Below are 45,732 nucleotides of genomic sequence, written 5' to 3' on the forward strand. Positions count from 1 at the left end.
GTGAGCGTGGCGATGGCGGCAAAATTGACTGCCAAAGTTGTACAGCTTTATGGCGAACGGCTGGATGATTTTCCGGAGTATATCTGCTTCCCCACGCCTCAGCGGCTGGCAGCAGCCGACCCGCAGGCATTAAAAGCGTTAGGCATGCCGTTGAAACGGGCAGAGGCACTGATTCATCTGGCAAATGCGGCGCTGGAGGGCAGCTTACCAATGACAATTCCGGGCGATGTGGAGCAGGCGATGAAAACGCTGCAAACTTTTCCGGGTATCGGGCGCTGGACGGCGAATTATTTCGCTTTGCGTGGCTGGCAGGCGAAAGATGTTTTTCTGCCGGATGATTATCTGATTAAACAGCGATTTCCGGGGATGACACCGGCACAAATCCGCCGTTATGCCGAGCGCTGGAAGCCCTGGCGTTCTTATGCGCTGTTGCATATCTGGTATACGGAAGGCTGGCAACCAGACGGAACGGACGAATTGTAGGCCTGATACGTCGCATCAGGCAATGGGCAAACGCTCCCTCAGTTAATCGCGAAATAACTGCTATTCACCAGCAAATCCAGCGGTTGGGCATCGGCAATCACATCACCATAAATCAGATCGACGCCGATGCCAGAAAGCGTATCCATCACTAAGGGTAAAACGACTGGCCCGGCGATGGTTTTCATCCCGAGTCGCTGAGCGTGCCCCTGAATAATCGTAATCAGCATCTCATCCATCAAATTACCCTGCACGTTGGCGCATAACTCACCATCAAGTAGCAGGTAATCTGCCATATTCGCTTTCAGCGAGTTGAAGATTTGCAGATCGCGGCCCACCTGGCTGAGCACTATCCGACATCCCGCCAGCCGCAGTTTTTGCACGCTTACTGCGTGATCTAAAATCGCTTCAGCCGGAATAATCAGATGTAATAACCGTGGTGGTAGAGGGCTATTTTCCAGCTGCTCAAGCAGATCATTCACCAGCGTGGCGCTACTCAAACCGGCAACGGAAAGAGGGAGGGCGATGCTTATGCCTTTACTGGCAACCGCTTTTGCGGCCTGCTGGAAAAATTCGTGGAATACCCGTCGGTCAAGAGCATGGCTAAGTGCCGGATCGCTGAAGCTACGACGAAATTTTTGTTCATCAATAATCTCGCCTTCGCAACTCCAGAGCTTAAGTGAAATCAGCCACAAATTACGCGCTTCCGGGATCCGCGGCGAAGCGACACCGTGGGCGATCATCATCAACTGATTCTCTTTAATCATCCGCCACTGTTCATCAAGCGACATCGCCGCCCGTTCGCTATGTGCGGCAGCTTGCTGTGGTTCGTAAACCGTCACCCGGCCCCGTCCACCATTTTTGGAGGCATAACAGGCGATATCAGCCTGCGACATCACTTCTGCCGCCTGATGATTGTTGTCATCAATCAAGGTAATCCCGGCACTGGCACCTACCCGATGCACACGGCCTTCCCATATAAAGTGATAATCATTCACGGCACTGATAATGCGTGTAGCGATAAAACGCGCACTTTCGATATTACAGTCTGGCAACAGTAGACCAAATTCATCACCACCGAGTCGCGCCAGCACGTCGCTGGAGCGCAGCATACTCAGCATCAACGACGCCAGTTCGCGCAGTAAAGCGTCACCCGCCGCATGCCCGGCGCTGTCATTCACCGCTTTAAAGCGATCAAGATCGATAAACACCAGGGCATGTCGCTGATGTGTACTGTTTACCGTTTGCAGCAGGATACGCAGTTGTTTCTCAAAACTGGCGCGGTTGGCGAGATGCGTCAGTGCATCATGGGAGGCGCTGTAGCTCAGCTGGCGCAGCATTTTGCGTGATTCGGTAACGTCCTGAATCACCAGAACCGAACCAATATTGCTGCCGTCCAGAGTACTTAACGGCGTAATACTGTAATGCACGTCGTAACTGCCGCCGCTCCGACAGTGCAACACCACATCTTGTTCGATCGCGGAACGTGAGGTGTCGGCACTGTAAATGTTCTCCATTAATGGTCCGTTGTCGCCAAAAGTAATATGCAACACCGTCAGGAGCGGAACACCTAACGCTTCTTCCTGCGTCCAGCCGCTCATCTTCTCCGCCACTGGATTCATAAAGGTAATTTTCATCGCCATATCAATACAGACCACGGCTTCACCGATGGAATCAAGCGTAATGTGCAGGCGCTCTTTTTCCTGAAACAATGCCTCGTTAAGCTGTTTAACCTCGGTCATATCCATATTAATGCCGAGCAGGCGTTCGACTTCGCCTTCTTTATTCAGTACCCGGTTGGCGAGGGCGCGGATATGGCGAATACCGTCTTTTACGGTAATGCGAAATTCCAGCTTAAAGGGCGAGCGTGATTGCAACGAATCACGAATCACTTTTTCGGCATGCTGGCGATCTTCCGGCAGCACGCACTCGTACCACACCTGCCAGTTCGGTTTGATATGCGGAGGAATTTCATACAGCTCGAACATCCGCTTATCCCAGCTAAAAATATTCGGCTTCAGCTCCCACTCCCAGATGCCAATCCCGCCCGCTTCGTTAGCCAGCGTGATGCGCTCCATCAGTTGCTGATTCACCTGTTCGGTGCGTTTTAGCTCGTTAATGTCTTCAATCTGAGCGATAAAATAGAGCGGCGTGCCATCCGTGTGGCGCACCAGTGAGACGGCAAGCAACGCCCAGACAACATCGCCATTGCGGTTGTAGTAGCGTTTTTCCATTGAATAGGTGTTTATTTCACCGCTTATCAGCTTTTCAACCTGTTGGAGATCTTTATTGAGATCCTCCGGCCAGGTCAGTTGCTGAAAGGTGAGTCCGCGCAGCTCTTCCTGACTGTACCCGAGAAACTGGCAGAGCGCTTTGTTGGTTTGCAGCCATTGTCCCTCGGTGCCCACTAACGCCATACCGATAGCGGAATATTCCATGGCGTTCCGAAAACGGGTTTCGCTTTCGGAAATGTGTTTGCGTTCCGCACGAAAGGCATACATCACCATGGTCATGATGTTGGCGGGCAGCAGGATCAGCAAAAACGGTAGCCACGGCATATGGCTCATCAGGTATGTACGCGGCGTAGCAAGCAGGGAGGGATCCGCGGCCATCATCAGCGACACCATCATCACCGTGGTAAGGAAGATCAAAAAGGCTTCCATTCGTGGCAGGCGCACGGCGCTCCACATCAACAGCACAATAATGAAAGTAAAAGGCCACGGCAGATACAGCATCGAAAGCCAGCTTAACGTCAGTGTGATGGCTAACGTGAGCAGCGACTCAAAAAGCAACCGTGGGTTGCGATGGCGCAGCAGATAGTGTGGTTTAAATAACAATCCCAGCGGCACCAGTGCCAGAGCGCCGATGGATTCTGACAGTACCCATATCAAAAATGCCCTGAGAGGATCGTCTCCGGGCGTCAGCAGGACAACCAGACCCCCCCCCAACAGAGGCGGAACAATGGCGCTGCCGAGTGCCAGACGCAGCCAGTCAGCCAGATTTTGCAAGGGGTTATACCACGGCAGCAATTTACGTAGCAGCACTGCCCCGACCACGGCTTCAACCATATTGATGGTCGTCCAGGTCATGTTCAGCGAGCTGGTGGAAAAAAGCAGGATGGATGCGGCGATATTTCCCAGCGAACAGCTCAGCGCAATTCCCGGCCACATGCGCCCGGCATGGCGATAAAACGCCACCATCATGATGGACGTCGGGAACCACAGTGGGGCGAGTTGGGTGCCAAACTGCGAAAGCTCAAGCGAGAAAAGGGTAAAGATAAACGAGACTAAACCTAAACTGACCAGGTGAAGCAGCGGGTGGGGCAGGGCAATTAATACATGCTGTGATTGTTTGCTCATTACCGCTTTATCCGCAAGACCAGGTCGCCAGTATTCGTTTCTATGTTTATGCTAGTACAAAAGTTTTACATTTTATATGCGAATTGCTCATAAAGTGACGTAAAGGCGGATAATTTGCGCAACTGCGTATAACATTTTTTACCTTACATAAAACTGATCAACGTAATTTGCCACCGGGAATTCTTTGTCAACAATTAACTCTGAGCGCGCGGCAACGCTATTCGACTGGTATCAGACGGATGAAATCCCTATAATTGCCGCGTTTGGCGCTTCGTCGCCCCCTTCCTAACATCCAGGTTAATCAGGTCGCTAAATATATGACTGATCAGTCTCATCAGTGCGTCATTATCGGTATCGCTGGCGCATCGGCTTCCGGCAAGAGTCTTATTGCCAGTACCCTTTATCGTGAATTACGTGAGCAAGTCGGTGATGAACACATCGGCGTAATTCCCGAAGACTGCTATTACAAAGATCAAAGCCATCTGTCGATGGAAGAACGCGTTAAGACCAACTACGACCATCCCAGCGCGATGGATCACAGCCTGTTGCTTGAGCATTTACAAGCGTTGAAACGCGGCTCGGCAATTGACCTGCCGGTTTACAGCTATGTTGAACATACGCGTATGAAAGAAACGGTGACGGTTGAGCCGAAGAAGGTCATCATTCTCGAAGGCATTTTGTTGCTGACGGATGCGCGTTTGCGTGACGAACTTAACTTCTCCATTTTCGTTGATACCCCGCTGGATATCTGCCTGATGCGCCGCATCAAGCGTGACGTTAACGAGCGTGGGCGTTCAATGGATTCCGTGATGGCGCAATATCAAAAAACCGTGCGCCCGATGTTCCTGCAATTCATTGAGCCTTCTAAACAATATGCGGACATTATCGTGCCGCGCGGCGGGAAAAACCGCATCGCGATCGATATATTGAAAGCGAAAATAAGTCAGTTCTTTGAATAAGCTTGATAAATTGTGTACCGTTCAGTGATAACCTGGTATGCCCTTGACGTAATTGGCGTTAAGGGAGTGATGCGCGAAAGGAGAAAATGCCATGCGTCTGTGTGACCGAGATATTGAAGCCTGGCTTGATGAAGGCCGTTTGTCGATCAACCCACGTCCGCCAGTGGAGCGTATTAACGGCGCGACGGTGGATGTACGCCTGGGCAATAAATTTCGTACCTTCCGTGGTCACACGGCAGCGTTTATCGATCTGAGCGGTCCCAAAGATGAAGTGAGCGCCGCGCTTGACCGCGTGATGAGCGATGAGATCGTTCTCGACGAGGGCGAGGCGTTCTATCTTCACCCAGGAGAGCTGGCGCTGGCGGTGACGCTGGAGTCGGTGACGCTGCCAGCCGATCTGGTGGGCTGGCTGGACGGGCGTTCCTCTTTGGCGCGTCTGGGGCTGATGGTGCACGTCACCGCGCACCGTATCGATCCGGGCTGGTCTGGTTGCATTGTGCTGGAGTTCTACAACTCCGGTAAGCTGCCGCTGGCGCTGCGTCCGGGCATGTTAATTGGTGCGCTGAGCTTTGAGCCGCTTTCCGGCCCGGCGGCGCGACCTTACAACCGCCGTGAAGATGCGAAATATCGCAACCAGCAGGGCGCGGTAGCCAGCCGAATCGATAAAGACTAATTCAGGCCCATTGAGGATACCATGAGACGATTTCTGACGACGCTGATGATACTCCTGGTCGTGCTGGTGGCCGGGTTATCTGCGTTAGTGTTGCTGGTGAATCCGAATGATTTCCGCGACTATATGGTCAAGCAAGTTGCTGCACGTAGCGGTTATCAATTGCAGCTCGACGGGCCACTGCGTTGGCACGTCTGGCCGCAGCTTAGTATCCTCTCCGGGCGAATGTCTCTCACCGCCCAGGGCGCAAGCCAGCCACTGGTTCGCGCCGACAACATGCGTCTGGACGTGGCGCTTTTACCACTACTGAGTCATCAACTGAGCGTTAAGCAGGTGATGCTAAAAGGGGCAGTGATCCAACTGACGCCGCAGACGGAAGCGGTGCGCAGTGAAGACGCTCCGGTTGCACCGCGCGACAATACCTTGCCGGATCTGTCAGACGATCGCGGATGGTCGTTTGATATATCCAGTCTTAAGGTGGCGGACAGCGTGCTGGTGTTCCAGCATGAAGATGACGAGCAGGTGACAATCCGCAATATCCGCCTGCAAATGGAACAAGATCCCCAACATCGTGGCTCATTTGAGTTCTCCGGGCGGGTTAATCGCGATCAGCGCGATCTCACGATATCCCTTAACGGTACGGTAGATGCTTCTGATTATCCGCATGATTTAACGGCGGCTATTGAACAAATTAACTGGCAGTTGCAGGGTGCAGATTTACCAAAACAAGGTATTCAGGGGCAGGGGAGTTTCCAGGCCCAGTGGCAGGAGTCACATAAACGCCTTTCATTTAACCAAATCAGCTTGACCGCCAATAACAGCACGCTGAGCGGGCAAGCACAGGTCACGCTGACAGAGAAACCTGAATGGCAGCTGAGACTGCAATTCCCGCAACTGAATCTTGACAACCTCATCCCGCTTAATGAAACAGCGAATGGTGAAAACGGTGCCGCGCAGCAGGGGCAGAGCCAATCAACATTGCCGCGCCCGGTCATTTCTTCGCGTATTGATGAACCGGCATATCAGGGACTGCAAGGCTTTACGGCTGATATTTTGTTGCAGGCCAGTAACGTGCGCTGGCGCGGAATGAATTTTACAGATGTTGCCACGCAAATGACCAACAAGTCGGGTTTGCTGGAAATTACTCAACTGCAGGGCAAGCTTAACGGTGGACAGGTTTCACTGCCGGGCACGCTGGACGCGACATCAATAAATCCGCGGATAAACTTCCAGCCACGGCTGGAAAACGTTGAGATTGGTACCATTCTGAAGGCGTTTAACTATCCGATTTCGTTGACCGGAAAAATGTCACTGGCTGGTGATTTCTCCGGTGCTGACATAGATGCCGACGCATTCCGCCACAACTGGCAAGGACAGGCACATGTCGAAATGACCGACACGCGCATGGAAGGGATGAACTTCCAGCAGATGATTCAGCAAGCGGTAGAGCGTAATGGCGGTGATGTGAAGGCCGCTGAAAACTTTGATAACGTGACGCGGCTTGACCGCTTTACCACCGATTTGACGTTGAAGGATGGCGTCGTGACGTTAAACGACATGCAAGGTCAATCGCCTGTGCTGGCGCTGACAGGGGAAGGCATGTTGAATCTGGCAGATCAAACCTGCGACACCCAGTTTGATATTCGGGTCGTGGGTGGCTGGAACGGGGAAAGCAAACTGATTGATTTCCTCAAAGAAACGCCAGTACCGCTGCGGGTTTATGGCAACTGGCAGCAACTCAATTACAGTCTGCAAGTGGATCAGTTACTGCGCAAACATCTACAGGACGAAGCGAAACGTCGCCTGAATGACTGGGCCGAGCGGAATAAAGATTCCCGCAATGGCAAAGATGTGAAGAAGTTGCTGGAGAAGATGTAGGTTACCAGGTGACCTGTCCTGTAGGCCTGATAAGACGCGTAAAGCGTCGCATCAGGCGTTCGCGGCGGCACCATTATATTCTGAATATGTAAGATCGAAGGCTGTTCCGTTCACTTGATGTTCCTCACTACTATGGAACGCTCAAGCCGGTGAACGTGCCAGGGTGGCTCAATCGCCACCACCCTGGCAACCCGGGCTCCCGGCGGTAAATCGCCGCTGGCGCGGTTCCCTCATCTTATTCCTTTCGGCTATCGGGTAAAATGACCGATACCATCACACCTCGTACTCCAACTCGCCATCCTTATGCAGCGGAATAATCTGCACCTTCTGCACGCGATGGCTTTCCACCTGCAACGTTTTAAGCAAATAATCCCCCACCTGAACTTCTTCGCCAGGTTTTGGAATACGCTGTAAATATTCCATCAACAGCCCGGCAATGGTGTGATGTTCACGTTTTTCATCCAGCGGCAGCGGCACATATTGCACCAGATCTTCCAGCGGCATATGACCATTCGCCGTCCAGGAACCGTCCGCATTCTTCTGAATATCATGGCGGGCGTCGATCTCTTCCACTTCGTTCGGTAAGTTACCGGCAATGGTTTCAGTGACGTCACTTAATGTCACAATCCCTTCCACCGAGCCAAACTCATCCACCACAAAAGCAAAGTGCGTGCGGGCATTACGGAACTGCTCCAGGGCAGGTAACAACGGCAAGGTTTCCGGGAACACCAGCGGCTGGCGAATCAACACCCGCAGGTTGAGCGGTTCGCCACGCAGTGACTGTTGTAGCAGGTCGATAACGTGAACAACACCGAGCAAATCTTCTGCGTCATCACCGTCGGTAACCACCAGCCGCGTATGCTGATTTCGCTCCAGCAACTGGCGGATCTCGTCTTCCGGCGCGTTGAGATCGATATGCTCAATATCGTGGCGCGACGTCATAATGCTGCTGACAGTACGCTGGTTAAGATTAAGTACCCGCTCAATCATCCGCCGTTCCTGCGGATTAAAGATCTGCTGGTTACCATGATCCACCAGCATGGACGCGGTTTCGGCGTCCAGTTCCGCATCTTCTTTTTGCCCGCTAAGCAGGCGCATTACCGCTTCGGTAGTCCGCTGGCGTAGCGTCTGGTTAGCGGAAAGAAAACGTCGCCGGTTAAAGATAGCCAACTGATTGAGCGCCTCGATCATCACCGAGAAACCAATGGCAGCGTACAGGTAGCCTTTCGGAATGACGAAGCCGAAACCTTCTGCCACCAGGCTAAAGCCAATCATCAACAGGAAGCTTAAGCAGAGAATAACGATGGTCGGGTGACTGTTAACAAATTGCGTTAACGGCTTGCTGGCCATCAACATCAGGCTGATAGCGATAACCACGGCGGCCATCATGACCAGTAAATGGTCGACCATCCCGACGGCGGTAATCACTGAGTCGAGTGAGAAGATGGCGTCCAGTACCACAATTTGTGTCACCACCCCCCAGAACTTCGCACCTTTGCGTTGTGTGGGATTATTGCTGTCTTTCCCTTCCAGCCGTTCGTTCAGCTCCATCGTGGCTTTGAACAACAGGAAGAAACCACCAAACAGCATGATTAAGTCGCGGGCGCTAAAGGTAAACGAGCGGAAGCTGAACAGCGGTTGCGTCAGGGTGACCAGCCAGGAGATTGACGCCAGCAGTAACAGGCGCATTAACATCGCCAGCAGCAGCCCGGTAACCCGTGCGCGGTCGCGCTGCTTCGGCGGTAGTTTTTCGGCGAGGATGGCAATAAAGACCAGGTTATCAATGCCGAGGACCAGTTCGATCACAATCAGCGTGATTAACCCGGCCCAGATAGACGGATCGGCAATCCATTCCATAGTAAGTACAAAACCTATTCGTTGTATGACAAATGTCACAATTCGATCATGGATAAATCGGGGCAAAAATGCAATGTTGCAGCACTATTTATCTCATATTATTTGAGGGTAATAACCTCACATTATCCCTGAATTAAAAGTGGTAATAATAAAACATTATTTAAGAAATATCGCATGTGGAGGCGCAATATTAAATATTGTCAACCTAAAGAAACTCCTAAAAACCATATTGAATGACACTTAATATAATTCTTAAAAATAGCCAATTGCCGAATTGTTACCTTGCCTGCTATTCCGTTAGCTGTAACACTTCCTCCTGCATTATTGGAGAGCCAATATTCAATTACCATAATGTCACCTTATATTCGGAAGTTAATTTCCGCAATAACCCTTTCTCATCAACGATTGTATGCAGAGAGGGTTTGAAAAATTAAGCTAAATCAGTGTATTGGTAGCTAAAAAGCCAGGGGCGGTAGCGTGTCTGGATGCCTGAAAGACCAGTCTGAATTATTCTGTCAATAGCCTGCGGATGAAATCAATTTTTTTAGGACTGATGCCAGTTAAATTTGTATTCAATTAACTGCAAGGTAAATGTGCATGGCGACATTGCTATTAATAGTGCACGGGATAATTACTCTGCCAAAGTGATAAATAAACAATGATGAAATCCAAAATGAAATTGATGCCATTATTGGTGTCAGTAACCTTGATAAGCGGTTGCACAGTACTTCCGGGCAGCAATATGTCGACGATGGGCAAAGACGTCATCAAACAGCAGGACGCTGATTTCGATCTCGACAAAATGGTGAATGTTTATCCGCTGACCCCGCGCCTGATTGACCAATTACGCCCACGCCCGAATGTAGCGCGCCCCAATATGACGCTGGAAAGTGAGATCGCGAATTACCAGTATCGCGTCGGGCCGGGCGACGTTCTGAATGTCACCGTCTGGGATCACCCGGAACTCACCACGCCAGCCGGTCAGTACCGCAGCTCCAGCGACACCGGCAACTGGGTACAGCCTGACGGCACTATGTTTTACCCGTATATCGGCAAGGTCCACGTAGTCGGGAAAACGCTCGCTGAAATCCGCAGTGATATTACCGGGCGCTTAGCGACGTACATCGCTGACCCGCAGGTGGATGTTAATATCGCCGCCTTCCGCTCGCAAAAGGCCTATATCTCAGGTCAGGTGAATAAATCCGGTCAACAGGCGATCACCAACGTACCACTGACCATTCTCGACGCCATCAACGCCGCAGGTGGCCTGACCGACACCGCTGACTGGCGCAACGTGGTGCTAACACACAATGGTCGTGAAGAACGCATTTCTTTGCAGGCGCTGATGCAAAACGGCGACCTCAATCAGAACCGACTGCTTTACCCCGGCGATATTCTCTACGTGCCGCGTAATGATGATCTGAAAGTGTTTGTGATGGGTGAAGTGAAGAAACAGAGCACCCTGAAAATGGACTTTAGCGGCATGACCCTGACTGAAGCCCTGGGCAATGCCGAAGGTATCGACATGACCACCTCCAACGCCAGCGGCATCTTTGTCATTCGTCCGCTGAAAGGCGAGGGCGGGCGTAACGGCAAGATTGCCAATATCTACCAGCTGGATATGTCCGATGCGACGTCGCTGGTGATGGCGACAGAATTCCGCCTGCAACCTTATGACGTGGTGTATGTCACCACCGCCCCGGTTTCCCGCTGGAACCGTCTGATCAATCAGTTGCTGCCAACTATTAGCGGTGTCCGTTACATGACGGATACAGCCAGCGACATTCATAACTGGTAATCGTCATGTTTAACAACATCTTAGTTGTCTGTGTCGGCAATATTTGCCGTTCCCCGACGGCGGAACGCTTACTGCAACGTTATCACCCGGAGCTGAAAGTGGAGTCCGCTGGACTCGGCGCGCTGGTCGGTAAGGGCGCTGATCCTACCGCTATCAGCGTCGCCGCAGAACATCAACTGTCTCTGGAAGGTCACTGTGCACGGCAAATCAGCCGCCGCCTGTGTCGCAACTATGACCTGATTTTGACCATGGAAAAGCGCCATATCGAACGCTTATGCGAGATGGCACCTGAGATGCGCGGCAAAGTGATGCTGTTTGGTCACTGGGATAACGAATGTGAAATCCCCGATCCGTATCGCAAAAGCCGGGAAACGTTTGCAGCGGTGTACACATTACTTGAACGGTCTGCCCGCCAGTGGGCGCAGGCATTGAACGCAGAGCAGGTATAAGAATGACAGAAAAAGTAAAACAACATGCCGCTCCGGTAACGGGCAGTGATGAAATCGATATTGGTCGCCTGGTCGGCACCGTCATTGAAGCGCGCTGGTGGGTGATTGGCATCACCGCTGTATTTGCCCTCTGTGCTGTGGTTTACACTTTCTTCGCCACGCCGATTTATAGTGCCGACGCACTGGTACAAATCGAACAAAACAGCGGCAATTCGTTAGTGCAGGACATTGGCTCGGCATTAGCCAACAAACCGCCTGCATCGGACGCCGAGATCCAGTTGATTCGTTCGCGTCTGGTGCTTGGTAAAACGGTGGACGATCTAGACCTCGATATTGCGGTGAGCAAAAACACGTTCCCGATTTTCGGTGCGGGCTGGGAGCGTTTGATGGGACGTCAGAACGAGACGGTGAAAGTGACCACCTTTAACCGCCCGAAAGAGATGGCGGACCAGGTGTTTACGCTTAATGTGCTGGACAATAAAAACTACACCCTGAGCAGTGATGGCGGCTTTAGCGCCCGTGGGCAAGCGGGCCAGATGCTGAAAAAAGAAGGCGTCACGCTGATGGTTGAAGCCATTCACGCCCGCCCGGGCAGTGAGTTTACCGTCACCAAATACTCCACGTTGGGGATGATCAACCAACTGCAAAACAGCCTGACGGTAACGGAGAACGGCAAAGACGCAGGCGTACTGAGCCTGACTTATACCGGTGAAGATCGCGAACAGATCCGCGACATTCTTAACAGCATCGCCCGTAACTATCAGGAACAAAATATTGAGCGCAAATCGGCGGAAGCGTCGAAAAGCCTCGCTTTCCTCGCGCAACAGTTACCGGAAGTACGTAGCCGCCTCGATGTTGCCGAAAACAAACTGAATGCCTTCCGTCAGGATAAAGATTCTGTTGATCTGCCGCTTGAAGCGAAAGCGGTGCTCGATTCGATGGTGAACATCGACGCGCAGTTGAACGAACTGACCTTTAAAGAGGCGGAAATCTCCAAGCTGTACACCAAAGTTCACCCGGCGTACCGCACGCTGCTGGAGAAACGTCAGGCGCTGGAAGAAGAGAAAGCCAAACTTAACGGTCGCGTAACGGCGATGCCGAAAACCCAGCAGGAGATTGTGCGCCTGACCCGCGATGTCGAGTCTGGTCAGCAGGTCTATATGCAACTGCTGAATAAAGAGCAGGAGCTGAAAATCACCGAAGCCAGCACCGTCGGCGATGTGCGCATTGTTGACCCGGCAATCACCCAGCCTGGCGTGCTGAAACCGAAGAAAGGGCTGATTATCCTCGGCGCGATTATCCTTGGCCTGATGCTTTCTATCGTGGGTGTGCTGCTGCGCTCGTTGTTTAATCGCGGCATCGAAAGCCCGCAGGTGCTGGAAGAACACGGTATCAGCGTCTATGCCAGCATCCCGCTGTCGGAATGGCAGAAAGCGCGCGATAGCGTCAAAACCATCAAAGGGATTAAACGCTATAAACAGAGCCAGCTACTGGCGATGGGGAATCCAACCGATCTGGCGATTGAAGCCATCCGCAGTCTGCGTACCAGTTTGCACTTCGCGATGATGCAGGCACAGAACAATGTGTTGATGATGACCGGGGTTAGCCCGTCAATCGGTAAAACCTTTGTCTGCGCCAACCTGGCGGCGGTGATCAGCCAGACCAATAAACGGGTGTTGTTGATCGACTGCGATATGCGCAAAGGCTACACCCACGAGCTGCTGGGCACTAATAACGTTAATGGCCTGTCGGAAATTCTGATTGGTCAGGGCGATATTACTACCGCTGCTAAACCGACCTCTATTGCCAAATTTGACCTGATCCCGCGCGGTCAGGTGCCGCCAAATCCTTCTGAACTGTTGATGAGCGAACGCTTTGCCGAACTGGTGAACTGGGCGAGTAAAAACTATGACCTGGTGTTGATTGATACGCCGCCGATTCTGGCAGTGACCGATGCGGCAATTGTTGGTCGTCATGTCGGAACCACGTTAATGGTGGCGCGTTATGCGGTCAACACCTTGAAAGAAGTGGAAACCAGTCTGAGCCGCTTTGAGCAAAACGGTATTCCGGTGAAAGGGGTGATTCTGAACTCCATCTTCCGCCGCGCCAGCGCGTATCAGGATTATGGCTATTACGAATACGAATATAAGTCGGATGCGAAATAACGACATCCGCTGTCGGATGCGATGCTGACGCATCTTATCCGACCTACCTTCACGCCGCATCCGGCAAGCAAACCAGCTCCGTAGGCCGGATAAGGCGCTCACGCCGCATCCGGCAACAGAACCCGTAAACAAGCTTATAAACCGGCAGAACATCTCGACACTCCGGGAGAACAACCTATGAAAGATAATCCGCTGATCTCAATCTATATGCCAACCTGGAACCGCCAACAACTGGCGATTCGGGCGATAAAATCGGTCCTGCGCCAGGACTACAGCAACTGGGAGATGATCATCGTGGATGATTGCTCCACCTCCTGGGAACAACTGCAACAGTACGTCACCGCCCTCAACGATCCGCGTATTACCTACATTCACAACGATATTAACAGCGGGGCGTGCGCGGTACGTAACCAGGCGATTATGCTGGCGCAAGGGGAATACATCACCGGGATCGATGATGATGATGAATGGACACCCAACCGTCTGAGCGTCTTCCTCGCCCATAAACAGCAACTGGTCACTCACGCCTTTTTGTACGCTAACGACTACGTTTGCCAGGGCGAAGTCTATTCCCAACCAGCAAGTTTGCCGCTGTATCCCAAATCGCCGTATTCACGCCGCCTGTTCTATAAACGCAATATCATTGGCAATCAGGTCTTTACCTGGGCGTGGCGTTTCAAAGAGTGTTTGTTCGATACCGAACTGAAAGCGGCACAGGATTACGACATCTTCCTGCGGATGGTAGTGGAGTATGGCGAACCGTGGAAAGTGGAAGAGGCGACGCAGATCCTGCATATCAATCACGGTGAAATGCAGATCACCTCGTCACCGAAAAAATTCTCCGGGTACTTCCACTTTTACCGCAAGCACAAAGACAAATTCGACCGCGCCAGTAAAAAATATCAGCTGTTTACCCTCTACCAGATCCGCAATAAACGTATGACCTGGCGCACCTTGTTGACGCTGCTGTCGGTGCGTAACGGCAAACGTCTGGCTGATGGTATTCGGGGGCGCTAAAGATGCTGGAAGATCTGCGCGCCAACAGCTGGAGTTTACGCCCGTGCTGCATGGTACTTGCCTATCGCGTCGCTCATTTTTGTTCGGTGTGGCGCAAAAAGAACGTCCTCAACAATCTGTGGGCGGCCCCGCTGCTGGTGCTGTATCGCATTATCACCGAATGCTTTTTCGGTTATGAAATCCAGGCCGCCGCGACCATTGGCCGCCGCTTTACTATCCATCACGGTTACGCCGTAGTGATCAATAAAAACGTGGTGGCGGGGGATGATTTCACCATTCGCCACGGCGTCACTATCGGCAATCGTGGTGCCGATAACATGGCATGTCCACACATTGGCAACGGCGTCGAACTCGGTGCCAACGTCATTATTCTTGGTGATATCACGCTTGGTAACAACGTCACCGTGGGTGCGGGCAGCGTGGTGCTCGACTCTGTCCCGGACAACGCGCTGGTGGTGGGAGAAAAAGCGCGAGTGAAGGTAATTAAATGAATATTTTGCAATTTAATGTGCGACTGGCGGAAGGCGGGGCAGCAGGTGTGGCGTTAGATCTCCATCAGCGTGCGCTGCAACAGGGGCTGGCGTCACATTTTGTCTACGGTTACGGCAAAGGCGGCAAAGAGAGCGTCAGCCATCAAAACTATCCGCAGGTAATCAAACATACGCCGCGGATGACCGCGATGGCGAACATTGCACTGTTTCGTCTGTTTAATCGCGATCTGTTTGGCAATTTCAATGAGTTATATCGCACCATTACTCGCACACCGGGTCCGGTGGTCCTGCATTTTCATGTGCTGCACAGCTACTGGCTAAATCTTAAGAGCGTGGTGCGCTTTTGCGAAAAAGTGAAAAACCATAAACCGGACGTCACTGTGGTCTGGACGCTGCACGATCACTGGAGTGTAACCGGGCGCTGCGCCTTTACCGACGGTTGCGAAGGCTGGAAAACGGGTTGCCAGAAATGCCCGACCTTAAATAACTATCCGCCGGTGAAGATTGATCGCGCGCACCAGCTGGTGGCGGGCAAACGCCAGTTATTTCGTGAGATGCTGGCGCTGGGCTGTCAGTTTATTTCCCCCAGCCAGCATGTGGCTGATGCTTTCAATAGCCTGTACGGTCCAGGGCGTTGCCGGATTATCAATAATGGCATTGATATGGCAACCGAAGCGATTCTGGCGGATCTGCCTCCGGTGCGCGAAACCCAGGGCAAGCCGAAAATCGCGGTGGTGGCGCATGACCTGCGTTACGACGGCAAAACTAACCAGCAACTGGTGCGTGAGATGATGGCGCTGGGCGACAAAATCGAACTGCATACCTTTGGTAAGTTCTCGCCGTTCACCGCTGGCAACGTGGTTAATCACGGCTTTGAAACTGACAAGCGCAAGTTGATGAGCGCGCTCAATCAGATGGATGCGCTGGTGTTCAGTTCTCGTGTCGATAACTACCCGCTGATTTTGTGTGAGGCGCTATCGATTGGTGTGCCGGTGATCGCCACCCATAGCGATGCGGCGCGGGAAGTGCTGCAAAAATCCGGAGGTAAAACTGTCAGCGAAGAAGACGTGCTGCAACTGGTCCAGTTAAGCAAACCGGAAATCGCGCAGGCGATATTTGGTACCACGCTGGCTGAGTTCAGCCAACGCAGCCGCGCCGCCTACAGTGGACAACAGATGCTGGAGGAGTATGTCAACTTCTATCAGAATCTGTAGCTACCTGTTGCTGCCGCTGATTTATCTGCTGGTTAACGTCAAAATCGCCCAGCTTGGCGAAAGTTTCCCCATCACCATCGTCACTTTTTTACCTGTCTTGTTACTGCTGTTTTTAGAACGCATCAGCGTTAAAAAATTGATGATTGCCTTAGGGATTGGCGCGGGACTCACGGCGTTTAACTATCTGTTTGGTCAGTCGCTGGATGCCAGTAAATACGTCACTTCAACTATGCTGTTTGTCTATATTGTGATCATTATTGGCATGGTGTGGAGTATTCGTTTTAAAACAATTTCGCCACACAACCATCGCAAGATATTACGTTTCTTTTATCTGGTGGTCGGGCTGGTGGTGGCGCTGGCGGCGGTGGAGATGGCACAAATTATCCTCACCGGTGGCAGCAGTATTATGGAGTCGATTTCGAAATATCTGATTTACAGCAACAGCTATGTGCTGAATTTCATTAAATTCGGCGGCAAGCGCACGACAGCACTTTATTTCGAACCGGCATTTTTCGCTCTGGCATTAATCTCAATTTGGCTCAGCATCAAACAGTTTGGTATCAAAACGCCTAAAACAGATGCTATGATTCTCGCAGGGATAATATTATCCGGATCGTTTTCAGGGGTTATGACCTTTATCCTGTTTTATTTGCTGGAGTGGGCGTTTCAATATCTGAATAAAGAGGCGATTAAGAAAAAGTTACCGTTAGCATTGATTTCTCTGGCTGTATTCCTGGTTGGTGTGGTAATCGCGTTTCCTTATATTTCCACCCGTCTGGGCGATTTAGGTACGGAAGGATCGTCATCATATTATCGTATTGTCGGTCCGCTGGTGATGGTCGGTTATTCTTTGACCCATATTGACGGTGTAGTCAGATTTGGCTCACTTTATGAATATGTCGCATCATTCGGAATATTTAACGGTGCGGATGTCGGAAAAACCATAGACAATGGTTTGTATCTGCTGATTATTTATTTTTCCTGGTTCGCGGTGTTTTTATCGCTGTGGTACATGGGGAAAGTGATAAAAATGATGATCAACGCTTTTGGTGATAACCGCAATTTTCGCGTGCAATTATATCTTTTTACTCCGGTATCGCTGTTTTTTACCGGTTCGATATTTAGCCCGGAATATGCATTTTTAATCGTCTGTCCGTTTATTTTGCGAAAAGCGTTAAATATTACGAGGTAAGAATAAGAACATGTTGCTTAGCATAATCACTGTCGCGTTTCGTAACCTCGAAGGGATAGTCAAAACACATGCCTCGCTGGCGCATCTGGCGCAGGCGGAAGATATCAGCTTCGAATGGATTGTTGTCGATGGCGGTTCCAATGACGGCACCCGTGAGTATCTGGAAAATCTCAATGGTATCTATAACCTACGCTTTGTCAGCGAGCCAGATAACGGTATCTACGACGCCATGAACAAAGGCATTACGATGGCACAAGGCAAGTTCGCGTTGTTTCTCAATTCGGGCGATATTTTTCATCAGGATGCCGCAAATTTTGTCCGTAAGTTAAAAATGCAAAAAGATAACATGATGATCACCGGCGATGCGCTGCTGGATTTTGGCGACGGGCATAAAATTAAACGTAGCGCCAAACCGGGCTGGTATATTTATCACAGCCTGCCCGCCAGTCATCAGGCGATATTTTTCCCTGTATCCGGCTTGAAAAAATGGCGTTATGACCTGGAATATAAAGTTTCTTCCGACTACGCGCTGGCAGCCAAAATGTATAAAGCCGGTTATGCATTTAAAAAACTCAATGGCCTGGTGTCTGAATTTTCCATGGGTGGGGTATCTACCACCAATAATATGGAATTGTGTGCTGACGCGAAAAAAGTCCAACGACAAATATTACATGTACCTGGCTTTTGGGCTGAATTATCCTGGCATTTACGCCAACGTACTACCTCAAAGACGAAAGCCTTATATAACAAAGTCTGAATATAAGGAGAACCAATGCAAGATTTAAGCGGTTTCTCGGTGCCGAAAGGGTTCCGGGGCGGCAACGCTATTAAAGTGCAATTATGGTGGGCAGTACAGGCAACAATATTTGCCTGGTCGCCACAAGTATTGTATCGCTGGCGGGCATTTTTATTACGTTTATTCGGCGCAAAAATAGGAAAAAACGTAGTTATTCGTCCGTCAGTAAAAATTACCTATCCGTGGAAATTAACCTTAGGTGATTACGCGTGGGTCGGCGATGACGTCAATTTATATACCCTCGGTGAAATAACCATTGGCGCACATTCGGTGATATCGCAAAAAAGTTATTTATGCACCGGTAGCCACGACCATGCAAGTCAACATTTCACCATTAATGCTACGCCTATTGTGATTGGCGAGAAATGCTGGCTGGCAACCGATGTTTTTGTTGCCCCTGGCGTCACGATTGGCGACGGCACCGTCGTGGGTGCACGAAGCAGTGTTTTTAAAACGCTTCCGGCAAATGTGGTTTGCCGGGGGAATCCCGCAGTGGTGATACGCGAACGCGTTGAAACTGAATAAATTCAAAAAATACAGAGGAATAAGACATGTCAAAAGTCGCTCTCATCACCGGTGTAACCGGACAAGACGGTTCTTACCTGGCAGAGTTTCTGCTGGAAAAAGGTTACGAGGTGCATGGTATTAAGCGTCGTGCATCGTCATTCAACACCGAGCGCGTGGATCACATTTATCAGGATCCGCACACCTGCAACCCGAAATTCCATCTGCATTATGGCGACCTGAGTGATACCTCCAACCTGACACGCATTTTGCGTGAAGTGCAGCCGGATGAAGTTTACAACCTGGGCGCAATGAGCCACGTTGCGGTTTCTTTTGAGTCACCGGAATATACCGCAGACGTCGATGCGATGGGTACGCTGCGCCTGCTCGAGGCGATCCGCTTCCTCGGTCTGGAAAAGAAAACCCGTTTCTATCAGGCTTCCACCTCTGAACTGTATGGTCTGGTGCAGGAAATTCCGCAGAAAGAAACCACGCCGTTCTACCCACGCTCTCCGTATGCTGTCGCCAAACTGTACGCCTACTGGATCACCGTTAACTACCGCGAATCCTACGGCATGTACGCCTGTAACGGTATTCTCTTCAACCATGAATCCCCGCGCCGCGGCGAAACCTTCGTTACCCGCAAAATCACCCGCGCAATCGCCAATATCGCCCAGGGGCTGGAGTCGTGCCTGTACCTCGGCAATATGGATTCCCTGCGTGACTGGGGCCACGCCAAAGACTACGTAAAAATGCAGTGGATGATGCTGCAACAGGAACAGCCGGAAGATTTCGTTATCGCGACCGGCGTTCAGTACTCCGTGCGTCAGTTCGTGGAAATGGCAGCGGCACAGCTGGGCATCAAACTGCGCTTTGAAGGCACGGGTGTTGAAGAGAAGGGCATTGTGGTTTCCGTCACCGGGCATGACGCGCCGGGCGTTAAACCGGGTGATGTGATTATCGCCGTTGATCCGCGTTACTTCCGTCCGGCTGAAGTTGAAACGCTGCTCGGCGACCCGACCAAAGCGCACGAAAAACTGGGCTGGAAACCGGAAATCACCCTCAGAGAGATGGTGTCTGAAATGGTGGCTAATGACCTCGATGCGGCGAAAAAACACTCTCTGCTGAAATCTCACGGCTACGACGTGGCGATCGCGCTGGAGTCATAAGCATGAGTAAACAACGCATTTTTATCGCTGGCCATCGTGGGATGGTCGGTTCTGCCATCAGGCGGCAGCTCGAACAGCGCGGTGATGTGGAACTGGTATTACGCACCCGCGACGAGCTGAACCTGCTGGACAGCCGCGCGGTGCATGATTTCTTTGCCAGCGAACGCATTGACCAGGTCTATCTGGCGGCGGCGAAAGTGGGCGGCATTGTTGCCAACAACACCTATCCGGCGGATTTCATCTACCAGAACATGATGATTGAGAGCAACATCATTCACGCCGCGCATCAGAACGACGTGAACAAACTGCTGTTTCTTGGATCGTCCTGTATCTACCCGAAACTGGCAAAACAGCCGATGGCAGAAAGCGAGTTATTGCAGGGCACGCTGGAGCCGACCAACGAGCCTTACGCCATTGCCAAAATCGCCGGGATCAAACTGTGCGAATCATACAACCGCCAGTACGGACGCGATTACCGCTCAGTCATGCCGACCAACCTGTATGGCCCGCATGACAACTTCCACCCGAGTAATTCGCATGTGATCCCTGCATTGCTGCGTCGCTTCCACGAGGCGACGGCACAGAATGCACCGGACGTGGTGGTATGGGGCAGCGGTACACCGATGCGTGAATTCCTGCACGTCGATGATATGGCGGCGGCGAGCATTCATGTCATGGAGCTGGCGCACGAAGTCTGGCTGGAGAACACCCAGCCGATGCTGTCGCACATTAACGTCGGCACGGGCGTTGACTGCACTATCCGCGAGCTGGCGCAAACCATCGCCAAAGTGGTGGGTTACAAAGGTCGGGTGGTTTTTGATGCCAGCAAACCGGATGGTACGCCGCGCAAACTGCTTGATGTGACGCGCCTGCATCAGCTTGGCTGGTATCACGAAATCTCACTGGAAGCGGGGCTTGCCAGCACTTACCAGTGGTTCCTTGAGAATCAAGACCGCTTTCGGGGGTAATGATGTTTTTACGTCAGGAAGACTTTGCCACGGTAGTGCGCTCCACCCCGCTTGTCTCTCTCGACTTTATTGTCGAGAACAGTCGCGGCGAGTTTCTGCTTGGCAAAAGAACCAACCGCCCGGCGCAGGGTTACTGGTTTGTGCCGGGAGGGCGCGTGCAGAAAGACGAAACGCTGGAAGCCGCATTTGAGCGGCTGACGATGGCGGAACTGGGGCTGCGTCTGCCGATAACAGCAGGCCAGTTTTACGGTGTCTGGCAGCACTTTTATGACGATAACTTCTCCGGCACGGATTTCACCACTCACTATGTGGTGCTCGGTTTTCGCTTCAGAGTAGCGGAAGAAGAACTGTTACTGCCGGATGAGCAGCATGACGATTACCGCTGGCTGACGCCGGACGCACTGCTCGCCAGTGACAATGTTCACGCTAACAGCCGCGCCTATTTTCTCGCTGAGAAGCGTGCCGGAGTACCCGGATTATGAAAATACTGGTCTACGGCATTAACTACTCGCCGGAGTTAACCGGCATCGGCAAATACACCGGAGAAATGGTGGAATGGCTGGCGGCGCAAGGTCATGAGGTGCGGGTTATTACCGCACCGCCTTACTACCCGCAGTGGCAGGTGGGCGAGAACTATTCCGCCTGGCGCTACAAACGAGAAGAGGGGGCCGCCACGGTGTGGCGCTGCCCGCTGTACGTGCCAAAACAGCCGAGCACCCTGAAACGCCTGTTGCATCTCGGCAGTTTTGCCGTCAGCAGTTTTTTCCCGTTGATGGCGCAACGTCGCTGGAAGCCGGTTCGCATTATCGGCGTGGTGCCAACGCTGTTTTGCACGCCGGGAATGCGCCTGCTGGCGAAACTCTCTGGTGCGCGTACCGTGCTGCATATTCAGGATTACGAAGTGGACGCCATGCTGGGGCTGGGCCTTGCCGGAAAAGGCAAAGGCGGCAAAGTGGCACAGCTGGCAACGGCGTTCGAACGTAGCGGACTGCATAACGTCGATAACGTCTCCACGATTTCGCGTTCGATGATGAATAAAGCCATCGAAAAAGGCGTGGCGGCGGAAAACGTCATCTTCTTCCCCAACTGGTCGGAAATCGCCCGTTTTCAGCATGTTGCAGACACCGATGTTGATGCCCTTCGTAACCAGCTTGGCCTGCCGGATAACAAAAAAATCATTCTTTACTCCGGCAATATTGGTGAAAAGCAGGGGCTGGAAAACGTTATTGAAGCTGCCGATCGTCTGCGCGATGAACCGCTGATTTTTGCCATTGTCGGGCAGGGCGGCGGCAAAGCGCGGCTGGAAAAAATGGCGCAGCAGCGTGGACTGCGCAACATGCAATTTTTCCCGCTGCAATCGTATGACGCTTTACCCGCACTGCTGAAGATGGGCGATTGCCATCTGGTGGTGCAAAAACGCGGCGCGGCAGATGCCGTATTGCCGTCGAAACTGACCAATATTCTGGCGGTAGGCGGTAACGCGGTGATTACCGCAGAAGCCCACACAGAACTGGGACAGCTTTGCGAAACCTTTCCGGGCATTGCGGTTTGCGTGGAACCGGAATCGGTCGAGGCGCTGGTGGCGGGGATCCGTCAGGCGCTCCTGCTGCCCAAACACAACACGGTGGCACGTGAATATGCCGAACGCACACTCGATAAAGAGAACGTGTTACGTCAATTTATAAATGATATTCGGGGATAATTATGGCGCAGTCGAAACTCTATCCAGTTGTGATGGCAGGTGGCTCCGGTAGCCGCTTATGGCCGCTTTCCCGCGTACTTTACCCCAAGCAGTTTTTATGCCTGAAAGGCGATCTCACCATGCTGCAAACCACCATCTGCCGCCTGAACGGCGTGGAGTGCGAAAGCCCGGTGGTGATTTGCAATGAGCAGCACCGCTTTATTGTCGCGGAACAGCTGCGTCAACTGAACAAACTCACCGAGAACATTATTCTCGAACCGGCAGGGCGTAACACTGCACCTGCCATTGCACTGGCGGCGCTGGCGGCAAAACGTCATAGCCCGGAGAGCGACCCGTTAATGCTGGTGCTGGCGGCGGATCATGTGATTGCCGATGAAGACGCGTTCCGTGCCGCCGTGCGTAATGCCATGCCGTATGCCGAAGCGGGCAAGCTGGTGACCTTCGGCATTGTGCCGGATCTACCTGAAACCGGATATGGCTATATTCGTCGCGGTGAAGTGTCGGCGGGTGAGCAGGATACGGTGGCCTTTGAAGTGGCGCAGTTTGTCGAAAAACCGAATCTGGAAACCGCCCAGGCCTATGTGGCAAGCGGCGAATATTACTGGAACAGCGGCATGTTCCTGTTCCGCGCCGGACGCTATCTCGAAGAACTGAAAAAATATCGCCCGGATATTCTCGACGCCTGTGAACAAGCGATGAGCGCCGTCGATCCGGATCTCGATTTTATTCGCGTGGATGAAGAAGCGTTTCTGGCCTGCCCGGAAGAGTCGGTGGATTACGCGGTCATGGAACGTACGGCAGATGCCGTTGTGGTGCCGATGGATGCGGGCTGGAGCGATGTCGGTTCCTGGTCTTCATTATGGGAGATCAGCGCCCACACCGCCGAGGGCAACGTTTGCCACGGTGATGTGATTAATCACAAAACTGAAAACAGCTATGTGTACGCCGAATCTGGCCTGGTCACCACCGTCGGGGTGAAAGATCTGGTAGTGGTGCAGACCAAAGATGCGGTGCTGATTGCCGACCGTAACGCGGTGCAGGATGTGAAAAAAGTGGTCGAGCAGATCAAAGCCGATGGTCGCCATGAGCATCGGGTGCATCGCGAAGTGTATCGTCCGTGGGGCAAATATGACTCTATCGACGCGGGCGACCGCTACCAGGTGAAACGCATCACCGTGAAACCGGGCGAGGGCTTGTCGGTACAGATGCACCATCACCGCGCGGAACACTGGGTAGTGGTCGCGGGAACGGCAAAAGTCACCATTGATGGTGATATCAAACTGCTTGGTGAAAACGAGTCCATTTATATTCCGCTGGGGGCGACGCACTGCCTGGAAAACCCGGGGAAAATTCCGCTCGATTTAATTGAAGTGCGCTCCGGCTCTTATCTCGAAGAGGATGATGTGGTGCGCTTCGCGGATCGCTACGGACGGGTGTAAACGTCGCATCAGGAGCTGTTTGTCGGATGCGGCGTGAACGCCTTATCCAACCTACGGTTCGGGTTTGTAGTCCTGATAAGACGCGGCAGCGTCGCATCAGGCAATGAATGCGAAACCGAGATGTAAATAACGACAAAAACAAAATTGGCCGTTTCGGTCAGGGCCAACTATTGCCTGAAAAAGGGTAACGACATGAAAAAATTAACCTGCTTTAAAGCCTATGATATTCGCGGGAAATTAGGCGAAGAACTGAATGAAGATATCGCCTGGCGCATTGGTCGCGCCTATGGCGAATTTCTCAAACCGAAAACCATTGTGTTAGGCGGTGATGTCCGTCTCACCAGCGAAACCTTAAAACTGGCGCTGGCAAAAGGTTTACAGGATGCGGGCGTTGACGTGCTGGATATTGGTATGTCCGGCACCGAAGAGATCTATTTCGCCACGTTCCATCTCGGCGTGGATGGCGGCATTGAAGTTACCGCCAGCCATAATCCGATGGATTATAACGGCATGAAGCTGGTTCGCGAGGGGGCTCGCCCGATCAGCGGAGATACCGGACTGCGCGACGTCCAGCGTCTGGCTGAAGCCAACGACTTTCCTCCCGTCGATGAAACCAAACGCGGTCGCTATCAGCAAATCAACCTGCGTGACGCTTACGTTGATCACCTGTTCGGTTATATCAATGTCAAAAACCTCACGCCGCTCAAGCTGGTGATTAACTCCGGGAATGGCGCAGCGGGTCCGGTGGTGGACGCCATTGAAGCCCGCTTTAAAGCCCTTGGCGCACCCGTGGAATTAATCAAAGTGCACAACACGCCGAACGGCAATTTCCCCAACGGTATTCCTAACCCGCTACTGCCGGAATGCCGCGACGACACCCGCAATGCGGTCATCAAACACGGCGCGGATATGGGCATTGCCTTTGATGGCGATTTTGACCGCTGCTTCCTGTTTGACGAAAAAGGGCAGTTTATCGAAGGCTACTACATTGTCGGCCTGCTGGCAGAAGCGTTCCTCGAAAAAAATCCCGGCGCGAAGATCATCCACGATCCACGTCTCTCCTGGAATACCGTTGATGTGGTGACTGCCGCTGGCGGCACGCCGGTGATGTCGAAAACCGGACACGCCTTTATTAAAGAACGTATGCGCAAGGAAGACGCCATCTACGGTGGCGAAATGAGCGCCCACCATTACTTCCGTGATTTCGCTTACTGCGACAGCGGCATGATCCCGTGGCTGCTGGTCGCCGAACTGGTGTGCCTGAAAGATAAAACGCTGGGCGAACTGGTACGCGACCGGATGGCGGCGTTTCCGGCAAGCGGTGAGATCAACAGCAAACTGGCGCAACCCGTTGAGGCGATTAACCGCGTGGAACAGCATTTTAGCCGTGAGGCGCTGGCGGTGGATCGCACCGATGGCATCAGCATGACCTTTGCCGACTGGCGCTTTAACCTGCGCACCTCCAATACCGAACCGGTGGTGCGCCTGAATGTGGAATCGCGCGGTGATGTGCCGCTGATGGAAGCGCGAACGCGAACTCTGCTGACGTTGCTGAACGAGTAATGTCATTACTTTCCCCCTCACCCTGACGCTCTACTGCCTGCGGAGAGAAGTGAGCACGGAACTTTCTTCTCCCCCTCGCCCCTTTGGGGAGAGGGCCGGGGTGAGGGGCGAGGCGACAATAGAACAGGAACAACGATGACAAATCTAAAAAAGCGCGAGCGAGCGAAAACCAATGCATCGTTAATCTCTATGGTGCAACGCTTTTCAGATATCACCATCATGTTTGCCGGACTATGGCTGGTTTGCGAAGTCAGCGGACTGTCATTCCTCTACATGCACCTGTTGGTGGCGCTGATTACGCTGGTGGTGTTCCAGATGCTGGGCGGCATCACCGATTTTTATCGCTCATGGCGCGGTGTTCGGGCAGCGACAGAATTTGCCCTGTTGCTACAAAACTGGACCTTAAGCGTGATTTTCAGCGCCGGACTGGTGGCGTTCAACAATGATTTCGACACGCAACTGAAAATCTGGCTGGCGTGGTATGGGCTGACCAGTATCGGACTGGTGGTTTGCCGTTCATGTATTCGTATTGGGGCGGGCTGGCTGCGTAATCATGGCTATAACAAGCGCATGGTCGCCGTAGCGGGGGATTTAGCCGCCGGACAAATGCTGATGGAGAGCTTCCGTAATCAGCCGTGGTTAGGGTTTGAAGTGGTGGGGGTTTACCACGACCCGAAACCGGGCGGCGTTTCTAACGACTGGGCGGGCAATCTTCAACAGCTGGTCGAGGACGCGAAAGCGGGCAAGATTCATAACGTCTATATCGCGATGCAAATGTGCGACGGCGCGCGAGTGAAAAAACTGGTCCATCAATTGGCGGACACCACCTGTTCGGTGTTGCTGATCCCCGATGTCTTTACCTTCAACATTCTCCATTCACGTCTTGAAGAGATGAACGGCGTTCCGGTGGTGCCGCTTTACGACACGCCGCTTTCCGGGGTTAACCGCCTGCTCAAACGTGCGGAAGACATTGTGCTGGCGACGCTTATTCTGCTGCTGATCTCCCCGGTGCTGTGCTGTATTGCGCTGGCGGTGAAACTCAGTTCACCAGGGCCGGTTATTTTCCGCCAGACTCGCTATGGCATGGATGGCAAACCGATCAAAGTGTGGAAGTTCCGTTCGATGAAAGTGATGGAGAACGACAAAGTGGTGACTCAGGCGACGCAGAACGATCCGCGCGTCACCAAAGTGGGGAACTTTCTGCGCCGCACCTCGCTGGATGAACTGCCGCAGTTTATCAATGTGCTGACCGGGGGGATGTCGATTGTGGGGCCACGTCCGCACGCAGTAGCGCATAACGAACAGTATCGCCAGCTCATTGAAGGCTACATGCTGCGCCATAAAGTGAAACCGGGCATTACTGGCTGGGCGCAGATTAACGGCTGGCGCGGCGAAACCGACACGCTGGAGAAAATGGAAAAACGCGTCGAGTTCGACCTTGAGTACATCCGCGAATGGAGCGTCTGGTTCGATATCAAAATCGTTTTCCTGACGGTGTTCAAAGGTTTCGTTAACAAAGCGGCATATTGATATGAGCTTACGTGAAAAAACCATCAGCGGCGCGAAGTGGTCGGCGATTGCCACGGTGATCATCATCGGCCTCGGGCTGGTGCAGATGACCGTGCTGGCGCGGATTATCGACAACCACCAGTTCGGCCTGCTGACTGTGTCGCTGGTGATTATCGCGCTGGCAGATACGCTTTCTGACTTTGGTATCGCTAACTCGATTATTCAGCGAAAAGAAATCAGTCACCTTGAACTCACCACGTTGTACTGGCTGAACGTCGGGCTGGGGATCGTGGTGTGCGTGGCGGTGTTTTTGTTGAGTGATCTCATCGGCGACGTGCTGAATAACCCGGACCTGGCACCGTTGATTAAAACATTGTCGCTGGCGTTTGTGGTGATCCCCCACGGGCAACAGTTCCGCGCGTTGATGCAGAAGGAGCTGGAGTTCAACAAAATCGGCATGATCGAAACCAGCGCGGTACTGGCGGGCTTCACTTTTACGGTGGTTAGCGCCCATTTCTGGCCGCTGGCGATGACCGCGATCCTCGGTTATCTGGTCAATAGTGCGGTAAGAACGCTGCTGTTTGGCTACTTTGGTCGCAAAATTTATCGCCCCGGTCTGCATTTCTCGCTGGCGTCGGTGGCACCGAACTTACGCTTTGGTGCCTGGCTGACGGCGGACAGCATCATCAACTATCTCAATACCAACCTTTCAACGCTGGTGCTGGCGCGTATTCTCGGCGCGGGCGTGGCAGGGGGATACAACCTGGCGTACAACGTGGCCGTTGTGCCACCGATGAAGTTGAACCCAATCATCACCCGCGTGTTGTTTCCGGCATTCGCCAAAATTCAGGACGATACCGAAAAGCTGCGCGTTAACTTCTACAAGCTGCTGTCGGTAGTGGGGATTATCAACTTTCCGGCGCTGCTGGGGCTGATGGTGGTGTCGAATAACTTTGTACCGCTGGTCTTTGGTGAGAAGTGGAACAGCATTATTCCGGTGCTGCAATTGCTGTGTGTGGTGGGTCTGCTGCGTTCCGTAGGTAACCCGATTGGTTCGCTGCTGATGGCGAAAGCGCGGGTCGATATCAGCTTTAAATTCAACGTATTCAAAACCTTTCTGTTTATTCCGGCGATTGTTATTGGTGGGCAGATGGCGGGCGCAATTGGCGTCACGCTCGGCTTCCTGTTGGTACAGATTATCAACACCATTCTGAGTTACTTCGTGATGATTAAACCGGTTCTTGGTTCCAGTTATCGCCAGTACATCCTGAGTTTGTGGCTGCCGTTTTATCTCTCGTTGCCGACGCTGGTGGTCAGTTATGCGCTGGGCATTGTGCTGAAAGGGCAACTGGCGCTGGGGATGCTGCTGGCGGTGCAAATAGCCGCGGGCGTGCTGGCGTTTGTGGTGATGATTGTGCTGTCGCGCCATCCGCTGGTGGTGGAAGTGAAGCGTCAGTTTTGTCGCAGCGAAAAAATGAAAATGCTTTTACGGGCGGGGTGAGTTGCTGTTTTCGGTTCCGACAACGGTTGCCGGATGCGGCGTAAAACGCCTTATCCATCCTACGGTTCCGTGCTCGGGACCTGTAGGCCTGATAAGACGCGTCAGCGTCGCATCAGGCACTGAATGCCGGATGCGGCGTGAACGCCTTATCCGGCCTACGGTTCTGTGCTCGGGTCTTGTAGGCCTGATAAGACGCGTCAGCGTCGCATCAGGCAAAAAGCGGCAACGAACAAAACAAACACAGCCCACCTGGCATCAAATTTATGAGGAAAAAATGAAATTACTTATTCTGGGCAACCACACTTGCGGCAATCGTGGCGACAGCGCCATCCTGCGCGGCTTACTTGATGCCATCAACATCCTCAATCCACACGCCGAAGTGGACGTGATGAGCCGCTATCCGGTCAGTTCTTCCTGGCTGCTCAACCGCCCGGTAATGGGCGATCCGCTGTTCCTGCAAATGAAACAACACAACAGCGCGGCGGGCGTTGTCGGGCGCGTTAAAAAAGTCCTCCGTCGCCGCTACCAGCATCAGGTATTGCTCTCACGCGTCACCGACACTGGCAAGCTGCGTAATATCGCCATCGCCCAGGGATTCACCGACTTCGTGCGCCTGCTGTCAGATTACGACGCCATTATTCAGGTCGGCGGATCGTTTTTTGTCGATCTCTACGGCGTGCCGCAGTTTGAACATGCACTTTGCACGTTTATGGCGAAAAAGCCGCTGTTTATGATTGGTCACAGCGTCGGTCCCTTCCAGGATGAGCAATTTAACCAACTGGCGAACTACGTTTTTGGTCACTGCGACGCGCTGATCCTGCGCGAATCGGTCAGCCTTGATCTGATGAAACGCAGCAATATCACTACCGCAAAAGTGGAACATGGCGTCGATACCGCGTGGCTGGTCGATCACCACACAGAAGAATTCACCGCCAGCTATGCCGTTCAACATTGGCTGGACGTTGCCGCACAACAGAAAACGGTGGCAATTACCCTGCGCGAACTGGCACCGTTCGACAAACGTCTCGGCACCACTCAACAAGCGTATGAAAAAGCCTTTGCCGGGGTGGTCAATCGCATTCTCGACGAAGGCTATCAGGTTATTGCGCTCTCCACCTGTACGGGCATCGACAGCTATAATAAAGACGACCGCATGGTGGCGCTCAATCTTCGCCAGCACATCAGCGATCCTGCCCGTTACCACGTGGTGATGGATGAACTCAACGATCTGGAAATGGGCAAAATTCTCGGAGCCTGTCAACTCACCGTCGGTACGCGTCTGCACTCAGCCATTATCTCGATGAATTTCTCCACTCCGGCAATTGCCATCAACTACGAACATAAATCCGCCGGGATTATGCAGCAGCTGGGGCTGCCAGAGATGGCGATCGATATCCGTCATTTATTAGATGGCAGCCTGCAAGCGATGGTTGCGGATACCTTAGGCCAGCTTCCGGCGCTGAACGCACGACTTAGCGAAGCCGTCAGTCGCGAACGTCAGACGGGAATGCAGATGGTGCAATCTGTGCTTGAGCGCATCGGGGAGGTGAAATGAAGGTCGGTTTCTTCTTATTGAAATTTCCGCTGTCGTCAGAAACCTTCGTTCTTAACCAAATCACTGCGTTTATTGATATGGGCTTTGAAGTGGAGATTGTCGCGTTGCAAAAAGGCGATACAGAGAACACCCACGCGGCTTGGACGAAATACAACCTTGCTGCCAGAACCCGCTGGTTACAGGACGAACCTACGGGCAAAGTGGCGAAACTGCGCCACCGCGCCAGCCAGACCTTACGCGGCATTCATCGTAAAAATACCTGGCAGGCGCTCAACCTCAAACGCTATGGTGCCGAGTCGCGGAACCTGATTTTGTCTGCTATTTGCGGCCAGGTCGCAACCCCGTTTCATGCCGATGTGTTCATCGCTCATTTTGGACCTGCGGGGGTAACCGCAGCAAAACTACGGGAACTGGGTGTCATTCGCGGCAAAATTGCCACCATTTTCCACGGCATTGATATCTCCAGTTGGGAAGTGCTCAACCGCTACACCCCCGAATATCAACAACTGTTTCGCCGTGGCGACCTGATGCTACCGATAAGCGATCTGTGGGCCGGAAGGCTGCAAAAAATGGGCTGCCCGAGGGAAAAAATCGCCGTATCGCGTATGGGTGTGGACATGACGCGCTTTAGCCCGCGTCCGGTGAAAGCGCCTGCAACGCCGCTGGAAATCATTTCCGTCGCACGCTTAACCGAGAAAAAAGGCCTGCATGTGGCGATCGAAGCCTGCCGTCAGTTGAAAGAGCAGGGTGTGGCATTTCGCTATCGCATCCTCGGCATTGGCCCGTGGGAACGACGCTTGCGCACGCTCATCGAACAATATCAACTGGAAGATGTGGTGGAGATGCCGGGCTTTAAACCGAGCCATGAAGTGAAGGCGATGCTCGACGACGCGGATGTCTTCCTCCTGCCATCGGTAACGGGCGCGGACGGTGATATGGAAGGTATTCCGGTGGCGCTGATGGAAGCGATGGCGGTCGGCATTCCGGTGGTTTCTACTCTGCATAGCGGAATACCAGAGCTGGTCGAGGCCGATAAATCCGGCTGGCTGGTGCCTGAGAACGATGCTCGCGCACTGGCGCAACGACTGGCGGCGTTTAGCCAACTGGACACTGACGAACTGGCTCCGGTTATCAAACGTGCTCGCGAAAAAGTCGAACACGATTTTAACCAGCAGGTGATCAATCGAGAACTCGCCAGCTTGCTGCAAGCTTTATAGAGGAGAACGCATGCCATTTAAAACACTCTCCCGACGCACCTTCCTGACGGCAAGCTCGGCGCTTGCCTTCCTCCATACCCCTTTCGCTCGCGCACTTCCCGCCCGACAAAGCGTTAACATTAACGACTACAACCCACACGACTGGATCGCCTCATTTAAACAAGCCTTCAGCGAAGGGCGAACGGTCGTCGTGCCTGCCGGATTGGTTTGTGACAATATCAACACCGGCATCTTCATTCCTCCCGGCAAAACGTTACACATCCTTGGAAGCCTGCGCGGCAATGGCAGAGGGCGATTTGTCTTACAGGACGGCAGCCAGGTGACAGGGGAGGAGGGCGGCAGTATGCATAACATCACCCTGGATGTGCGTGGCTCTGACTGCACCATCAAAGGGCTGACGATGAGCGGCTTTGGTCCGGTAACGCAGATTTATATCGGCGGCAAAAACAAACGAGTAATGCGTAACCTCTCCATCGATAACCTGACCGTTAGCCACGCTAATTACGCCATCTTACGCCAGGGATTTCATAACCAGATTATCGGTGCCAACATCACCAACTGTAAATTTAGTGATTTACAGGGCGACGCCATTGAATGGAACGTGGCGATTAACGACCGTGATATTTTGATATCTGACCATGTCATCGAGCGCATCAACTGTACCAACGGCAAAATCAACTGGGGTATCGGCATAGGCCTTGCGGGAAGTACCTACGATAATAACTACCCGGAAGACCAGGCAGTGAAAAACTTTGTCGTGGCGAATATCACGGGATCGGATTGTCGGCAGTTGATCCATGTTGAAAATGGTAAACATTTTGTTATTCGTAATATCAAAGCCCGCAATATCACGCCGGATTTCAGTAAGAAAGCGGGCATTGATAACGCCACGGTCGCTATTTACGGTTGTGACAATTTCGTGATTGATAATATTGAAATGATTAATAGCGCCGGGATGTTAATCGGGTATGGAGTAATTACAGGCAAATATCTCTCGATACCGCAAAATTTCCGAGTGAATAATATTCAACTGGATAATACCCACCTTGCTTACAAATTGCGCGGTATCCAAATCTCTGCCGGGAATGCCGTCTCCTTTGTGGCACTGACTAACATTGAGGTGAAGCGTGCGTCGCTGGAGTTACACAACAAACCGCAACATCTTTTTATGCGTAATATCAAAGTGATGCAGGAATCCTCTGTTGGACCCGCATTGAGCATGAACTTCGACATGCGCAAAGACGTACGAGGTGTCTTTATGGCGAAAAAAGAAACACTGCTGTCACTTGCAAATGTTCATGCGGTGAATGAGAAAGGACAAAGCTCCGTCGATATCGACAGGGTTAATCACCATATTGTTAATGTGGAAAAGATTAACTTTAGATTGCCGGAACGGAGGGAGTAGATTTGCGACCATTCCTGGAAAAATGGAGCCATACTTAGGAACAATGCTACTGCAATCCACAACGAAGCGGCGTAACATCACAAGTAATTCAGTAATCAATTCAGGGTAATTGATGCTGGCGAAAAAAATCGAACAAGCTATAATTCAGCAACCATTTTACAGGTGGATGAAATAATGACGAATTTAAAAGCAGTTATTCCTGTAGCGGGTCTTGGGATGCATATGTTGCCTGCCACTAAGGCGATTCCCAAAGAGATGCTACCGATCGTAGACAAGCCAATGATTCAGTACATCGTTGACGAGATTGTGGCTGCAGGGATCAAAGAAATCCTCCTGGTAACTCACGCTTCCAAGAACGCGGTCGAAAACCACTTCGACACCTCTTATGAATTAGAATCTCTCCTTGAGCAGCGCGTGAAGCGTCAACTGCTGGCGGAAGTACAGTCCATTTGCCCGCCGGGCGTGACTATTATGAACGTGCGTCAGGGCGAACCTTTAGGTTTGGGCCACTCCATTTTATGTGCACGACCTGCCATTGGTGACAACCCATTTGTCGTGGTGCTGCCAGACGTTGTGATCGACGACGCCAGCGCCGACCCGCTGCGCTACAACCTTGCTGCCATGATTGCACGCTTCAACGAAACGGGCCGCAGCCAGGTGCTGGCAAAACGTATGCCGGGCGATCTCTCTGAATACTCTGTCATCCAGACCAAAGAACCGCTGGATCGCGAAGGTAAAGTCAGCCGCATTGTTGAATTTATCGAAAAACCGGATCAGCCACAAACGCTGGACTCAGACATCATGGCCGTTGGTCGCTATGTACTTTCTGCCGATATTTGGCCGGAACTGGAACGCACGCAGCCTGGTGCATGGGGACGTATTCAGCTGACTGATGCCATCGCTGAACTGGCGAAAAAACAGTCCGTTGATGCCATGCTGATGACAGGTGACAGCTACGACTGCGGTAAAAAAATGGGGTATATGCAGGCATTTGTGAAGTATGGACTACGCAACCTGAAAGAAGGGGCGAAGTTCCGTAAAGGGATTGAGAAGCTGTTAAGCGAATAATGAAAATCTAACCGAATGTAACGGTTGATAAGAAAATTGTAACGGCAGTGAAGATTCGTGGCGAAAGTAATTGTTGCGAATATTCCTGCCGTTGTTTTATATAAACAATCAGAATAACAACGAGTTAGCAATAGGATTTTAGTCAAAGTTTTCCAGGATTTTCCTTGTTTCCAGAGCGGATTGGTAAGACAATTAGCGTTTGAATTTTTCGGGTTTAGCGCGAGTGGGTAACGCTCGTCACATCGTAGACATGCATGCAGTACTCTGGTAGCTGTAAAGCCAGGGGCGGTAGCGTGCATAATTGAAATGTACATCAAATTTTATGGTTTTTCTCTAATGGAAAATATAACCATTTACGATTATGTGATTGTAAATAACGGTCTATTTAATAAAGATGCTGTAATCGTTTTTTTTATAATATTTTATTTGTTTGGTTGTCTTATTAATATTGTATCCAATTATGTTAGCTGTATTTATGTTCTATTGGTACTAATACCATTATCACTATTATTCGCATTAAATGGACCTGATAAAGCATCGTATTTGTCTTTATATAATGCAATAGATACAGTGAGCGATGTTTTTAAATATTACAATACAATAGATTCTCCATTATACTATATAACAATGGTCTTATTTAAAAATATAGGGCTTACATTTTACAGTTTTATGGTAGTGCAAAATTTAATTATATCATTTTCATTATCATATCTAATTTATAAATATAAATGGGGGTATCACATAGCAATGTGGCTATATTTTACCCATCTACTCGTACCATTTTCGGTTCGTGGACATTTGGTCATAATTACCATTTTATTTGCAAATAGAAGTGTGGTATCTAAAATTATAAGTTCGTTAGGATTAGTGGCGATTCATCCACTAATATCTGCATTACCAATCACTTATCAATTGCGTGGCTTGATAAGAGGTAAACGTAGTATTCTAATAATCGTGCTAACGATATGTGCGCTAGTATTTTCATCATCCTATTTGATTAGCAAGTATACTAGTTATGCTATAAACGGTGATGAGTATGTTAAAAACGCGGGGTTATCACTAATATATATAGTTGATGCAATAGAGTTATTGCTATTTTGGTCAATAATTAGACCAATAGCTTTAATCGATAAGTTATTTTTACTTTTCCCGGTCGTATTAAGTTTTGGTACAATAATAATCCCAATGCTTGGTCGATTTTCATATGCATGTGATTTGGTGTATATTTTAATTTTAATTAATAACGCAAATAGGCTAAAAAATAAAAAGACACTTTTTATGTGTTTATCACTTATTGCATTAATCCGATTTGTTAAAAATTATTATTCAATTGAGTATTTTATATTATGATGCTTTTTTTTAAAAACCCCAAAAATAAAAAATCAACTGGTATTCTATATCTCCAGACGTTATTACATGAAAGGTTATCAAATGTAAGAGTGATAACATCAACGATAATGATTATTAAACGTTATTTCAATATAATGAAATCTACAGAGGTAGCAATTTTTCTTCCCTTTACTTTCTCTTGCATATTTGCAAAAAAAAATGATTTGGTAATAATGCCTGATGACTCAATTCGATCAATAACCAGCGTTTCAAAAGTGAGGTATGAAAATAAAAAAATTTTAAAATGGCTATTTCAGAATATCAGGTTAATTATAACTAAGAATATAATATCTTTAAAAAAAGACGTGGTCTATTTAACCGTCTCTAAAGACGATCAGTGGTCATTGCAATCAAAATTCCCAAAGCATAAAATTGTCTATATTCCTCATCCTATACAATCTGCAAGTAATAAAGAAGATGTGTTGGATAGATGCGAAAATATAAGTACTATATGTTTTATGAATTTACAGGAACATTATTCTGTTAATCCAAGTACTTTTATTCGGCCTAAAACAAAAGTTAATCTGAATGATTTGCATAATAAAGTTAATATTATTTTTCATGGTTCTTATTCTCAAGCTTGGTACGGGAAGTATATGTATTATTATGGGAAAGCAAATTGCAAAGCAGTAAGGTATGTCGAGGATTTCGAACAGTTCTATAATAATATAGATCTAATCATCTTGCCATTAGCAGCTGGCGCGGGAATTAAGAATATCGTTTTAAATTCAGTATACAGGAATAAACTTATTTTAGGTACCGAAGAGGCATTTTCAGGAATACCTAAGGAATTTACAAGAAAATTAATTATTGATTCGAATGATGACATCTTAACAAAAATTAACTCAGAAGTAGAGTGTTTAGCTATTAAGGAAAGTTGTAATATTTTACGTGACTATCTAGTCGTTGAACACACAGAAAAAGCTTTTATGGATACAATTTTTAAAAACATAATTTAAAGAGCAAATATGTCTATTATAAGATTACAAGGCGGACTTGGAAATCAACTTTTTCAGTTCTCATTTGGATATGCGCTTTCCAAAATTAATGGGACACCATTGTATTTTGATATAAGTCATTATGCTGAAAATGATGATCATGGTGGTTACAGGCTAAACAATCTCCAAATTCCAGAGGAATATTTACAGTATTACACACCAAAAATTAATAATATTTATAAATTATTGGTTCGTGGGTCAAGATTATATCCTGACATCTTTCTTTTTTTAGGTTTTTGCAATGAATTTCATGCCTATGGTTATGATTTTGAATATATAGCGCAAAAATGGAAATCCAAAAAATATATAGGGTATTGGCAATCTGAACACTTTTTCCATAAACATATATTAGATCTAAAAGAATTTTTTATTCCAAAGAATGTGTCTGAACAAGCAAATTTACTTGCAGCGAAAATTCTTGAATCTCAATCATCACTTTCTATTCATATAAGAAGAGGAGATTATATAAAAAACAAAACAGCTACTTTAACTCATGGCGTTTGTTCGTTAGAGTATTACAAAAAAGCTTTAAATAAAATACGCGATTTGGCAATGATACGTGACGTATTTATTTTCAGTGATGATATTTTTTGGTGTAAAGAAAATATCGAAACATTACTCAGTAAAAAATATAATATATATTATTCAGAAGATTTATCACAAGAAGAAGATTTATGGTTAATGAGCTTAGCTAACCATCATATTATAGCGAATAGTAGTTTTAGTTGGTGGGGGGCTTATTTAGGTTCATCAGCGTCACAGATTGTTATTTATCCTACTCCTTGGTACGATATAACTCCAAAAAATACTTATATCCCCATAGTCAATCACTGGATAAACGTGGATAAACATAGCTCGTGTTAGGGATAGATTATAAAGGAGTTTGTAGTGGAGAGACCATATTTTTCGTTTTTATTATGCGTTAACAAAGATGAAGGTTTTCTCAATGATGCTCTTGAGAGTATTATAAACCAAGACTATTCTTATGAATATGAAATTATTGTTATTGCAAATAATTGTGATGATAATCTATGGGCATATTTGAACTCCGTTGAGAGTGACAAATTGAAAATACATCGTACCAATATTGGGCAGTTAGCTTTTAATTTAAACTATGGAGCAAATATTGCTAGAGGGGAGTATATTGTTAGGATGGATGCCGATGATGTATCCACCCCGAATCGATTAAAGATTCTTGAGGCGGCTATTCAAGAAAATAACTATCCAGATGTAATAGGAACTTCAGTTTATTTTATAAGTGAGACAGGTAGAATCATAAAGAAATATGTTCCTCCTTTAGGAGAGGTAAAAAGTGCTCTCATTAAAAATCCATTCGTTCACCCAACTGTGGCCATCAAAAAAGTGTCATTATTTAAAATTGGGGGCTATCTTGGTGGATTTCAGTCAGAAGATAATGATTTATGGATTCGGATGCTTAGAGCGCATGAATTTAAGTTAGTAAATATTGATTCTGTAACATTATTTTATAGAATAAACGATCATCAAACTCGTGGTCGAGTTCTACCATATGCAGAAGTTGCGTCTTATGCGTTGAGAGAGTTTCTTTTAAAAAAGAGAATAAAATATTTTGCGGCGCTACTTATCAATATTGGAAAGGCGCTTATACTTCCAAAAAGATAAGGTATGAAACTTATGAAAATAATGCATACGGTATTAAATACATTTACTGCAAAGAAGTTTGTTGAGCCGCTTTTAGATAATGTTAATGAGCAACACAATAAAGAAAAAATAATTCATAAAATTTTGATTGATCCTGTTAATGGTGATGAGCGTTTTTTAAAAGAACTTCATGTACAATATGAAATAAAAAAATTTGATATAGATTATTTATTTATCAAACATATAATTGAGCTTTATTTCTATTTTAGAAAAGAAAGACCAGATATAGTTATAGCCCATATGTCAAGAGGGGCTATTCTACCGTTAATTTCTGCTTTTATAGCCCGAGTACCCAAACGTATATATTTTAATCATGGGGTGCCATATATTGGTTATAAGAACCTTCCTAGGATGTGTTTTAAATTACTTGAAAAGCTAAATTGTTTTTTTTCTAACCAAGTATTAACTGTTTCTCAAGGTATGATTGAGCCTTTAACCGCTATAACTAAAAAGCCAGTATCAATACTTGGGCCTGGCTCTGCTTGTGGTATTGACCACAATGAGTTTCAAAGAAAGTCAAAATATGATATAGAAAATATAAAACAGCAATACGCTGCATCAGATACTTTCATCTTTACCTTCGTAGGAAGGCCGGTTGCACGAAAAGGGTTTGATATAACGCTGAAAGCGTTTACTAAGGCATTTAGTGGTGCAGATAATGTAATTCTTTTATTAGCAGGGGCAACTTCGGAAGATATTTTTCGCGTATTAGGAAGTAAACCTAATAATATCAAACCATTAGGTTTTATAATGGATTTAGATAACGTATATTTAGCTACAGATGTAGTTGTCGTACCAAGTGAGCATGAGGGTTTTTGCTACGCACTTTTAGAAGGAGCTGCAAGAGAGTGCGCTCTCATTTGTAGCGATATCCCTGGGCCTGACGCAATTGTTATTAATAAAAGAAATGGGATTTTAATAACCCCTAAAAATATTGATAGCCTTATGGTTAGTATGTCTGAATTATTTAATGATAGAGAAATGACAAAAAAATATGGAGAACAAGCATATATGATAGCTTCCGAATTTGAACGAAAAAAAATCATGTTATATTATAGTTACTACATAAGAAGTTTATTTATTGAACAAAGGTGATTTTTAAATGTAATTATCCGTATACAACTAATACTGATATAATTTTTTGTTTAATCTCATTAGCAGGTATTTTATGAAAAAGAAAGCTCTGATTACTGGAATTACTGGACAAGATGGTTCTTATCTGGCCGAATTTTTATTAGATAAAGGTTATGAAGTTCATGGCATAAAAAGAAGAGCCTCTCTTTTTAACACTAATAGAATTGATCATATTTATCAGGATCTACATCATGAGAAACAAAGTTTTTTTCTTCATTACGGTGATCTTACCGATTCGTTGAATATAGTTAGATTGGTACAAGAAATACAACCTGATGAAATTTATAACTTAGGGGCACAATCGCACGTAGCAGTATCATTTGAATCACCAGAATATACAGCCGATGTTGACGCAATTGGTACGTTACGATTGTTAGAAGCTATTCGTATATGTGGGCTTGAGAAAAAAACTCGTTTTTATCAAGCCTCTACCTCGGAATTATATGGGTTAGTGCAAGAAATACCTCAAAAGGAGACTACACCATTTTATCCAAGGTCACCTTATGCAGTAGCTAAGATGTATGCATATTGGATTACAGTCAATTATAGAGAATCTTATGGGATATATGCTTGTAATGGAATTTTATTTAATCATGAATCACCTCGCCGTGGTGAAACATTTGTAACAAGAAAAATCACCCGAGCATTAGCAAATATTGCGTACGGATTAGAGCCATGTTTGTATTTAGGCAATATGGATGCTTTGCGCGATTGGGGGCATGCAAAAGATTATGTAAGAATGCAATGGTTAATGTTACAACAAGAAACACCTGATGATTTCGTAATAGCTACGGGCAAGCAGATCTCTGTAAGAGAGTTTGTGAGAATGGCTGCTGCTAATTTAGGTATTGAGCTTGAATTTATTGGTTGTGGTTTGAAAGAAGTAGGAGTTGTGAAAGCAATTCATGGAAATGAAGCTCCTTCGGTTAAAATTGGCGATGTTATTGTTCAAGTGGATCCTCGTTATTTTCGACCTGCCGAAGTTGAAACTTTGCTCGGTTATCCTGAAAAAGCCAAAATAAAACTAGGGTGGGAACCTGAAATAACGATCGAAGAAATGTGTAAGGAAATGATAAGAAATGATCTTAACATAGCAAAGCAACATTCTCTGTTAAAGTTAAATGGGTATGATGTGTCCTTGTCAGTGGAGAAATAATGAAATGAAAATGAAAAAAATATATATTGCAGGGCATAGAGGGATGGTTGGTTCTGCAATCAAACGTCAGTTAATGATGAATAGTTCTGTTGAGTTAATTTTTCGTAGTAGTCACGAACTTGACTTGATGAACCAAGATGCTGTCCAAAATTTTTTTAATACAGAAAGGATCGATGAAGTCTATTTAGCAGCTGCTAAAGTTGGTGGGATATATGCGAATAATAAATATCCAGCTGACTTTATATATAATAATATACTCATACAAGCCAATGTAATCAATTCAGCTCATAGAGCTGGGGTTCAAAAATTATTATTTTTAGGCTCATCATGTATCTATCCTAAATTTGCAGAACAACCTATAAAAGAAGAATCCCTACTTTGTGGTTCATTAGAACCTACAAATGAACCTTATGCGATTGCGAAAATAACAGGGATTAAGTTGTGTGAGTCTTATAATAGACAATATGGTCGTGATTATAGGAGCGTTATGCCTACAAATCTTTATGGGCCTAATGACAATTTTCATCATGAAAATTCACATGTATTACCTGCCTTAATACGGCGTTTCCACGAAGCAAAGATTAATAATCTTCCAGAGGTCAGTGTTTGGGGTTCTGGCAATGCGTTACGAGAATTTCTTCATGTAGATGATATGGCAGCTGCATCCATATATATAATGAATTTACCTAATGAACGTTATAAAGAATATACTAAACCAGAGTGCTCACACATAAATGTTGGTTCTGGTAAAGATTATTCAATTCGGCAATTGGCAGAAATGGTTGCGGAAATTACTAATTATAAAGGAAATATTTACTTTGATAGTACTAAACCTGATGGAACACCTCGTAAATTAATGAGCAATGAACGATTGAGTAAACTAGGCTGGTCACCCAAAATCGAGTTATATGATGGAGTAAAAAATACTTACCAGTGGTTTTTGAATAATATAGAAAATATAAGAAAATAAAAACCTTACATAAAAAATTATGGGTAGGTCCTCCTGGAAGAAATATTTTATAAATGACATTTATATTTGTACAGAGGTTATAGTAGATGCTTTTTCCGATAATTATGGCTGGTGGCACCGGTAGTCGACTTTGGCCACTGTCTCGAGAGTCTTTTCCAAAGCAATATCTAAAACTTTATGGTGACATGACAATGTTACAATCTACAATTGCGAGATTAAATACATTAGATTGTTCGACCCCATTAGTCATTTGTAATGAAGAGCATAGATTCATCGTTGCGGAACAGTTAAAGAAAATTAATAAATTAGATAAGAATATTCTGCTTGAACCACAAGGTAAAAATACGGCCCCAGCAATAACCTTGTGTGCGTTTGCTGCTTTAAAATATGCAAAAAATGATGAGGATCCATTACTACTTGTATTGGCTGCTGATCATGTAATAGGAAACATATCTTCTTTTACTAAGTCAGTTAAAAGTGCATTACCGCATGCTCATGCTGGCAAGCTTGTAACATTTGGTATAATACCTACAACACCTGAAACTGGTTATGGATATATTCACCGAGGAGAAAAATTTAATGATGCGTACAAAGTTTCATCTTTTACAGAAAAGCCTGATATTTATCGTGCGCAAGAATTTTTAAAAACAGGTGAATATTATTGGAACAGTGGTATGTTCCTATTTAGCGCTAAACGACTGCTTGCAGAGATGGAAAAGTATCGCCCAGATATTTTTTCTGCATGTGAACAAGCTTTTTTATCGCCATCTAATGATCTAGATTTTATTCGTGTGGATCGTGATAAGTTTTCGTTATGTCCTAGTGAGTCAATTGACTATGCTGTGATGGAGAATACGGATGATGCCATCGTTGTACCTATGGATGCAGAATGGTCTGATGTTGGTTCGTGGTCTTCATTATGGGATATTTCAGATAAGGATGTAAATGGGAATGCTGTTAGTGGTGATTTGATTAGTTTTAACTCTTATAATAACTTTATTAAAGCTGAAGATAAACTAGTTGCTTTGGTTGGCGTTAATGATTTAGTCTTGGTGCATACGGATGATGCTATATTAGTGTCAAGCAAATATGAAGTGCAAAATGTAAAAAAAATAGTTGAAGTCCTTAACCAAAACGGCAGAGATGAGTCAAAAAAACATAAAGAAGTATATCGGCCTTGGGGTGAATATCATTATATTACGGAGGCAGAGAAATACAACGTTAGACGCGTACTAATTAATCCAGGTCAAAAAATCTCAACGCAAACACACAACCATAGATCAGAGCACTGGGTTATAGTTTCAGGAATAGCAAAAATTACAATTAATAACGATATAAATATAATTAAAGAAAATGAATCTATTTATATACCTCCCGGTACTATGCATACCATAGAAAACTCAGAAATGTTTCCATTAGAAATAATTGAAATTCAAACCGGTCAATTATTAACTGAAGATGACGTTATTCGTCCTTAAACTTTAATGTAAAAGAGAAATGAATATTTGTAATTATAAGTAGTTATTAAGCTAATTTTAATGAGGTTTTATGAGCAAGAAATTTAATACTTTATCTATCATCAGGAATAGTGGCGTTGCCTTTGGTACCAGTGGTGCTCGAGGCCTCGTTACAGAATTCACCCCCGAAGTATGCGGAGCTTTTTCTCATGCTTTTATTAACGTAATGAAGCAAAAGTACAAGTTTCATGGAGTCGCATTAGCAATTGATAATCGCCCTAGTAGTTACTCTATAGCTCAAGCATGTGCATCTGTGATTGCGCAATACGGCTTAAAGGTAAATTATTACGGTGTTATCCCAACACCGGCATTAGCTTATAAGGCACTGGAGGATAAAATACCGTGTATAATGGTAACGGGTAGTCACATACCACATGATCGTAATGGATTAAAGTTTTATAGCCCAATTGGCGAGATCACTAAGGAAGATGAAATTCGCATTAAAGATGTTTCTATAGATTTTACATTGGACTCATCCATACCAAATTTATATCCGTGTCCTGACGCAGCTAGTTGTTATTTTAAAAGATACATTGACTTTTTTCCTGAAGGAATTTTAAAAGGTAAAAGAGTTGGCTTTTACGAGCATTCAAGTGCTGGGCGTGACTTATACATTCCTATTTTTGAAAAGTTAGGAGCAGAGATAGTTCCCATCGGTAGAAGTGATAAATTTATCCCAATAGATACAGAAGCTGTTGGTCATGATCTTGTTATTCAGGCAAAAAAATGGGCGTTAGAATATAAATTAGATGCTATTTTTAGTACTGATGGCGATGGCGATCGCCCAATGTTAAGTGATGAGAATGGAAAATGGTTGCGAGGAGATATACTTGGACTGTTATGTGCTGAAACATTGAATATAAAATCTATTGCGATTCCAATTAGTTGTAACTCCTTAATAATGCAACGTAATTGTTTTGAAGAAGTTGTTTTAACAAAAATTGGTTCGCCTTACGTATTAGATGCTTTTTCTTCTTTAAAAGATAAATATCATAATTATGCAGGTTTTGAGGCTAATGGTGGTTTTATATTAGGTTCGGATATAACAGTTGATAATAGAAAGATCAAAGCCTTACCTACACGAGATGCATTACTCCCTATATTAGTTTTACTTTCTGCAAATAAAAAAATTTCAAGCATGGTACATAGCTTACCAAGTAGATTTACTTATTCTGACCGAATTGCTAATTTTCTTCCAGAAAAAAGAGATAGGTTATTTACAATATGTAAAAATAATCCACATACAATAGTTGATCTTTTGGGAGAGAATGAGGCGGGCATTGAAGTTAAAGATATAAATAATTTAGACGGTTATAGATTTACACTAAATAATAATGTCATCATTCATCTAAGATCTTCCGGAAATGCTCCAGAGTTGAGATGTTATTGTGAGGCTGACAGTGAGTTTTGTGCTCAAAAATATGTGGAGAGAATTTTAAGTTCGGTTGCTTGCCTTATAAAAATAAATTAATATTTTAAGGTTGTTTAGTTTTTAGTGCAGTTTCACCTTTTCATGACTGCACTATCATTTTATATCAAAACTTAACAAGCTAGACAGCAAGGTTGACGAGGCAATGCAGAATAATAAACGCGTTGTATTTATGAATGTGTCTCTAAATATAATGCAGCAACTGATTAATACGGTATATACCTTTATCATCCCCCCATTAATTATTATAAATTATGGTTCGGATATAAATGGTTTGATTTCTTCTGTTAAACAATGCCTTGTATATTTAGCTCTCGTAGAGGCTGGTGTTGGAGGGGCAGCTATTGTAGCACTATTCAAACCATTGTCAGAAGGGGATCGTGTGCTACAAAGTCAGATCATATCGGAGGCTAAATATTTTTACTCAAAAATTGGTGTTGTATTTATTATTTTACTTTTATTATTTTCAATAATATACGCACAAATAATTTCTGACCAAATTAACATCAATCTAGCAATTAGTCTTTTTGTTATTATGGGGCTAATAAATGCGGTGGATTTTTTATTAATATCAAAGTATCAGGTTTTTCTTACTGCTGATAATAAATTATATGTAACTTCGGCTACAAAAATATTAACAATCATATTAGATATGGGGTGTGCTTATATTCTGATAACTGAAGGTATTAATATTATTTTGGTGCAAATTTGCTCCGTGTTTATCTATATGATTAGATATGTTATTTATTATTTTTATTTTCTGAAAAAATACAGTTATATATCATTTGATCTAAAAAATAAAACTGCATTGCTTCATCAGAAATCAGCAGTTTTAATTCATCAGATATCAGGAGCATTAGTTTTCAATAGCCCAATGATATTGATTACTATTTTTCTTAACCTAAAGGCAGTAAGTATATATTCTATTTATATGCTTATATTTATGGCCATTAAGGTTTTTTTATCGACCATTACCAATGGTATGCAATCCGTATTCGGCCGTATGATTGTTAATGAAAACTTTAATGCTGTAAGAGAATATTTTTCAAAGTTTGAAATTTTATATTTTTCATGTTTGGGATGGTTCTATTCATGTGCTTTGATTTTATCGTATGATTTTATATATTTATATACTTTAAAATTTAACGATCCTGATTATGTTCAAACTATATTGATTTATCTTTTTGTTATTATAGGTATAGCTGATAACATTCGCGTCCCAGGAATGACATTAATAGCGGCTAAAGGTCACTATGAACAAACAAAATACAGATCTATTATTGAGGCTTTATTAAATATCGTTTTTTCAATAGTTTTTATTAAAATATATGGACTTCCTGGTGTATTGCTAGGTTCCATTATCTCTTATTCATACAGGACAATAGATATTATTTATTATAGTAGCAATAAAATTTTAAAACAATCGATAATATTTAAAATGATTATGTTATTTTTTTTGGTTTTTTTCATTTTGGGTAATTATTTTGTCGTTGAAAGTTTGAAAATGCCATTTTTTATAAATGATTTTTTTAAA

At 47.1% G+C, this 45,732-nt stretch carries 38 protein-coding genes (1 of these 38 cut by a window edge); 35 read left to right on the forward strand and 3 right to left on the reverse strand.

The annotated features are described in order from the left end of the window. Window positions 1-483: the 3' portion of a DNA-3-methyladenine glycosylase 2 gene (gene alkA / locus BEB54_RS01955; protein ID WP_000288410.1), read on the forward strand. 375 nt of this gene lie to the left of the window's left edge; 483 of the gene's 858 nt are visible here — the last part of the coding sequence; the start codon falls outside the window, past its left edge; its stop codon occupies window positions 481-483. A gap of 38 nt (window positions 484-521) precedes the next feature. Here alkA and BEB54_RS01960 read toward each other — a convergent pair whose 3' ends face one another. Beyond that, window positions 522-3,839 carry a diguanylate cyclase gene (locus BEB54_RS01960; protein ID WP_000043794.1) on the reverse strand — a complete coding sequence of 1,106 codons (3,318 nt, stop codon included), beginning with the start codon at window positions 3,837-3,839 and terminating at the stop codon, window positions 522-524. Window positions 3,840-4,156: 317 nt separating this feature from the next. Between BEB54_RS01960 and udk the strand changes: the two genes are divergently transcribed. From udk to asmA, 3 genes are all read left to right on the forward strand, one after another. Continuing rightward, window positions 4,157-4,798, forward strand: coding sequence for a uridine kinase (udk, locus tag BEB54_RS01965; protein ID WP_001295424.1), 642 nt, complete (start codon window positions 4,157-4,159; stop codon window positions 4,796-4,798). Between the two features lie 91 nt (window positions 4,799-4,889). Then, on the forward strand, window positions 4,890-5,471 hold the full coding sequence (gene dcd / locus BEB54_RS01970; RefSeq protein WP_001234767.1) for a dCTP deaminase: 582 nt from the start codon (window positions 4,890-4,892) through the stop codon (window positions 5,469-5,471). A 21-nt stretch (window positions 5,472-5,492) separates the two neighbouring features. Further along, window positions 5,493-7,346, forward strand: a complete 1,854-nt coding sequence (asmA, locus tag BEB54_RS01975) for an outer membrane assembly protein AsmA (RefSeq protein ID WP_001252344.1) — start codon at window positions 5,493-5,495, stop codon at window positions 7,344-7,346. 273 nt (window positions 7,347-7,619) lie between these two features. Here the strand turns inward: asmA and BEB54_RS01980 are convergent, their stop codons facing one another. Together BEB54_RS01980 and BEB54_RS28970 are read right to left on the reverse strand one after the other, a co-directional pair. Continuing rightward, on the reverse strand, window positions 7,620-9,203 hold the full coding sequence (locus BEB54_RS01980; RefSeq protein ID WP_105282118.1) for a TerC family protein: 1,584 nt from the start codon (window positions 9,201-9,203) through the stop codon (window positions 7,620-7,622). A 200-nt stretch (window positions 9,204-9,403) separates the two neighbouring features. Next, window positions 9,404-9,553 carry a hypothetical protein gene (locus tag BEB54_RS28970; protein ID WP_162829205.1) on the reverse strand — a complete coding sequence of 50 codons (150 nt, stop codon included), beginning with the start codon at window positions 9,551-9,553 and terminating at the stop codon, window positions 9,404-9,406. Between the two features lie 308 nt (window positions 9,554-9,861). Between BEB54_RS28970 and wza the strand changes: the two genes are divergently transcribed. The 31 genes from wza to wzx all read left to right on the forward strand — a co-directional run. Further along, a complete protein-coding gene (gene wza / locus BEB54_RS01985; RefSeq protein ID WP_000978094.1) occupies window positions 9,862-11,001 on the forward strand; it encodes a polysaccharide export protein Wza in 1,140 nt (379 codons plus the stop codon). Between the two features lie 5 nt (window positions 11,002-11,006). Further along, entirely contained in the window at window positions 11,007-11,450 is a 444-nt protein-coding gene (gene wzb / locus BEB54_RS01990; protein ID WP_000482901.1) for a low molecular weight protein-tyrosine-phosphatase Wzb, read from the forward strand. A 2-nt stretch (window positions 11,451-11,452) separates the two neighbouring features. Then, window positions 11,453-13,615: a tyrosine-protein kinase Wzc gene (gene wzc / locus BEB54_RS01995; protein WP_000137146.1), complete on the forward strand. Its 2,163-nt coding sequence runs from the start codon at window positions 11,453-11,455 to the stop codon at window positions 13,613-13,615. Between the two features lie 177 nt (window positions 13,616-13,792). Continuing rightward, window positions 13,793-14,632 (forward strand): colanic acid biosynthesis glycosyltransferase WcaA, encoded by an 840-nt coding sequence (gene wcaA, locus BEB54_RS02000; protein ID WP_000654503.1) that lies wholly within the window; start codon window positions 13,793-13,795, stop codon window positions 14,630-14,632. Window positions 14,633-14,634: 2 nt separating this feature from the next. Further along, complete coding sequence (wcaB, locus tag BEB54_RS02005; RefSeq protein ID WP_000888740.1) at window positions 14,635-15,123, forward strand: colanic acid biosynthesis acetyltransferase WcaB; 489 nt, start codon at window positions 14,635-14,637, stop codon at window positions 15,121-15,123. Further along, complete coding sequence (gene wcaC, locus BEB54_RS02010; RefSeq protein WP_001023919.1) at window positions 15,120-16,337, forward strand: colanic acid biosynthesis glycosyltransferase WcaC; 1,218 nt, start codon at window positions 15,120-15,122, stop codon at window positions 16,335-16,337. Before wcaB ends, wcaC begins: the two co-directional genes overlap by 4 nt. Then, entirely contained in the window at window positions 16,312-17,529 is a 1,218-nt protein-coding gene (gene wcaD, locus BEB54_RS02015; protein ID WP_000107816.1) for a colanic acid polymerase WcaD, read from the forward strand. The genes wcaC and wcaD overlap by 26 nt, the downstream gene beginning before the upstream one ends. 10 nt (window positions 17,530-17,539) lie before the next feature. Further along, a complete protein-coding gene (wcaE, locus tag BEB54_RS02020) occupies window positions 17,540-18,286 on the forward strand; it encodes a colanic acid biosynthesis glycosyltransferase WcaE (protein WP_000927072.1) in 747 nt (248 codons plus the stop codon). Between the two features lie 15 nt (window positions 18,287-18,301). Further along, complete coding sequence (gene wcaF / locus BEB54_RS02025; RefSeq protein ID WP_001153550.1) at window positions 18,302-18,850, forward strand: colanic acid biosynthesis acetyltransferase WcaF; 549 nt, start codon at window positions 18,302-18,304, stop codon at window positions 18,848-18,850. Window positions 18,851-18,876: 26 nt separating this feature from the next. Beyond that, window positions 18,877-19,998: a GDP-mannose 4,6-dehydratase gene (gene gmd, locus BEB54_RS02030; protein WP_105282119.1), complete on the forward strand. Its 1,122-nt coding sequence runs from the start codon at window positions 18,877-18,879 to the stop codon at window positions 19,996-19,998. Between the two features lie 2 nt (window positions 19,999-20,000). Further along, window positions 20,001-20,966 carry a GDP-L-fucose synthase gene (gene fcl, locus BEB54_RS02035; protein ID WP_000043606.1) on the forward strand — a complete coding sequence of 322 codons (966 nt, stop codon included), beginning with the start codon at window positions 20,001-20,003 and terminating at the stop codon, window positions 20,964-20,966. A 2-nt stretch (window positions 20,967-20,968) separates the two neighbouring features. Beyond that, the gene (gene gmm / locus BEB54_RS02040) at window positions 20,969-21,448 is read left to right on the forward strand and encodes a GDP-mannose mannosyl hydrolase (protein WP_000479836.1); all 480 of its coding nucleotides are present in this window, start codon (window positions 20,969-20,971) and stop codon (window positions 21,446-21,448) included. Beyond that, window positions 21,445-22,668, forward strand: a complete 1,224-nt coding sequence (gene wcaI / locus BEB54_RS02045; protein WP_021554472.1) for a colanic acid biosynthesis fucosyltransferase WcaI — start codon at window positions 21,445-21,447, stop codon at window positions 22,666-22,668. The genes gmm and wcaI overlap by 4 nt, the downstream gene beginning before the upstream one ends. 2 nt (window positions 22,669-22,670) lie before the next feature. After that, window positions 22,671-24,107, forward strand: a complete 1,437-nt coding sequence (gene cpsB / locus BEB54_RS02050) for a mannose-1-phosphate guanyltransferase (RefSeq protein WP_000079291.1) — start codon at window positions 22,671-22,673, stop codon at window positions 24,105-24,107. A gap of 192 nt (window positions 24,108-24,299) precedes the next feature. Next, the gene (cpsG, locus tag BEB54_RS02055; protein WP_021554471.1) at window positions 24,300-25,670 is read left to right on the forward strand and encodes a colanic acid biosynthesis phosphomannomutase CpsG; all 1,371 of its coding nucleotides are present in this window, start codon (window positions 24,300-24,302) and stop codon (window positions 25,668-25,670) included. 135 nt (window positions 25,671-25,805) lie between these two features. Next, window positions 25,806-27,200 (forward strand): undecaprenyl-phosphate glucose phosphotransferase, encoded by a 1,395-nt coding sequence (gene wcaJ / locus BEB54_RS02060; protein WP_000183130.1) that lies wholly within the window; start codon window positions 25,806-25,808, stop codon window positions 27,198-27,200. Window position 27,201: 1 nt separating this feature from the next. After that, window positions 27,202-28,680, forward strand: a complete 1,479-nt coding sequence (gene wzxC / locus BEB54_RS02065) for a colanic acid undecaprenyl disphosphate flippase WzxC (RefSeq protein ID WP_000058436.1) — start codon at window positions 27,202-27,204, stop codon at window positions 28,678-28,680. Window positions 28,681-28,954: 274 nt separating this feature from the next. After that, complete coding sequence (gene wcaK, locus BEB54_RS02070; protein ID WP_021554470.1) at window positions 28,955-30,235, forward strand: colanic acid biosynthesis pyruvyl transferase WcaK; 1,281 nt, start codon at window positions 28,955-28,957, stop codon at window positions 30,233-30,235. Beyond that, window positions 30,232-31,452 (forward strand): colanic acid biosynthesis glycosyltransferase WcaL, encoded by a 1,221-nt coding sequence (wcaL, locus tag BEB54_RS02075; protein ID WP_105282120.1) that lies wholly within the window; start codon window positions 30,232-30,234, stop codon window positions 31,450-31,452. The genes wcaK and wcaL overlap by 4 nt, the downstream gene beginning before the upstream one ends. Before the next feature lie 10 nt (window positions 31,453-31,462). After that, window positions 31,463-32,857 carry a colanic acid biosynthesis protein WcaM gene (gene wcaM, locus BEB54_RS02080; RefSeq protein ID WP_021554468.1) on the forward strand — a complete coding sequence of 465 codons (1,395 nt, stop codon included), beginning with the start codon at window positions 31,463-31,465 and terminating at the stop codon, window positions 32,855-32,857. Between the two features lie 174 nt (window positions 32,858-33,031). After that, on the forward strand, window positions 33,032-33,925 hold the full coding sequence (gene galF, locus BEB54_RS02085) for a UTP--glucose-1-phosphate uridylyltransferase GalF (RefSeq protein ID WP_000183060.1): 894 nt from the start codon (window positions 33,032-33,034) through the stop codon (window positions 33,923-33,925). A gap of 306 nt (window positions 33,926-34,231) precedes the next feature. Further along, entirely contained in the window at window positions 34,232-35,275 is a 1,044-nt protein-coding gene (gene wzy / locus BEB54_RS02095; RefSeq protein ID WP_158642091.1) for an O126 family O-antigen polymerase, read from the forward strand. Next, window positions 35,272-36,273, forward strand: coding sequence for a hypothetical protein (locus BEB54_RS02100; protein ID WP_021554466.1), 1,002 nt, complete (start codon window positions 35,272-35,274; stop codon window positions 36,271-36,273). Before wzy ends, BEB54_RS02100 begins: the two co-directional genes overlap by 4 nt. Before the next feature lie 9 nt (window positions 36,274-36,282). Further along, window positions 36,283-37,176 (forward strand): alpha-1,2-fucosyltransferase, encoded by an 894-nt coding sequence (locus BEB54_RS02105; RefSeq protein WP_021554465.1) that lies wholly within the window; start codon window positions 36,283-36,285, stop codon window positions 37,174-37,176. Window positions 37,177-37,200: 24 nt separating this feature from the next. Beyond that, entirely contained in the window at window positions 37,201-37,953 is a 753-nt protein-coding gene (locus BEB54_RS02110; RefSeq protein ID WP_021554464.1) for a glycosyltransferase, read from the forward strand. A 3-nt stretch (window positions 37,954-37,956) separates the two neighbouring features. Beyond that, the gene (locus BEB54_RS02115; RefSeq protein ID WP_236943370.1) at window positions 37,957-39,087 is read left to right on the forward strand and encodes a glycosyltransferase family 4 protein; all 1,131 of its coding nucleotides are present in this window, start codon (window positions 37,957-37,959) and stop codon (window positions 39,085-39,087) included. Between the two features lie 73 nt (window positions 39,088-39,160). Beyond that, on the forward strand, window positions 39,161-40,282 hold the full coding sequence (gene gmd / locus BEB54_RS02120) for a GDP-mannose 4,6-dehydratase (protein WP_000725796.1): 1,122 nt from the start codon (window positions 39,161-39,163) through the stop codon (window positions 40,280-40,282). 4 nt (window positions 40,283-40,286) lie between these two features. Continuing rightward, window positions 40,287-41,252: a GDP-L-fucose synthase gene (gene fcl, locus BEB54_RS02125; RefSeq protein ID WP_021554462.1), complete on the forward strand. Its 966-nt coding sequence runs from the start codon at window positions 40,287-40,289 to the stop codon at window positions 41,250-41,252. A gap of 86 nt (window positions 41,253-41,338) precedes the next feature. Continuing rightward, window positions 41,339-42,730, forward strand: coding sequence for a mannose-1-phosphate guanylyltransferase/mannose-6-phosphate isomerase (locus BEB54_RS02130; protein ID WP_021554461.1), 1,392 nt, complete (start codon window positions 41,339-41,341; stop codon window positions 42,728-42,730). A gap of 70 nt (window positions 42,731-42,800) precedes the next feature. Continuing rightward, window positions 42,801-44,240 (forward strand): phosphomannomutase, encoded by a 1,440-nt coding sequence (locus BEB54_RS02135; protein WP_021554460.1) that lies wholly within the window; start codon window positions 42,801-42,803, stop codon window positions 44,238-44,240. 103 nt (window positions 44,241-44,343) lie between these two features. Next, window positions 44,344-45,732, forward strand: a 1,389-nt coding sequence (gene wzx, locus BEB54_RS02140; protein WP_105282121.1) for an O126 family O-antigen flippase, incomplete at its 3' end; no start/stop codon positions are given.

The organism is Escherichia sp. MOD1-EC6021 (assembly GCF_002965245.1).
In the GTDB taxonomy this organism is placed as follows: Bacteria; Pseudomonadota; Gammaproteobacteria; order Enterobacterales; family Enterobacteriaceae; genus Escherichia; species Escherichia coli_F.

Excerpts from the sequence above, each read along its gene's own strand:
- BEB54_RS01960 (WP_000043794.1), bottom strand. The coding sequence starts at position 3,839 with ATGAGCAAACAATCACAGCATGTATTAATTGCCCTGCCCCACCCGCTG.
- udk (WP_001295424.1), top strand. The coding sequence starts at position 4,157 with ATGACTGATCAGTCTCATCAGTGCGTCATTATCGGTATCGCTGGCGCA.
- dcd (WP_001234767.1), top strand. The coding sequence starts at position 4,890 with ATGCGTCTGTGTGACCGAGATATTGAAGCCTGGCTTGATGAAGGCCGT.
- asmA (WP_001252344.1), top strand. The coding sequence starts at position 5,493 with ATGAGACGATTTCTGACGACGCTGATGATACTCCTGGTCGTGCTGGTG.
- BEB54_RS01980 (WP_105282118.1), bottom strand. The coding sequence starts at position 9,203 with ATGGAATGGATTGCCGATCCGTCTATCTGGGCCGGGTTAATCACGCTG.
- BEB54_RS28970 (WP_162829205.1), bottom strand. The coding sequence starts at position 9,553 with ATGGTAATTGAATATTGGCTCTCCAATAATGCAGGAGGAAGTGTTACA.
- wza (WP_000978094.1), top strand. The coding sequence starts at position 9,862 with ATGATGAAATCCAAAATGAAATTGATGCCATTATTGGTGTCAGTAACC.
- wzb (WP_000482901.1), top strand. The coding sequence starts at position 11,007 with ATGTTTAACAACATCTTAGTTGTCTGTGTCGGCAATATTTGCCGTTCC.
- wzc (WP_000137146.1), top strand. The coding sequence starts at position 11,453 with ATGACAGAAAAAGTAAAACAACATGCCGCTCCGGTAACGGGCAGTGAT.
- wcaA (WP_000654503.1), top strand. The coding sequence starts at position 13,793 with ATGAAAGATAATCCGCTGATCTCAATCTATATGCCAACCTGGAACCGC.
- wcaB (WP_000888740.1), top strand. The coding sequence starts at position 14,635 with ATGCTGGAAGATCTGCGCGCCAACAGCTGGAGTTTACGCCCGTGCTGC.
- wcaC (WP_001023919.1), top strand. The coding sequence starts at position 15,120 with ATGAATATTTTGCAATTTAATGTGCGACTGGCGGAAGGCGGGGCAGCA.
- wcaD (WP_000107816.1), top strand. The coding sequence starts at position 16,312 with ATGTCAACTTCTATCAGAATCTGTAGCTACCTGTTGCTGCCGCTGATT.
- wcaE (WP_000927072.1), top strand. The coding sequence starts at position 17,540 with ATGTTGCTTAGCATAATCACTGTCGCGTTTCGTAACCTCGAAGGGATA.
- wcaF (WP_001153550.1), top strand. The coding sequence starts at position 18,302 with ATGCAAGATTTAAGCGGTTTCTCGGTGCCGAAAGGGTTCCGGGGCGGC.
- gmd (WP_105282119.1), top strand. The coding sequence starts at position 18,877 with ATGTCAAAAGTCGCTCTCATCACCGGTGTAACCGGACAAGACGGTTCT.
- fcl (WP_000043606.1), top strand. The coding sequence starts at position 20,001 with ATGAGTAAACAACGCATTTTTATCGCTGGCCATCGTGGGATGGTCGGT.
- gmm (WP_000479836.1), top strand. The coding sequence starts at position 20,969 with ATGTTTTTACGTCAGGAAGACTTTGCCACGGTAGTGCGCTCCACCCCG.
- wcaI (WP_021554472.1), top strand. The coding sequence starts at position 21,445 with ATGAAAATACTGGTCTACGGCATTAACTACTCGCCGGAGTTAACCGGC.
- cpsB (WP_000079291.1), top strand. The coding sequence starts at position 22,671 with ATGGCGCAGTCGAAACTCTATCCAGTTGTGATGGCAGGTGGCTCCGGT.
- cpsG (WP_021554471.1), top strand. The coding sequence starts at position 24,300 with ATGAAAAAATTAACCTGCTTTAAAGCCTATGATATTCGCGGGAAATTA.
- wcaJ (WP_000183130.1), top strand. The coding sequence starts at position 25,806 with ATGACAAATCTAAAAAAGCGCGAGCGAGCGAAAACCAATGCATCGTTA.
- wzxC (WP_000058436.1), top strand. The coding sequence starts at position 27,202 with ATGAGCTTACGTGAAAAAACCATCAGCGGCGCGAAGTGGTCGGCGATT.
- wcaK (WP_021554470.1), top strand. The coding sequence starts at position 28,955 with ATGAAATTACTTATTCTGGGCAACCACACTTGCGGCAATCGTGGCGAC.
- wcaL (WP_105282120.1), top strand. The coding sequence starts at position 30,232 with ATGAAGGTCGGTTTCTTCTTATTGAAATTTCCGCTGTCGTCAGAAACC.
- wcaM (WP_021554468.1), top strand. The coding sequence starts at position 31,463 with ATGCCATTTAAAACACTCTCCCGACGCACCTTCCTGACGGCAAGCTCG.
- galF (WP_000183060.1), top strand. The coding sequence starts at position 33,032 with ATGACGAATTTAAAAGCAGTTATTCCTGTAGCGGGTCTTGGGATGCAT.
- wzy (WP_158642091.1), top strand. The coding sequence starts at position 34,232 with ATGTACATCAAATTTTATGGTTTTTCTCTAATGGAAAATATAACCATT.
- BEB54_RS02100 (WP_021554466.1), top strand. The coding sequence starts at position 35,272 with ATGATGCTTTTTTTTAAAAACCCCAAAAATAAAAAATCAACTGGTATT.
- BEB54_RS02105 (WP_021554465.1), top strand. The coding sequence starts at position 36,283 with ATGTCTATTATAAGATTACAAGGCGGACTTGGAAATCAACTTTTTCAG.
- BEB54_RS02115 (WP_236943370.1), top strand. The coding sequence starts at position 37,957 with ATGAAACTTATGAAAATAATGCATACGGTATTAAATACATTTACTGCA.
- gmd (WP_000725796.1), top strand. The coding sequence starts at position 39,161 with ATGAAAAAGAAAGCTCTGATTACTGGAATTACTGGACAAGATGGTTCT.
- fcl (WP_021554462.1), top strand. The coding sequence starts at position 40,287 with ATGAAAATGAAAAAAATATATATTGCAGGGCATAGAGGGATGGTTGGT.
- BEB54_RS02130 (WP_021554461.1), top strand. The coding sequence starts at position 41,339 with ATGCTTTTTCCGATAATTATGGCTGGTGGCACCGGTAGTCGACTTTGG.
- BEB54_RS02135 (WP_021554460.1), top strand. The coding sequence starts at position 42,801 with ATGAGCAAGAAATTTAATACTTTATCTATCATCAGGAATAGTGGCGTT.